This is a genomic window from Roseivirga seohaensis (genome assembly GCF_001592945.1).
In the GTDB taxonomy this organism is placed as follows: domain Bacteria; phylum Bacteroidota; class Bacteroidia; order Cytophagales; family Cyclobacteriaceae; genus Roseivirga; species Roseivirga seohaensis.
This window is the reverse complement of sequence record NZ_LRPB01000006.1, coordinates 173,015-229,864: the sequence shown is the minus strand read 5'-3', so window position 1 is coordinate 229,864 and position 56,850 is coordinate 173,015. Positions and strand designations below refer to the sequence as shown.

The 56,850-nt window shown below is 39.1% G+C and carries 66 protein-coding genes (2 of these 66 only partly in view); 48 read left to right on the top strand and 18 right to left on the bottom strand.

Annotated elements, in window-relative coordinates:
* The 42 genes from rplJ to AWW67_RS04635 all read left to right on the top strand — a co-directional run.
* On the top strand, positions 1-420 hold the 3' portion of the coding sequence (gene rplJ / locus AWW67_RS04835) for a 50S ribosomal protein L10 (protein WP_053222942.1). 114 nt of this gene lie to the left of the window's left edge; 420 of the gene's 534 nt are visible here — the last part of the coding sequence; its start codon lies beyond the left edge, outside the window; its stop codon occupies positions 418-420.
* A 40-nt stretch (positions 421-460) separates the two neighbouring features.
* Positions 461-841, top strand: a complete 381-nt coding sequence (gene rplL / locus AWW67_RS04830) for a 50S ribosomal protein L7/L12 (protein WP_053222941.1) — start codon at positions 461-463, stop codon at positions 839-841.
* A 176-nt stretch (positions 842-1,017) separates the two neighbouring features.
* Positions 1,018-4,890: a DNA-directed RNA polymerase subunit beta gene (gene rpoB / locus AWW67_RS04825; protein ID WP_062300512.1), complete on the top strand. Its 3,873-nt coding sequence runs from the start codon at positions 1,018-1,020 to the stop codon at positions 4,888-4,890.
* A gap of 42 nt (positions 4,891-4,932) precedes the next feature.
* Positions 4,933-9,246, top strand: a complete 4,314-nt coding sequence (gene rpoC / locus AWW67_RS04820) for a DNA-directed RNA polymerase subunit beta' (protein WP_062300511.1) — start codon at positions 4,933-4,935, stop codon at positions 9,244-9,246.
* A gap of 3 nt (positions 9,247-9,249) precedes the next feature.
* Positions 9,250-9,573 carry a DUF3467 domain-containing protein gene (locus tag AWW67_RS04815; protein WP_053222938.1) on the top strand — a complete coding sequence of 108 codons (324 nt, stop codon included), beginning with the start codon at positions 9,250-9,252 and terminating at the stop codon, positions 9,571-9,573.
* Between the two features lie 264 nt (positions 9,574-9,837).
* A complete protein-coding gene (gene rpsL, locus AWW67_RS04810; protein ID WP_053222937.1) occupies positions 9,838-10,221 on the top strand; it encodes a 30S ribosomal protein S12 in 384 nt (127 codons plus the stop codon).
* 12 nt (positions 10,222-10,233) lie between these two features.
* Positions 10,234-10,701, top strand: a complete 468-nt coding sequence (gene rpsG, locus AWW67_RS04805) for a 30S ribosomal protein S7 (protein WP_053222936.1) — start codon at positions 10,234-10,236, stop codon at positions 10,699-10,701.
* 13 nt (positions 10,702-10,714) lie between these two features.
* Complete coding sequence (gene fusA / locus AWW67_RS04800; protein WP_053222935.1) at positions 10,715-12,814, top strand: elongation factor G; 2,100 nt, start codon at positions 10,715-10,717, stop codon at positions 12,812-12,814.
* A gap of 18 nt (positions 12,815-12,832) precedes the next feature.
* A complete protein-coding gene (gene rpsJ / locus AWW67_RS04795) occupies positions 12,833-13,138 on the top strand; it encodes a 30S ribosomal protein S10 (protein ID WP_053222934.1) in 306 nt (101 codons plus the stop codon).
* A 212-nt stretch (positions 13,139-13,350) separates the two neighbouring features.
* The gene (rplC, locus tag AWW67_RS04790; protein ID WP_053222933.1) at positions 13,351-13,983 is read left to right on the top strand and encodes a 50S ribosomal protein L3; all 633 of its coding nucleotides are present in this window, start codon (positions 13,351-13,353) and stop codon (positions 13,981-13,983) included.
* 4 nt (positions 13,984-13,987) lie between these two features.
* The gene (gene rplD / locus AWW67_RS04785; protein WP_053222932.1) at positions 13,988-14,614 is read left to right on the top strand and encodes a 50S ribosomal protein L4; all 627 of its coding nucleotides are present in this window, start codon (positions 13,988-13,990) and stop codon (positions 14,612-14,614) included.
* A gap of 6 nt (positions 14,615-14,620) precedes the next feature.
* The gene (gene rplW, locus AWW67_RS04780; protein WP_053222931.1) at positions 14,621-14,908 is read left to right on the top strand and encodes a 50S ribosomal protein L23; all 288 of its coding nucleotides are present in this window, start codon (positions 14,621-14,623) and stop codon (positions 14,906-14,908) included.
* A 10-nt stretch (positions 14,909-14,918) separates the two neighbouring features.
* Positions 14,919-15,749, top strand: a complete 831-nt coding sequence (rplB, locus tag AWW67_RS04775; protein ID WP_053222930.1) for a 50S ribosomal protein L2 — start codon at positions 14,919-14,921, stop codon at positions 15,747-15,749.
* 3 nt (positions 15,750-15,752) lie between these two features.
* The gene (rpsS, locus tag AWW67_RS04770; RefSeq protein WP_053222929.1) at positions 15,753-16,031 is read left to right on the top strand and encodes a 30S ribosomal protein S19; all 279 of its coding nucleotides are present in this window, start codon (positions 15,753-15,755) and stop codon (positions 16,029-16,031) included.
* On the top strand, positions 16,031-16,432 hold the full coding sequence (gene rplV / locus AWW67_RS04765) for a 50S ribosomal protein L22 (RefSeq protein WP_053222928.1): 402 nt from the start codon (positions 16,031-16,033) through the stop codon (positions 16,430-16,432). The genes rpsS and rplV overlap by 1 nt, the downstream gene beginning before the upstream one ends.
* 6 nt (positions 16,433-16,438) lie before the next feature.
* Positions 16,439-17,191: a 30S ribosomal protein S3 gene (rpsC, locus tag AWW67_RS04760; RefSeq protein ID WP_053222927.1), complete on the top strand. Its 753-nt coding sequence runs from the start codon at positions 16,439-16,441 to the stop codon at positions 17,189-17,191.
* Positions 17,192-17,219: 28 nt separating this feature from the next.
* Positions 17,220-17,639: a 50S ribosomal protein L16 gene (gene rplP / locus AWW67_RS04755; RefSeq protein ID WP_053222926.1), complete on the top strand. Its 420-nt coding sequence runs from the start codon at positions 17,220-17,222 to the stop codon at positions 17,637-17,639.
* A gap of 2 nt (positions 17,640-17,641) precedes the next feature.
* Positions 17,642-17,836, top strand: coding sequence for a 50S ribosomal protein L29 (gene rpmC, locus AWW67_RS04750; RefSeq protein ID WP_053222925.1), 195 nt, complete (start codon positions 17,642-17,644; stop codon positions 17,834-17,836).
* A 7-nt stretch (positions 17,837-17,843) separates the two neighbouring features.
* A complete protein-coding gene (gene rpsQ / locus AWW67_RS04745) occupies positions 17,844-18,101 on the top strand; it encodes a 30S ribosomal protein S17 (protein ID WP_053222924.1) in 258 nt (85 codons plus the stop codon).
* Positions 18,102-18,103: 2 nt separating this feature from the next.
* The gene (gene rplN, locus AWW67_RS04740) at positions 18,104-18,472 is read left to right on the top strand and encodes a 50S ribosomal protein L14 (RefSeq protein WP_053222923.1); all 369 of its coding nucleotides are present in this window, start codon (positions 18,104-18,106) and stop codon (positions 18,470-18,472) included.
* A gap of 3 nt (positions 18,473-18,475) precedes the next feature.
* Positions 18,476-18,808 carry a 50S ribosomal protein L24 gene (gene rplX / locus AWW67_RS04735; RefSeq protein ID WP_053222922.1) on the top strand — a complete coding sequence of 111 codons (333 nt, stop codon included), beginning with the start codon at positions 18,476-18,478 and terminating at the stop codon, positions 18,806-18,808.
* A gap of 5 nt (positions 18,809-18,813) precedes the next feature.
* On the top strand, positions 18,814-19,368 hold the full coding sequence (rplE, locus tag AWW67_RS04730) for a 50S ribosomal protein L5 (RefSeq protein ID WP_053222921.1): 555 nt from the start codon (positions 18,814-18,816) through the stop codon (positions 19,366-19,368).
* A 4-nt stretch (positions 19,369-19,372) separates the two neighbouring features.
* Positions 19,373-19,642 (top strand): 30S ribosomal protein S14, encoded by a 270-nt coding sequence (gene rpsN / locus AWW67_RS04725; RefSeq protein ID WP_053222920.1) that lies wholly within the window; start codon positions 19,373-19,375, stop codon positions 19,640-19,642.
* 154 nt (positions 19,643-19,796) lie between these two features.
* On the top strand, positions 19,797-20,192 hold the full coding sequence (gene rpsH / locus AWW67_RS04720; protein WP_053222919.1) for a 30S ribosomal protein S8: 396 nt from the start codon (positions 19,797-19,799) through the stop codon (positions 20,190-20,192).
* A gap of 11 nt (positions 20,193-20,203) precedes the next feature.
* On the top strand, positions 20,204-20,758 hold the full coding sequence (gene rplF / locus AWW67_RS04715; protein ID WP_053222918.1) for a 50S ribosomal protein L6: 555 nt from the start codon (positions 20,204-20,206) through the stop codon (positions 20,756-20,758).
* A gap of 8 nt (positions 20,759-20,766) precedes the next feature.
* Positions 20,767-21,114: a 50S ribosomal protein L18 gene (rplR, locus tag AWW67_RS04710; protein WP_053222917.1), complete on the top strand. Its 348-nt coding sequence runs from the start codon at positions 20,767-20,769 to the stop codon at positions 21,112-21,114.
* 5 nt (positions 21,115-21,119) lie between these two features.
* On the top strand, positions 21,120-21,638 hold the full coding sequence (gene rpsE, locus AWW67_RS04705) for a 30S ribosomal protein S5 (protein ID WP_053222916.1): 519 nt from the start codon (positions 21,120-21,122) through the stop codon (positions 21,636-21,638).
* A gap of 5 nt (positions 21,639-21,643) precedes the next feature.
* Positions 21,644-21,823: a 50S ribosomal protein L30 gene (rpmD, locus tag AWW67_RS04700; protein ID WP_053222915.1), complete on the top strand. Its 180-nt coding sequence runs from the start codon at positions 21,644-21,646 to the stop codon at positions 21,821-21,823.
* 1 nt (position 21,824) lies between these two features.
* Positions 21,825-22,271, top strand: coding sequence for a 50S ribosomal protein L15 (rplO, locus tag AWW67_RS04695; protein WP_053222914.1), 447 nt, complete (start codon positions 21,825-21,827; stop codon positions 22,269-22,271).
* 6 nt (positions 22,272-22,277) lie between these two features.
* Positions 22,278-23,606 (top strand): preprotein translocase subunit SecY, encoded by a 1,329-nt coding sequence (secY, locus tag AWW67_RS04690; protein ID WP_053222913.1) that lies wholly within the window; start codon positions 22,278-22,280, stop codon positions 23,604-23,606.
* A gap of 1 nt (position 23,607) precedes the next feature.
* Positions 23,608-24,381: a type I methionyl aminopeptidase gene (gene map, locus AWW67_RS04685; protein WP_062300510.1), complete on the top strand. Its 774-nt coding sequence runs from the start codon at positions 23,608-23,610 to the stop codon at positions 24,379-24,381.
* Between the two features lies 1 nt (position 24,382).
* On the top strand, positions 24,383-24,601 hold the full coding sequence (gene infA / locus AWW67_RS04680; RefSeq protein ID WP_053222911.1) for a translation initiation factor IF-1: 219 nt from the start codon (positions 24,383-24,385) through the stop codon (positions 24,599-24,601).
* Positions 24,602-24,607: 6 nt separating this feature from the next.
* Positions 24,608-24,724, top strand: a complete 117-nt coding sequence (gene ykgO, locus AWW67_RS18675; protein WP_082338105.1) for a type B 50S ribosomal protein L36 — start codon at positions 24,608-24,610, stop codon at positions 24,722-24,724.
* Between the two features lie 2 nt (positions 24,725-24,726).
* Positions 24,727-25,104, top strand: a complete 378-nt coding sequence (gene rpsM / locus AWW67_RS04675) for a 30S ribosomal protein S13 (protein WP_062300509.1) — start codon at positions 24,727-24,729, stop codon at positions 25,102-25,104.
* Between the two features lie 39 nt (positions 25,105-25,143).
* Entirely contained in the window at positions 25,144-25,536 is a 393-nt protein-coding gene (gene rpsK / locus AWW67_RS04670) for a 30S ribosomal protein S11 (protein ID WP_053222909.1), read from the top strand.
* An 18-nt stretch (positions 25,537-25,554) separates the two neighbouring features.
* Positions 25,555-26,160 carry a 30S ribosomal protein S4 gene (gene rpsD / locus AWW67_RS04665; protein WP_053222908.1) on the top strand — a complete coding sequence of 202 codons (606 nt, stop codon included), beginning with the start codon at positions 25,555-25,557 and terminating at the stop codon, positions 26,158-26,160.
* Positions 26,161-26,190: 30 nt separating this feature from the next.
* Positions 26,191-27,180, top strand: a complete 990-nt coding sequence (locus tag AWW67_RS04660; RefSeq protein WP_053222907.1) for a DNA-directed RNA polymerase subunit alpha — start codon at positions 26,191-26,193, stop codon at positions 27,178-27,180.
* A 6-nt stretch (positions 27,181-27,186) separates the two neighbouring features.
* A complete protein-coding gene (rplQ, locus tag AWW67_RS04655; protein ID WP_062300508.1) occupies positions 27,187-27,759 on the top strand; it encodes a 50S ribosomal protein L17 in 573 nt (190 codons plus the stop codon).
* Between the two features lie 111 nt (positions 27,760-27,870).
* Entirely contained in the window at positions 27,871-28,983 is a 1,113-nt protein-coding gene (carA, locus tag AWW67_RS04650; protein WP_062300507.1) for a glutamine-hydrolyzing carbamoyl-phosphate synthase small subunit, read from the top strand.
* A gap of 5 nt (positions 28,984-28,988) precedes the next feature.
* On the top strand, positions 28,989-30,278 hold the full coding sequence (gene eno / locus AWW67_RS04645) for a phosphopyruvate hydratase (RefSeq protein ID WP_053222904.1): 1,290 nt from the start codon (positions 28,989-28,991) through the stop codon (positions 30,276-30,278).
* Between the two features lie 147 nt (positions 30,279-30,425).
* Entirely contained in the window at positions 30,426-30,725 is a 300-nt protein-coding gene (locus AWW67_RS04640; RefSeq protein WP_062300506.1) for an FtsB family cell division protein, read from the top strand.
* Between the two features lie 60 nt (positions 30,726-30,785).
* Positions 30,786-31,361, top strand: a complete 576-nt coding sequence (locus AWW67_RS04635; protein WP_062300505.1) for a hypothetical protein — start codon at positions 30,786-30,788, stop codon at positions 31,359-31,361.
* A 127-nt stretch (positions 31,362-31,488) separates the two neighbouring features.
* Here the strand turns inward: AWW67_RS04635 and AWW67_RS04630 are convergent, their stop codons facing one another.
* Complete coding sequence (locus AWW67_RS04630; RefSeq protein WP_062300504.1) at positions 31,489-32,562, bottom strand: Ldh family oxidoreductase; 1,074 nt, start codon at positions 32,560-32,562, stop codon at positions 31,489-31,491.
* 11 nt (positions 32,563-32,573) lie between these two features.
* A complete protein-coding gene (locus AWW67_RS04625) occupies positions 32,574-33,530 on the bottom strand; it encodes a Ppx/GppA phosphatase family protein (RefSeq protein ID WP_062300538.1) in 957 nt (318 codons plus the stop codon).
* Between the two features lie 134 nt (positions 33,531-33,664).
* Here AWW67_RS04625 and AWW67_RS04620 point away from each other — a divergent pair, with 134 nt between their 5' ends.
* The 3 genes from AWW67_RS04620 to AWW67_RS04610 all read left to right on the top strand — a co-directional run bounded on the left by AWW67_RS04620 (position 33,665) and on the right by AWW67_RS04610 (position 37,177).
* A complete protein-coding gene (locus tag AWW67_RS04620) occupies positions 33,665-35,245 on the top strand; it encodes an acyl-CoA carboxylase subunit beta (protein ID WP_053222900.1) in 1,581 nt (526 codons plus the stop codon).
* Between the two features lie 76 nt (positions 35,246-35,321).
* The gene (locus AWW67_RS04615) at positions 35,322-36,392 is read left to right on the top strand and encodes a M42 family metallopeptidase (RefSeq protein WP_062300503.1); all 1,071 of its coding nucleotides are present in this window, start codon (positions 35,322-35,324) and stop codon (positions 36,390-36,392) included.
* 38 nt (positions 36,393-36,430) lie between these two features.
* Complete coding sequence (locus AWW67_RS04610; RefSeq protein ID WP_062300502.1) at positions 36,431-37,177, top strand: helical backbone metal receptor; 747 nt, start codon at positions 36,431-36,433, stop codon at positions 37,175-37,177.
* A gap of 34 nt (positions 37,178-37,211) precedes the next feature.
* On the opposite strand, the gene AWW67_RS04605 is transcribed toward AWW67_RS04610, so the two are convergent.
* The 7 genes from AWW67_RS04605 to AWW67_RS04575 form a co-directional block, all read right to left on the bottom strand.
* A complete protein-coding gene (locus AWW67_RS04605; RefSeq protein WP_062300501.1) occupies positions 37,212-37,721 on the bottom strand; it encodes a DUF1036 domain-containing protein in 510 nt (169 codons plus the stop codon).
* Positions 37,722-37,870: 149 nt separating this feature from the next.
* Positions 37,871-39,622 carry an ABC transporter ATP-binding protein gene (locus AWW67_RS04600; RefSeq protein WP_062300500.1) on the bottom strand — a complete coding sequence of 584 codons (1,752 nt, stop codon included), beginning with the start codon at positions 39,620-39,622 and terminating at the stop codon, positions 37,871-37,873.
* Positions 39,623-39,703: 81 nt separating this feature from the next.
* Positions 39,704-40,918: a 3-phosphoshikimate 1-carboxyvinyltransferase gene (locus AWW67_RS04595; RefSeq protein ID WP_062300499.1), complete on the bottom strand. Its 1,215-nt coding sequence runs from the start codon at positions 40,916-40,918 to the stop codon at positions 39,704-39,706.
* 2 nt (positions 40,919-40,920) lie between these two features.
* Positions 40,921-41,955, bottom strand: a complete 1,035-nt coding sequence (gene aroB, locus AWW67_RS04590; protein ID WP_062300498.1) for a 3-dehydroquinate synthase — start codon at positions 41,953-41,955, stop codon at positions 40,921-40,923.
* On the bottom strand, positions 41,952-43,049 hold the full coding sequence (locus tag AWW67_RS04585) for a bifunctional 3-deoxy-7-phosphoheptulonate synthase/chorismate mutase type II (protein ID WP_062300497.1): 1,098 nt from the start codon (positions 43,047-43,049) through the stop codon (positions 41,952-41,954). Before AWW67_RS04585 ends, aroB begins: the two co-directional genes overlap by 4 nt.
* Positions 43,050-43,248: 199 nt before the next feature.
* The gene (locus AWW67_RS04580) at positions 43,249-43,791 is read right to left on the bottom strand and encodes a prephenate dehydratase (RefSeq protein WP_062300496.1); all 543 of its coding nucleotides are present in this window, start codon (positions 43,789-43,791) and stop codon (positions 43,249-43,251) included.
* The gene (locus tag AWW67_RS04575) at positions 43,784-44,881 is read right to left on the bottom strand and encodes a bifunctional 3-deoxy-7-phosphoheptulonate synthase/chorismate mutase type II (RefSeq protein WP_062300495.1); all 1,098 of its coding nucleotides are present in this window, start codon (positions 44,879-44,881) and stop codon (positions 43,784-43,786) included. Before AWW67_RS04575 ends, AWW67_RS04580 begins: the two co-directional genes overlap by 8 nt.
* A gap of 82 nt (positions 44,882-44,963) precedes the next feature.
* Between AWW67_RS04575 and AWW67_RS04570 the strand changes: the two genes are divergently transcribed.
* Positions 44,964-46,175 (top strand): proline dehydrogenase family protein, encoded by a 1,212-nt coding sequence (locus AWW67_RS04570; RefSeq protein WP_062300494.1) that lies wholly within the window; start codon positions 44,964-44,966, stop codon positions 46,173-46,175.
* A gap of 79 nt (positions 46,176-46,254) precedes the next feature.
* Here the strand turns inward: AWW67_RS04570 and AWW67_RS04565 are convergent, their stop codons facing one another.
* Both AWW67_RS04565 and AWW67_RS04560 read right to left on the bottom strand, forming a co-directional pair.
* Positions 46,255-47,433 (bottom strand): M56 family metallopeptidase, encoded by a 1,179-nt coding sequence (locus tag AWW67_RS04565; RefSeq protein WP_062300493.1) that lies wholly within the window; start codon positions 47,431-47,433, stop codon positions 46,255-46,257.
* A complete protein-coding gene (locus AWW67_RS04560) occupies positions 47,426-47,785 on the bottom strand; it encodes a BlaI/MecI/CopY family transcriptional regulator (protein ID WP_053222979.1) in 360 nt (119 codons plus the stop codon). Before AWW67_RS04560 ends, AWW67_RS04565 begins: the two co-directional genes overlap by 8 nt.
* 326 nt (positions 47,786-48,111) lie before the next feature.
* Between AWW67_RS04560 and lysS the strand changes: the two genes are divergently transcribed.
* The gene (gene lysS, locus AWW67_RS04555) at positions 48,112-49,833 is read left to right on the top strand and encodes a lysine--tRNA ligase (RefSeq protein WP_062300537.1); all 1,722 of its coding nucleotides are present in this window, start codon (positions 48,112-48,114) and stop codon (positions 49,831-49,833) included.
* A 101-nt stretch (positions 49,834-49,934) separates the two neighbouring features.
* Here lysS and AWW67_RS04550 read toward each other — a convergent pair whose 3' ends face one another.
* From AWW67_RS04550 to AWW67_RS04520, 7 genes are all read right to left on the bottom strand, one after another.
* The gene (locus tag AWW67_RS04550; protein WP_062300492.1) at positions 49,935-50,858 is read right to left on the bottom strand and encodes an AbiTii domain-containing protein; all 924 of its coding nucleotides are present in this window, start codon (positions 50,856-50,858) and stop codon (positions 49,935-49,937) included.
* 192 nt (positions 50,859-51,050) lie between these two features.
* A complete protein-coding gene (locus AWW67_RS04545; protein ID WP_062300491.1) occupies positions 51,051-51,404 on the bottom strand; it encodes a DUF5615 family PIN-like protein in 354 nt (117 codons plus the stop codon).
* A 10-nt stretch (positions 51,405-51,414) separates the two neighbouring features.
* Positions 51,415-51,642: a DUF433 domain-containing protein gene (locus tag AWW67_RS04540; RefSeq protein WP_053222885.1), complete on the bottom strand. Its 228-nt coding sequence runs from the start codon at positions 51,640-51,642 to the stop codon at positions 51,415-51,417.
* Positions 51,643-51,829: 187 nt separating this feature from the next.
* A complete protein-coding gene (locus AWW67_RS04535; RefSeq protein ID WP_062300490.1) occupies positions 51,830-52,549 on the bottom strand; it encodes a hypothetical protein in 720 nt (239 codons plus the stop codon).
* Between the two features lie 270 nt (positions 52,550-52,819).
* Positions 52,820-53,161 (bottom strand): HepT-like ribonuclease domain-containing protein, encoded by a 342-nt coding sequence (locus tag AWW67_RS04530; protein WP_053222884.1) that lies wholly within the window; start codon positions 53,159-53,161, stop codon positions 52,820-52,822.
* Positions 53,151-53,459, bottom strand: coding sequence for a nucleotidyltransferase family protein (locus AWW67_RS04525; protein ID WP_053222883.1), 309 nt, complete (start codon positions 53,457-53,459; stop codon positions 53,151-53,153). The genes AWW67_RS04530 and AWW67_RS04525 overlap by 11 nt, the downstream gene beginning before the upstream one ends.
* Before the next feature lie 178 nt (positions 53,460-53,637).
* Positions 53,638-56,334: a putative LPS assembly protein LptD gene (locus AWW67_RS04520; protein WP_062300489.1), complete on the bottom strand. Its 2,697-nt coding sequence runs from the start codon at positions 56,332-56,334 to the stop codon at positions 53,638-53,640.
* Between the two features lie 109 nt (positions 56,335-56,443).
* On the opposite strand from AWW67_RS04520, the gene AWW67_RS04515 reads away from it, so the two are divergent.
* On the top strand, positions 56,444-56,850 hold the 5' portion of the coding sequence (locus AWW67_RS04515; protein ID WP_062300536.1) for an N-acetylmuramoyl-L-alanine amidase family protein. The gene runs 400 nt beyond the window's last position; the window shows 407 of its 807 coding nt (coding positions 1-407); it begins with the start codon at positions 56,444-56,446; the stop codon falls past the right edge of the window.

Genomic DNA, 56,850 nt, shown 5'->3' with positions numbered 1-56,850 from the left:
CTTAGAAGACTATGCTTTGAAAAGGGTATAGAGTATAGAGTGTTTAAAAATACTTTGATTCAGAAAGCTTTGGAAAAAATGGATGCAGATTACGCTCCATTTGATGAAAAAGTTTTGAAAGGTTTCTCAGGAATTATGTTCTCAGGAGAGGATGCAAATTCACCTGCAAAATTGATCAAAGAATTTAGAAAAAAATCAGGTTTAAAATCTCCAATGTTGAAAGGTGCTTCCATCGATACCGATCTTTTCATTGGGGAGGAGAATTTAGATATGTTGAGTAGTCTTAAGTCTAAGGCTGAACTTATCGGAGAGGTGATAGGATTGTTACAATCACCAGCTAAGAATGTTATTTCAGGCCTTAAAGGTGCTGGTGGCAAATTGGCAGGAATTCTTCAGACATTATCTGAGCGTGAAAATTAGTAATTAATCAAGATTTAGAATTTAATAAACAAAATCAAAAATGGCAGATTTAAAAGATTTCGCAGAGCAGTTGGTAAACTTAACTGTAAAGGAAGTTAACGAATTAGCTGATATCCTTAAAAACGAATACGGTATTGAGCCTGCTGCTGCAGCGGTAGCAGTTGCTGCTGGTCCTGCTGGTGGTGATGGTGAAGGTGCTGCTGAAGAAAAGTCGGCTTTTGACGTAGTGTTGACTGCTGCTGGTGCTTCAAAGCTAGCCGTTGTTAAACTAGTTAAAGAATTGACTGGTTTAGGATTGAAAGAAGCTAAAGAAATCGTAGACAGCGCTCCTAAAGCAATTAAAGAAGGTGTAGCTAAAGACGAAGCTGAAGCACTTAAAAAGCAGCTTGAAGAAGCTGGTGCTGAAGTAGAGCTTAAGTAATTTGACTGGCCATAGCTAACTATGGCAAAGGAACAGGCCCTGATCCCTTCCCGAATTTCGGGATCGGTATCATGGGTCTTTTCCTGTTTGTATACAGTAAAGAGGTTTTTCTCTACAAGCCTTTGTACGCTTTAAGTGCAAAAATTATTCTTGGTTTAAACTAAAATATTACGGCCTTGGCTAACGCAATTCAAACAGAAAGAATAAGTTTTTCTTCAATTAAATCAGTTCTTGATTATCCTGATTTTCTTGACATACAAGTGAAGTCTTTCGAAGATTTTTTTCAGCTTGAAACTCCTGCTGAAAAAAGGACTCAAGATGGCCTTTTCAAAGTATTTTCAGAAAATTTCCCCATTTCTGATTCACGAGATAACTTTGTATTAGAGTTCATTGATTACTTGGTTGACCCTCCAAAATACTCTGTTGAAGAGTGTATCGATAGAGGACTTACCTATTCAGTTCCATTAAAAGCAAAGCTTCGTCTGACATGTAATGATGCAGATCATGAAGATTTTGAAACCATCGAACAAGAAGTATTCTTAGGGAATATTCCTTACATGACTGTAAAGGGCTCGTTCGTGGTAAATGGTGCGGAAAGAGTAATTGTTTCTCAATTACATAGATCTCCTGGTGTGTTCTTTGCACAAAGCAAACATACTAACGGTACCGCTTTATATTCTGCCAGAATTATTCCTTTTAAAGGTTCTTGGATTGAATTTGCGACAGACGTTAACAGCGTAATGTACGCTTACATTGACCGTAAGAAGAAATTTCCAGTAACCACGCTTTTAAGAGCCATCGGTTACGGAACAGATAAAGATATTCTTGACCTATTCGGCTTGTCTGAAGAGGTTAAAGCCAATAAAGCCCAGCTTAAGAAGGGTGTAGGCAGAAAACTTGCAGCAAGAGTTCTTAAGACATGGATAGAAGATTTCGTAGATGAAGATACTGGAGAAGTAGTATCTATCGATAGAAACGAAGTGTTATTAGAGCGTGACTCTGTTTTAAGCGAGGAAGATGTAGAAATGATCCTTGAGTCTGGTGTTGATTCTATCATTCTTCATAGAGAAGACATCAACATTGCAGATTACACTATTATTTATAATACACTATCTAAAGATAACTCCAACTCTGAGAAAGAGGCTGTAGAGCAAATCTATCGTCAGTTGAGAAATACTGAAGCGCCAGATGAGCAAACTGCAAGAGATATTATCCAAAGCCTTTTCTTCTCAGATAAGAGATATGATCTTGGAGAAGTAGGTAGATACAGAATTAATAAGAAACTCGGCTTAGATATCTCTTTTGATAAGAGAGTATTAACAACTCAGGATATTATTTCAATTGTGAAATATTTGATCGGGTTGATTAACTCTAAGGCGGTAGTGGATGATATTGACCACTTATCGAACAGAAGAGTTAGAACTGTAGGAGAGCAATTATACGCTCAGTTTGGTGTAGGTTTGGCCAGAATGGCTAGAACGATCAAAGAAAGAATGAACGTTCGTGATAATGAGGACTTCAAACCTGTGGATCTTATTAACGCAAGAACACTTTCTTCTGTGATTAACTCGTTCTTCGGAACCAACCAACTTTCTCAGTTTATGGATCAAACGAATCCATTGGCAGAGATTACTCACAAAAGAAGATTGTCAGCCTTAGGACCAGGTGGTCTTTCAAGAGAAAGAGCAGGTTTTGAGGTTCGAGATGTTCACTATACTCACTACGGTCGTCTTTGTACAATTGAAACTCCAGAGGGACCAAACATTGGTTTGATTTCATCTCTATGTGTTCATGCTAAGATTAACAGCATGGGATTCATTGAGACTCCATATAGAAAAGTAAAAGAAAGTAAAGTAAACATGTCTGAAGATGTGGTTTACCTTACTGCTGAAGAAGAAGATACTCACAACATTGCACAGGCCAATGCGCCTTTGGATGATAAGGGTACTTTCGTAAACGACAGAGTAAAAGCAAGATTTGAAGGAGATTTCCCTGTAGTAGAGCCGAATGAGCTTACTTATATGGATGTAGCTCCTAACCAAATTGTATCTGTTGCAGCTTCATTGATTCCTTTCCTTGAGCACGATGATGCAAACAGGGCATTGATGGGATCGAACATGCAGCGTCAAGCAGTGCCTTTATTGAAACCTGAAGCTCCAATTGTGGGAACTGGTTTGGAAGGTAGAGCAGCGAGAGATTCTAGAATGCTAGTAATTGCTGAAGGAACGGGTGTTGTACACTATGTTGATGCTGAAAAAATTATTATAAAGTACGAACAAAGTACTGAGGATGAGTTAGTGAACTTCTATAATGAGTACAAAACGTACAAATTGATTAAGTTCAGAAGAACCAACCAAGACACTTCTATCAACCTTACACCAATCGTATTGAAAGGTGACAAAGTTGTGAAGGGACAAGTACTTTGTGAGGGATATTCTACCCAAAATGGAGAGTTAGCCTTAGGTAAAAACCTGAGAGTAGCCTACATGCCTTGGCAAGGATATAACTTCGAGGATGCGATTGTAATTTCAGAGAGAGTGGTTAGAGATGACGTGTTCACCTCAATTCACATCGATGAATATGAACTTGAAGTTAGAGATACAAAAAGAGGTGAAGAAGAATTAACTTCTGAGATTCCGAACGTAAGTGAGGAAGCAGTGAAAAACCTTGATGAGAATGGTATCATCAGAGTAGGAGCTGAAATCAAAGAAGGTGATATTCTGATTGGTAAAATTACCCCTAAAGGTGAAACTGACCCAACTCCAGAAGAGAAGCTTTTAAGAGCCATCTTCGGAGATAAAGCTGGTGATGTGAAAGATGCATCATTGAAAGCATCTCCTTCGCTTCAAGGTGTGGTTATTGACACTAAGTTGTTCTCAAGACCTAAAAAAGATAAAGATCTTAGAGCAAAATCAAAGAAAGAGGTTGAAGCATTGAAAGCTCAGTACAGCAAAGATTTGACTGCTGTGAGAAATGAAATGATTGACAAAATCTTCTCTTTGCTACAAGGAAAAACTTCTCAAGGAGTAAAACATAAATTTGGTGATGAAGTCATTTCGAAAGGAGTGAAATTCAACAAAACCAATATTACAGAAAACATCTTCCCTGAGAAAAACATATACAGAGACGAGAGTAACTACAACGTTCAGGAAGAAGTTAACCTAATTTCTGATTTGAACCTTGATAACTGGACTACTGACGATAAGACTAACCAGATTATCGTTCGTATGGTTAAAAATTACCAACTGAAGAGAAATGAAATTGCGGGCGAATTTAAACGTAAGCGTTTCACAATCGAAGTAGGTGATGAATTGCCAACAGGTATCGTACAATTGGCCAAAGTTTATATTGCTAAAAAGCGTAAGCTTAAAGTAGGTGATAAAATGGCGGGTCGTCACGGTAACAAGGGTGTTGTAGCCAGAATTGTTAGAGAAGAAGATATGCCATTCCTAGAAGATGGAACTCCAATGGATATTGTATTGAATCCACTTGGTGTACCTTCGAGGATGAACATTGGTCAGATATACGAAACCGTATTGGCATGGGCTGGATTAGAGTTGGGTAGAAAATATGCTACTCCAATTTTTGACGGAGCTACTATGGAAGAAGTTCAAGCTGAATTGGCTGAGGCTGGATTGCCAGATGCTGGTCGTGCTTATCTATATGATGGTTTGTCAGGTGTTAAATTTGACCAGCCTGTTACAGTAGGTATTGCATACATGCTGAAACTAGGTCACTTGGTTGACGATAAAATGCACGCGCGTTCTATCGGACCTTACTCTCTCATTACTCAACAACCATTGGGTGGTAAAGCCCAGTTTGGTGGTCAGCGTTTTGGTGAGATGGAGGTTTGGGCTCTTGAGGCCTTTGGCGCATCTCATGTGTTGCAGGAAATTCTAACGGTAAAATCCGATGACGTGATTGGTAGAGCGAAAGCCTACGAAGCCATCGTGAAAGGTGAGAATATTCCTAAACCAAATATTCCTGAATCATTCAACGTATTGGTTCACGAACTAAGAGGTTTGGCACTTGAAATTACACTTGACTAATTCTTAAACAGGCTTCGGCCAATAAATTAGAATACAAAAGCTATGGCATTTAAAAAGAATAGAAAACTTAACAATGACTTTGATAAAGTCACTATCAGCTTAGCTTCTCCGGAATCAATCCTTGAGAGTTCTCATGGTGAGGTTACACAACCGGAAACGATAAACTATAGAACATACAAACCAGAAATGGGAGGTTTATTCTGTGAAAGAATATTCGGACCTGTTAAGGATTGGGAATGTCATTGTGGGAAATATAAAAGAATCAGATATAAAGGTATTATCTGCGATAGATGTGGTGTTGAAGTTACCGAGAAAAAGGTAAGAAGAGAGCGCATGGGCCATATCGAATTGGTAGTGCCTGTAGCTCATATCTGGTACTTCAAATCATTGCCTAACAAGATTGGTTACCTTCTAGGTCTTCCTACCAAAAAACTTGATCAGATTATTTACTACGAGCGTTATGTAGTAATTCAAGCAGGTATGAAAGAAGAGGATGGAATCGCCTACATGGATTTCTTGACTGAAGATGAGTATCTAGATATTTTAGATAAACTTCCAAGAGAGAACCAAATGTTAGATGATGAAGATCCTCAGAAATTCATCGCTAAAATGGGAGCGGATGCATTAGAGATGCTTTTGGCAAGAATTGATCTTGACGAACTTTCATATGCACTTCGTCACCAAGCAGCAACAGATACTTCTCAACAAAGAAAAGCAGAAGCTTTAAAAAGGTTGAAAGTTGTTGAAGCTTTCCGTGATGCAAGAACAAGAATCGAGAACCGTCCAGAGTGGATGATCATTAAAATGGTTCCTGTAATTCCACCAGAATTGCGTCCATTGGTGCCATTGGATGGCGGTCGTTTCGCAACTTCAGATTTGAATGATCTTTACAGAAGGGTAATCATTAGAAATAACCGTCTTAAGAGATTAATTGATATTAAAGCACCAGAGGTAATCCTTCGTAACGAAAAAAGGATGCTTCAGGAAGCAGTAGATTCTCTTTTCGATAACTCGAGAAAAGTAAATGCTGTGCGTTCAGATGGTAATAGAGCTTTGAAATCTTTGAGTGATATGCTTAAAGGTAAGCAAGGTCGTTTCCGTCAGAACTTGCTAGGAAAAAGGGTGGATTACTCAGGTCGTTCTGTAATTGTAGTAGGACCAGAGTTGAAACTTCACGAATGTGGTTTGCCAAAGAATATGGCTGCCGAGCTTTTTAAACCATTTATTATCAGAAAACTGATTGAAAGAGGTATTGTTAAGACAGTGAAGTCTGCCAAGAAAATAGTGGATCGTAAAGACCCTGTGGTTTGGGATATCCTTGAAAACGTATTGAAAGGACACCCTGTATTGCTTAACCGTGCTCCTACATTGCACAGGTTGGGTATTCAGGCTTTCCAACCAAAATTAATTGAAGGAAAAGCAATTCAATTGCACCCATTAGTATGTACAGCATTTAACGCTGACTTTGATGGTGACCAAATGGCTGTTCACGTACCACTAGGGCACGAAGCAGTTTTGGAAGCCTCAACACTAATGCTTTCTTCACACAACATTCTTAACCCAGCTAACGGAGCTCCGGTAACTGTACCTTCTCAAGACATGGTTTTGGGTCTGTATTATGTAACCAAAGGCAGAAGATCTACTGAAGATTTCAAAGTAGATGGTGAGGGAATGCGTTTCTATAGTGCCGAAGAGGTGATTATAGCAATGAACGAAGGCAAAGTTTCTAAGCACGCTTACATTCATGTGAAAACGAAAGTAAGAGAAGGTGATGGTTTAGTTGATAAAGTAATCGAAACTGTTGCCGGTCGTATTCTATTTAACCAAGCCGTACCTGCAGAAGTAGGATACGTGAATGAGTTATTGACGAAGAAGAAACTTCAGAAAATTATTGCCAATGTATTTGCCATCTCTGGTGTAGCTAGAACGGCTCAGTTCCTTGATGATATCAAAGAACTAGGTTTCCAAATGGCATACAAAGGCGGTCTATCAATGGGATTGAATGATATTCACATTCCAGAACATAAAGAAGAATTGGTATCAGGAGCCAAAGAGGAAGTTGATGCTGTATGGCAAAACTACCTAATGGGTCTGATTACTGATAACGAACGTTACAACCAAGTTATCGACATCTGGACAAGGGTTAACACTAAGTTGACCAATGACTTGATGAACGAGATGGAAGAGGATAATCAAGGTTTCAACTCTATTTATATGATGATGCACTCTGGAGCCAGGGGTTCAAGAGAGCAAATTCGTCAGCTAGGTGGAATGAGAGGCTTGATGGCGAAACCACAAAAGAACCTTGCGGGGTCTGTGGGTGCCATTATCGAAAACCCAATTCTATCTAACTTTAAAGAAGGGCTAGATGTACTTGAGTACTTTATCTCTACTCACGGTGCTCGTAAAGGTTTGGCCGATACAGCCCTTAAAACTGCTGATGCTGGTTACTTAACTAGACGTTTGGTAGATGTTGCTCAAGATGCTGTTGTTAACGAAGAAGATTGTGGAACCTTAAGAGGTTTAACAGTATCTGCTTTGAAAGACAACGAAGATGTAGTTGAATCTTTATCTGAGAGAATTTTAGGTAGAGTTTCTGTACACGATATTTTCGATCCAATCTCTGAGGAATTGATAATTTCTGCCGGAGAAGAGTTCACGGAAGAAATTGCAGCTCGTATTGATGAAACTGCGATTGATGAAGTAGAGATAAGATCGGTGTTGACTTGTGAAACCAAGCGCGGAATTTGTGCCAAATGTTACGGTAGAAACTTATCTACCTCTAATATGGTCGAAAAAGGCGAGGCTGTTGGTGTAATTGCAGCACAGTCGATTGGTGAGCCAGGAACGCAGCTTACCTTGAGAACGTTCCACGTTGGGGGTACAGCTTCTAACATTGCAGTTGATGCAACAGTTAAGGCCAAGTTTGAAGGTGTAATTAAGTTCGAAGAACTTAGGTCACTTCCAACTACCGACAACGATGGTAATAAAATAGAAATGGTAATGGGACGTACTGGAGAGATCCAGATCGTTGACCCTAAGTCTAATAAAGTATTGATCTCTAACCACGTACCTTACGGAGCAACTCTTGATGTTAAAGAAGGAGATAAGGTTGAAAAAGGACAACAACTTTGTAAGTGGGATCCATATAACGCTGTAATTCTTTCAGAATTCGATGGTAAAGTAGAATTCGATGCCATAGAAGAAGGTGTTACATATAAAGAAGAGTTTGATGAGCAAACAGGCCACAGAGAAAAAGTTATCACTGACACCAGAGATAAAACTAAAAACCCTGCGGTTATTGTAAACTCTAAAAACGATACTAAAGCTTATAACATTCCAGTAGGGGCTCACTTAGCTGTTGAAGCAGGTGATAAAGTTAAAGTGGGTCAACCACTTGCTAAAATCCCTAGAACAATGGGTAAATCTCGAGATATTACTGGAGGTCTGCCAAGAGTAACGGAATTGTTTGAAGCTAGAAATCCATCTAACCCAGCAGTAGTGTCAGAAATTGACGGTGTTGTTACTTACGGTGGAATTAAGAGAGGTAACCGAGAAATCTTCATCGAATCTAAAGATGGTGTGAAGAAGAAATACATGGTGCCATTGTCTAAGCACATTCTTGTACAAGACAATGACTTTGTAAGAGCAGGTTATTCTTTATCTGATGGTGCTATTACTCCAAATGACATTTTGAATATTCAAGGTCCAACTGCGGTTCAAGAATATTTAGTAAATGAAATTCAGGAAGTATACCGACTACAAGGTGTGAAAATCAATGATAAGCACATCGAAGTAATCGTGAAGCAAATGATGCAGAAGGTAGAAATCATGGATGCTGGTGATACTAGCTTCCTTCCAGGTCAAGTGGTTGATAAATTCCTCTTTAGAGAAGAGAACGATGCAATGCTTGATATGAAAGTGGTTTCAGATGCAGGTGACTCTACAAACCTAAAACCAGGTCAGATTGTTACTCCTCGTCAATTAAGAGATGAAAACTCTTCGTTGAGAAGAAAAGACATGAAGCTTGTAGAAGTTAGAGATGCACAACCAGCAGTTTCACAACCGAAACTTCAAGGTATCACGCAAGCTTCATTAGGAACTGAAAGTTTCATTTCTGCAGCGTCATTCCAAGAAACAACTAAAGTGCTAAGTGAAGCCTCAATTAGAGGTAAAGCAGATCATTTGAAAGGTTTGAAGGAAAACGTAATCGTGGGTCACTTGATTCCAGCAGGTACAGGTTTGAGAGAATACGAAGACCTTATCGTTGGAAACAAAGAAGCTTACGAAAGATTGCAAGCAGCGAAAGCCGCCTACAATAGATCAGAATCAGAAGAACAAGAAGTAGAGTACTAAGCCATGGCTGAGGATAAAAATCAAAAAAATCAGAACCAAATCAATATTGAGCTTTCCGAAGAAATTGCGGAAGGTCAATATGTGAACTTGGCTATGATCGCACATTCAAACAGTGAATTTGTGATTGATTTTATCAAAATGATGCCAGGCGTACCAAAGGCGAAAGTAAAATCGAGAATTATCATTACACCAGAGCATGCCAAAAGGCTACTGATGGCTTTAAAGGATAATATCGATAAATTCGAAAGTCATTTTGGTACCATTACCCAGTCCGATGAAGCTCCAAAATTCCCAATGAATTTCGGAGGAACAATAGGAGAGGCTTAATGGGCTCGTACTTATAAATATTTTTAGAAAGCCCCTTTCGAAAGATTGGGGCTTTTTAGGTGTAAAAATGGTAGAAAGGAGCGGTTCTAAAATCATCTTTTAGACGTTCTGAAACAGGATTAGCAAGAAGGGTTTTATGGTGGAAGTAAGGAAGTTACATGTTTGATTTATTTAATCTGATGTGTTTGTTCTGAAAACTTCTTTTGTTACCTTTGCAGTCCTAAATTTGTACATAGGGAAATAAAATCTAAAAAATAACTGTAAATGCCTACTATACAACAATTAGTAAGAAAGGGCAGAAAGAAATTGACTTCTAAGTCAAAATCTCCTGCTCTGGATAGCTGCCCGCAAAGAAGAGGGGTTTGTACAAGGGTTTACACTACTACGCCTAAGAAGCCAAACTCAGCTATGAGAAAAGTAGCCAGAGTAAGGTTGACTAACGGTAAGGAGGTAAACGCGTACATCCCAGGTGAAGGTCACAATCTTCAAGAACACTCAATCGTATTGATTAGAGGAGGAAGAGTAAAAGATCTTCCAGGTGTAAGATACCACATCATTAGAGGTGCATTAGATACCGCTGGTGTTAATGGTCGTACGCAACGTAGATCAAAATATGGCGCAAAACGCCCTAAAGCAGCTAAAAAATAGAATTTTTATAAAATGAGAAAAGCTAAACCAAAGAAGAGATATATTCTTCCTGATCCTAAGTTCCATGATACTTTGGTGACAAAGTTTGTGAACTACTTAATGGTAGATGGGAAGAAGAGTATTGCCTACAACATTTTCTATGATGCGATCGAGATCGTTGAAAAGAAAAGTGGTGAGAATGGTCTTGAGACTTGGAAGAAAGCATTGAGTAACATCATGCCTTCAGTCGAAGTAAAAAGCCGTAGAGTAGGCGGAGCAACATTTCAGGTACCAACTGAAGTGAGGCCGGCTAGAAAAACTTCACTGGGGATCAAGTGGATGATTTCTTTTTCTAGAAAAAGAGGTGAGAAGACAATGAGGGACCGATTGGCTGCCGAAATTCTTGCTGCATCAAAAGGAGAAGGAGCTGCCGTGAAGAAAAAGGACGACACTCATAGAATGGCCGATGCAAACAAGGCATTCTCTCACTTTAGATTTTAATTCCTAGATAGAAATGGCAAGAGATTTAAGATTAACAAGAAATATAGGTATCGCAGCCCACATTGATGCGGGTAAAACAACGACTACCGAAAGAGTTTTGTACTACACTGGTGTTTCTCACAAACTTGGTGAGGTTCATGATGGTGCGGCTACAATGGACTGGATGGAGCAAGAGCAAGAAAGAGGGATTACAATTACCTCTGCTGCAACTACTGTATTCTGGCCTTACAAAGACGAACAATACCATATCAACATTATTGATACTCCTGGTCACGTAGATTTTACTGTAGAGGTAAACCGTTCTCTAAGAGTTCTTGATGGATTGGTGTTTTTGTTTTCTGCTGTTGATGGTGTTGAGCCACAATCAGAAACTAACTGGAGACTTGCGGACAACTATAAGGTTGCTCGTTTAGGCTTCGTAAACAAAATGGACAGGTCTGGTGCTGACTTCTTGAACGTGTGTAAGCAAGTGAAAGAAATGTTAGGAACTAAAGCTGTTCCACTTCAATTGCCTATCGGAGCTGAAGATACCTTTAAAGGTGTTGTTGACTTGGTAGAGAATAAGGCCATTGTTTGGAACGAAGAAGATATGGGGATGACCTATAACGAAATCGAAATTCCAGCTGACATGGTTGATGAAGTAGCTGAATATAGAGAGCATCTATTAGAAGCTGTTGCGGAGTATGACGAATCACTATTAGAAAAGTATTTCGAAGATCCAGAGTCAATCTCTAGAGAAGAGATTATCAAAGCTTTAAGAGCTGCAACTATAGATTTAGCTTTTGTTCCAATGTTGTGTGGTTCTGCCTTTAAAAATAAAGGTGTTCAGTCAATGTTGAACTATGTTATGGAATTGCTTCCATCTCCTCTTGATAGAGAAAGTGTTGAGGGAATTGATCCTGATACTGAAGAGCCTACGTTTAGAAAGCCATCTGCATCAGAGCCATTCACAGCTCTAGCATTTAAGATCGCTACTGACCCATTTGTAGGTCGTTTGTGTTTTGTTAGATCATATGCAGGTATGCTAGATTCAGGTTCTTATGTATTCAATACAAGAACTGGTAAGAAAGAGCGTATCTCTAGAATCTTCCAAATGCATGCGAACAAACAAAACGCTATTGATCAGCTTCATGCTGGAGATATCGCTGCGGTTGTAGGATTTAAGGATATTAAAACTGGAGACACTCTTTGTGACGAGAAACATAAAATTGTTCTTGAATCAATGGATTTCCCTGAGCCAGTAATTGGTTACGCTATTGAGCCAAAAACTCAGGCTGATGTAGATAAACTAGGTATGGCAATTGCCAAGCTAGTAGAAGAAGATCCTACATTGACAGTAAACACTGACGAAGAAACTGGTCAAACGATTCTTAGAGGTATGGGTGAGCTTCACCTTGATATCATCATGGATCGTATGAGAAGAGAATTCAAAGTGGAAGTGAATCAAGGAGCACCTCAGGTGGCTTATAAAGAAGCACTTACGAAGTCAGTTGAACACAAAGAGGTTTATAAGAAACAGTCTGGTGGTAGAGGTAAATTTGCCGATATCTCTTTCGAAATTGGTCCAAAGGATGAAGATTTCGTAGGAAAAGGACTTCAATTTGTGAATCAAATCGTTGGTGGTGTAATTCCAAAAGAATTTATCCCAGCTATTGAAAAAGGATTTGCTTCAGCTATGAAGAACGGGCCTTTGGCAGGTTACCCTGTTGAAGACATGAAAGTTAGATTGTTCCACGGATCATTCCACGATGTGGATTCGGATGCGCTTTCTTTCGAACTTGCAGCTAGAATGGGCTTTAAGGCTGCTGGTAAGCAAGCCGGTCCAAAATTGCTAGAGCCAATTATGTCGGTAGATGTAGTTACTCCTGATGAATATACTGGTTCAATTACTGGTGATTTGAATAGGAGAAGAGGTATTATGAAAGGTATGGATACAAAAGGAACTTCTACAGTTGTTAGAGCCAGTGTTCCTTTGTCAGAACTTTTCGGTTACGTTACAGATTTGAGAACAATGTCTTCTGGTCGTGCTACGGCTGCTCTGACTTTCTCTCACTATGACGTAGTACCTAATGGCATTGCAGACGAAGTGATCAAAAAATCCAAAGGAGAATAATCTGTAAATTTTAGAATAATGACACAGAAGATAAGAATCAAATTAAAGTCATACGATCACAACTTGGTGGATAAGTCATCAGAGAAAATCGTAAGAGCTGTGAAAACTACTGGAGCTATTGTTAGCGGTCCAATTCCGTTACCAACAGTAAAAGAGAAATTTACAGTATTGAAATCTCCACACGTAAACAAAAAAGCGCGTGAGCAATTTCAACTTTGTACTTACAAGCGATTGGTAGATATTTATTCTAGCAGTGCTAAAACTGTAGATGCCCTTATGAAGCTTGAGCTTCCTAGTGGTGTTGACGTTGAAATCAAAGTATAAGTACTTTTTTAGATACAGAATATAAGAGGCTGGTCTTTTTGGCTAGCCTCTTTTTTATGCGAAGAGAGCAAGCCATTACTAACGGCTTGAATTTGAGAGAATTTATTATAGAAATTTCAAATCTAGAGTTTGTAGCAGAAAATTAATTCTCTATCTTTGCAATCCGTTTCACGGGAGCCTCGGATTTGTGAGGTTCTAAATGAATTAATAAGATGTCTGGAATAATCGGAAAAAAAATCGGAATGACTAGCATTTACAGTGCCGATGGACGTAGTGTCGCATGCACGGTGATAGAGGCTGGTCCTTGCGTAGTAACGCAAGTAAAAAATGAGGGAACAGACGGGTATACAGCTGTACAGCTTGCTTTTGGAGAGCGTAAGGAGAAAAATACTCCTAAGGCTTTAAAGGGTCATTTCGCTAAAGCGAATACTACTCCAAAGAAAGATGTTGTTGAGTTCCGAAATTTTCGCGAAGAATTTGAAGGTCAGGTGGCTTTAGGTAACGAAATCGTTGTAGGCGATGTCTTCAAAGAAGGTGATTTTGTTGATGCCGTTGGTACTTCAAAAGGTAAAGGTTTTCAAGGTGTTGTAAAAAGACACGGATTTGGTGGAGTTGGACAAGCAACGCACGGTCAGCACAACAGATTGAGAGCACCTGGTTCCGTTGGTGGAGCTTCTTATCCTGCAAGAGTATTTAAAGGTACTCGTATGGCTGGAAGAACTGGTGGAGATAGAGTGACAGTAATCAACCTGCGCGTAATGAAAGTGGTGCCAGAAAAGAATCTGATTGTAATCAGTGGTTCTATTCCTGGTGCGAAAAATTCAACCGTAATCCTAGAGAAATAAGAAGATGGAGATTGCAGTACTAAAAAATAGTGGCGAAGACACTGGAAGAAAAGTAACGCTTTCAGGCGACATCTTCGGTATTGAACCGAATGATCACGCAATTTACTTAGACGTAAAGCAGTACTTGGCTAACCAAAGACAAGGAACACATAAGTCGAAGCAGAGAGCCGAGATTGCAGGTTCTACCAGAAAAATTAAAAAGCAAAAAGGTACAGGAACAGCGAGAGCTGGTAGTATTAAATCACCAGTATTTAGAGGCGGTGGTAGAGTATTCGGTCCTGAGCCAAGAGATTATCACTTCAAGTTGAATAAAAAGCTTAAAGTTTTAGCTCGTAAATCTGCTTTAGCATACAAGGCGAAAGATAATAATCTTTTGATTTTGGAAGACTTTACTTTCGATGCTCCTAAAACAAAAGAGTACAAAAAGATGATTGACGGTTTGTCATTATCTGGTAAGAAAACTCTTGTGGTTGTAGGTGAACATGATACTAATGTTCTTTTGTCTGGAAGAAATATCCAGAATACTAAAGTAATCACAGCAAGTGCATTGAATACTTATGATGTGCTGAATGCTGAAAGCTTGCTTTTGAGTGAAAGCTCAGTTGAAATAATCGAAAACTTATTGAAGTAACAGAAAATGAGTGTTCTTAAAAAACCTTTAGTTACCGAAAAAGTATCGGCCTTGAACGAAAAAGGCAAGTACGGATTTGTTGTAGACTACAAAGCCAACAAAATAGAAATCAAAGTGGCTGTTGAGCAAATGTACGGTGTAACCGTGGAAGATGTTAACACCATGAGATATAGTGGTAAGACCAAATCTAGAATGACAAAATCTAGAGTAGTACAAGGTCAAACCAGCGCATTCAAAAAAGCAATTGTAACAGTTGCTGAGGGTGATGTTATTGATTTTTATAGCGGCATTTAAATAGATAATAATGGGCGTTAGAAAACTAAGACCAATGACTCCAGGAACCAGGCATAGAATGGCTCCTGACTTTGCAGAAGTAACTGTTAAAAAGAGTGCTCCTGAGAAATCGTTGACCGTACCTTCTAAGAGATCTGGTGGACGTAATAATACTGGTAAAATGACCATGCGCTACATGGGTGGCGGTCATAAACAAAAAATCAGAATTGTTGATTTCAAGAGAGAAAAATTTGATGTACCTGCCACGGTAAAATCAATTGAATATGATCCAACACGTTCAGCAAGAATTGCATTGTTGTTTTACGCTGATGGAGAGAAAAGATATATCATTGCCCCTAAAGGCTTAGAAGTAGGTCAGGTTGTAGTGTCTGGTGAAGGTGTTGCACCTGAAGTAGGTAATGCAATGCCTCTTTCTAAAATTCCAATGGGTACAATTATTCACAATATTGAATTGAAGCCAGGCAAAGGAGCTTCAATGTCGAGAAGTGCTGGGGCTTATGCTCAGATTGTAGCCCGTGAAGGAAAATACGCTACCCTCAAATTACCTTCTGGTGAAATGAGAAACGTTCTTTCTGCTTGTATGGCAACTATTGGTGCTGTAGGAAATGCAGAGCATATGAACGTTGTGCTTGGTAAAGCTGGTAGAACAAGATGGTTAGGAAGAAGACCAAGAGTAAGGGGTGTAGTAATGAACCCAGTTGATCACCCGATGGGTGGTGGTGAAGGTAAATCTTCAGGTGGACATCCTAGATCAAGAAAAGGATTGTTCTCTAAAGGTTTGAAAACCAGAACACCTAAGAAATATTCGAATCGTTTGATCATTGGTAAAAAGAAGAAATAAGACATGGCACGTTCGTTAAAAAAAGGACCATATATCGATTTTCGTTTAGCCGGTAAAGTAGAGGCTATGGAAGAGTCTGGTAAGAAGTCTGTAATTAAGACTTGGTCCAGAAGATCAATGATAGCCCCAGATTTTATTGGGCACACTTTCGCTGTTCATAATGGAAATAAATTTATTCCAGTGTTTGTAACTGAGAATATGGTGGGGCATAAGTTAGGTGAGTTTTCACCAACTAGAAATTTCCGTGGTCACATTGCTAAAAAAGATAAAGGTAGAAGATAATGGAAGCTGTAGCTAAGTTAAATAATGTACCTACATCTGCTCGTAAAATGAGAATGGTAGCTGATTTAATCAGAGGCCAACGTGTAGACAGAGCTTTGAATCTTTTAAAGTTTGAGCCAAAAGAAGGAGCAGCACGTCTTGAGAAATTATTGAGATCAGCTGTATCTAACTGGATTGCTAAAAATGAGGACGAAAGATTAGAAGATGCAGATCTTGTGATCAAAGAAATCCGTGTTGATGGTGGCAGAATCTTAAAAAGATTAAGACCAGCTCCACAAGGAAGAGCACATAGAATAAGAAAAAGATCTAACCATGTAACACTTATTGTAGACTCAAAAAATGCATCTACTAAGGTTACCGCTGGTCAGGAGGAAGAAGTCACTAACGAAACTGCTAATTAAGAACAGATGGGACAAAAAGTAAATCCTATAGGTCTAAGATTGGGTATCATCAAAGGTTGGGATTCCAACTGGTACGGAGGTAAAGACTTTTCTAATAAATTGGTCGAAGATCAAGAAATCAGAAAGTATGTAAATGCCCGTATTCCAAAAGGTGGTATTTCTAAGATTATTATTGAAAGAACACTTAAACGTATCACCATTACAGTACATACTGCTAGACCAGGAGTTGTAATTGGAAAAGGTGGACAAGAAGTGGATCGCATCAAAGAAGAGTTGAAAAAACTTACAAGTAAGGATGTTCAAATCAATATCTTCGAGATCAAAAGACCAGAATTGGATGCCAAGCTAGTAGGAGAATCAATTGCTCAACAATTAGCAGCTAGAATTTCTTACAGAAGAGCAATGAAGCAAGCAATTGCTTCTGCAATGAGAGTTGGTGCTCAAGGAATTAAAGTAAAGTGTTCAGGACGTTTAGGCGGAGCTGAAATGGCAAGAACTGAGATGTATAAAGAAGGAAGAATTCCTTTGCATACACTTAGGGCCGACATAGATTACGCAATTTCTGAAGCTGATACAGTTTACGGAAAAATCGGAATCAAAGTATGGGTATTCAAAGGTGAGGTTTTCGGTAAGAGAGATCTTTCTCCTAACATAGGAGGTGGAAATCAATCAGAAAGAGGAGCTGGAGGTGCACCTGGAAACAGAAGAAGACCTTCTGGCAACAATAGAGGAGGAGCCCCAGCCGGTAGAAGACGTTAATCACATCACCTGTTAAAAGTTTACAACGATGTTACAACCAAAGAGAACCAAATTTAGAAAAATGCAAAAAGGCCGTGTGAAGGGACTTGCGGGTCGCGGTCACACTTTGGCTTTCGGAACATTTGGTATAAAATCATTAGAAGCTGGATGGATCACAGCACGTCAGATAGAAGCTGCTCGTATTGCCATGACCAGAGCTATGAAAAGGGAAGGTCAAGTTTGGATTAGAATTTTTCCAGATAAACCAATCACGAGTAAGCCTGCTGAGGTAAGGATGGGTAAAGGTAAAGGAGCTCCTTCATATTGGGTAGCTTGTATTAAGCCTGGTACTATTCTTTTCGAATCTGGTGGAGTAAGCCAAGAATTGGCAAAAGAATCGTTGAGATTGGCAGCCCAAAAGCTACCTATATCAACAAAGTTTGTTGTACGTAGAGATTACGTTGGATAGTTATGAAAAATCAAGAGATCAAAGCACTTACCGTTGAGGAATTGGCGGAAAGAATCAAGGCCGAGACAGATAACATTGGCAAATTGAAATTTGCCCAAGCCATCTCTCCAATAGAAAACCCAATGAAAATCAGGGATTCTAGAAAGTTGATAGCTAGACTAAAAACTGAGTTGAGAGCTAAAGAACTCGCAAATTAAGATACGCATGGAGACCAGAAATCTTAGAAAAGAAAGAATCGGGATAGTAACCAGCAACAAAATGGAAAAAACCATTACTGTAGCCGTGTTACGTAAAGAAAAGCACCCGATCTACGGTAAGTTTGTTAAGAAAACTACCAAATTTTCTGCTCATGACGAAACTAATGATTGTGGTATCGGTGATACTGTGAAAATCATGGAAACTCGTCCGCTGAGTAAGAATAAGCGTTGGAGATTAGTAGAAATTATTGAAAGAGCTAAGTAATCATGATCAGGCAAGAATCAAGATTGAACGTTGCAGATAACAGTGGAGCAAAAGAAGTTCTATGTATTCGCGTATTAGGCGGTACAAAAAAGAAATTCGCGACTGTTGGCGATAAAATTGTGGTCTCTGTGAAAGCGGCTCACTCTTCAAGCAATTTGAAAAAAGGTACTGTTACAAAAGCAGTAATTGTTAGAACCAAGAAAGCCGTAAGAAGGAAAGATGGTTCTTATATCAGATTCGAAGACAATGCTGCTGTATTACTGAACCAGAACGATGAACCAAGAGGTACTCGTATGTTTGGCCCGGTGGCTAGAGAATTGCGTGAAAAACAATTCATGAAAATTGTTTCATTGGCACCAGAAGTATTGTAAGCAATGGAAAGAAAGAAAAACAAGCAGCAAAAACTGCATTTGAGAAAAGGAGATACTGTGAAAGTACTTTCTGGAAACTCAAAAGGTAAAGAAGGACAAGTCCTTGAAGTTTTCATCGCAAAGCAGAGAGCAATTGTTGAAGGCGTTAATATTGTATCAAAACATACTAAGCCTTCTGCTACTAACCCTAACGGGGGAATTGAAAAAACAGAAGCTCCAATTCATGTTTCAAACCTTATGGTAAAGGATCCAGCTACTGGTCAATTTGCTAGAACAGGTAGAAAAGTGAACAGCGAAGGAAAATTAGAAAGGTATTTTAAGACTAAGTCAAATTAATTATAATGGCTAATCCTAGATTAAAAGATACTTATATCAATGATATAACTCCTGCAATGATGAAGAGGTTTGAATATACCTCCATTATGCAGGTGCCTAAAATCACTAAAATTGTGGTTAACAAAGGTATAGGAGCTGCAGTTGCAGACAAAAAATTAGTTGACGTAGGAGTAGAAGAACTTACTACCATCACTGGTCAGAAAGCTGTTGCTACAATTGCTAAGAATTCAATTTCAAACTTTAAGTTAAGAGAAGGGATGCCTATTGGTGCCCGCGTAACTTTGAGAGGAGATAGAATGTTCGAATTCCTTGATAGACTTTTGAATATCGCTTTACCACGTGTAAGGGATTTCAGAGGTGTAAAAGATAAAGGATTTGATGGAAGAGGTAATTACACTTTGGGTATCAAAGAACAAATCATTTTCCCTGAAATTTCCATCGATAAAGTGAATAAAATCACGGGTATGGATATCACTATTGTTACTACTGCAAATTCTGATGAAGAAGCATTCGAGTTGTTGAAAGCATTTGGAATGCCTTTCGCAACTGGTAAAAAATAATACTATGGCTAGAGAATCGATAAAAGCTAGAGAAAGAAAAAGAGAACGTCTTGTTGCTAAGTACGCTCAAAAAAGGGCAGAGCTTAAAGCTGCTGGTGACTGGGAAGGTTTGGATAAATTACCTAGAAACGCATCTCCAGTAAGACTACACAACAGATGTAAACTTACTGGTCGTCCTAAAGGATATATGAGGAAATTTGGCATTTCTCGTGTTACATTTAGAGAAATGGCTTCTGCAGGTAAAATACCTGGAGTAACAAAATCAAGCTGGTAAGCTTTTTTTTATTTCGCTAATAAAATATTTTCAATACCTTTGCAGGCCGATTTAGGTCGGGAGGTATTAATTTTAAATAGAATTCCAATTCTGGGTGATATCGCCAGATTGGAGACGGATTTTTGAAAAATCGAGCCGTCATAAACAAAAAACAATGACTGATCCAATAGCAGATTATTTAACACGATTACGTAATGCCATAAAGGCAAAGCATAGAGTCGTAGACATTCCTGCTTCTAACTTGAAGAAGCAGCTGACAAGTGTATTACACGAAAAAGGATACATTTTAAACTATAAGTTTGAAGATGAAGGTCCACAGGGTAATATCAAAATCGCTCTAAAATATAATAGAGTTTCAAAAAAGTCAGCTATCGAGAAATTACTCCGTGTGAGTAAGCCAGGCTTAAGAAAATATGTTGGTGCAGAGGAATTACCTAGAGTTTTAAATGGCTTAGGTATAGCTATTATCTCTACATCAAAGGGAATTATGACCGATAAAGAAGCGAGAAATCTTCATATCGGTGGTGAAGTTTTATGTCACGTATACTAAGATAAGAAGAGATGTCACGAATTGGTAAGAAACCGATTGATCTACCTCAAGGAGTATCTGTAGACGTAACCGCAGACAATGTGGTTACTGTTAAAGGACCTAAAGGAGAGCTGAAACAGGCAGTAAATCCTGATATAAAAGTAACCGTTGATGGTGCTGTTCTTATGGTTGAAAGACCAACTGAACAAAAAAGACACAAGTCACTACACGGTTTATACCGCTCATTAATCAATAACATGGTTGTTGGTGTAAGTGAGGGTTACAAGAGAGATTTAGAATTAGTAGGTGTAGGTTATAAAGCGACCGTTACTAATAACGTGTTAGAGCTAAGCCTAGGTTACTCACATAATATCTTTGTTGCTGTTCCTGATGAGATTAAGGCGAGTGCCGAAATGTTGAAAGGAAAGAACCCTACAGTTTCTTTAGAAGGAATTGATAAAGAATTGATTGGTCAAGTGGCTGCTAAGATTAAGTCATTAAGAAAATCAGAGCCTTATAAAGGTAAAGGTATCAAGTTCGTTGGTGAGGTAATCAGAAGAAAAGCTGGTAAAACTGCTTCTAAATAAGAGTAATCATGGCTGTTAGTAAAAGTAGACTAAGAATAAAAAGAGGAATTAGAAATAAGATTTCTGGAACTTCCGAAAGACCGAGAATTTCAGTTTTCAAAAGTAATTCACGTATATCTGCCCAAATTATCGATGATTCAAAAGGGCATACGCTAGTATCAGCTTCTTCTGTTGAATTTGATAGTAAGAAGAAAAATACCAACATAGAATTATCTAAAGAAGTTGGGAAAAAATTGGCTGAAAAGGCAATAGCAGAAGGTATCACCAGTGTGGTTTTCGACCGTAATGGTTATGTATACCATGGTAAAGTACAAGCATTGGCAGAAGGAGCTAGAGAAGGCGGTCTTAAATTTTAATCAGGATGTCACAGAAAAATATAAAATCAGTAAAAGCAAGTGAGATCGACCTTAAAGAAAAGGTAGTTGCGATCAAGCGTGTGGCTAAGGTAGTTAAAGGTGGTAGAAGATTTAGTTTCTCTGCAATCGTTGTAGTTGGTGACGGAAATGGTGTTGTTGGATACGGTTTAGGAAAAGCTAATGAGGTTACTGACGCGATAACTAAAGGTATTGATGATGCAAAAAAGAACTTGGTAAAAGTTCCTTTGTTGAAAGGTACTGTGCCTCACGAGTCAATCGGTAAATTTGGTGGTGGTTTCGTATTAGTGAAGCCAGCTGCTGAAGGTACTGGTGTGATTGCCGGTGGTGCGATGCGTGCCGTATTTGAAAGTGCGGGTTATCACAATGTTTTGGCCAAATCTAAAGGTTCTTCAAACCCTCACAACGTAGTAAAGGCTACATTTGATGCTCTTTTGAGCATGAGAGATGCTTATACCGTTGCTGAACAAAGAGGAATCACGATGTCTAAAGTTTTTAACGGATAATAAGAATGGCAAAGGTTCAAATTACACAGGTTAAGAGCACAATCGACAGACCTGAAAGACAAAAGAGGACAATCCAGGCTTTAGGCCTTGGTAAAATCAACAGAACAGTAGAGGTAGAGTTAACTGCATCTATTGCTGGTATGATTAATAAGGTAAATCATTTAGTATCTGTAAAGGAACTGTAAGATGGATTTGAATAGTTTAAGGCCTGCAGAAGGTTCTACGAAAAATAGAAAAAGAATAGCTAGAGGTACAGGTTCTGGTCGTGGCGGAACGTCAACACGTGGTCACAAAGGGGCTAAATCTAGATCTGGATATAAAAGCAAAGGCGGTTTTGAAGGCGGTCAAATGCCATTACAAAGACGTGTGCCTAAGTTTGGTTTTACTAACCCTAACAGAGTTGAATACAAGGCGTTAAACCTTGATTCGCTTCAAGAGTTAGCAACAAAATTAAATGCTGACACCATTGATTTCAACACTTTGATGGAGAATGGTTTTGCTCAGAAGAATGATCTAGTTAAGATTTTAGGTAGAGGCGAATTAACCTCTAAAGTGAATGTATCGGCCCATAAATTTTCTAGTTCTGCTCAAGCAGCAATCGAAAAAGTAGGCGGAACCGTTACAAAGCTTTAATATAAGATGAAGAAGTTTTTTACTACCATACGAAATATATACTCCATTGAGGAATTGAGAAATAGGATCCTAGCTACGCTGGGATTCTTGATCGTTTTCAGACTTGGATCTTTTGTTGTTTTACCTGGTGTAGACGTTGCTAAATTAACCGATGATGCGGGTGGGATATTTGGTATCCTTAACTCATTGTTAGGAGGTTCATTTAGTAGAGCATCTATATTCGGTTTAGGTATTATGCCTTATATCTCAGCTTCAATTGTAATTCAATTGATGACTGTGGCGGTACCAAGCTTCCAGAAAATGCAGAAAGAGGGTGAATCTGGTAGGAAGAAACTTACTCAAATCACTAGAGTTTTAACAATTCTAGTAACTCTTGCTCAAAGCTTTGGATATATAAAAGCGACTATTATTTCTCAAGATGCTGTTTTACCAAGCATTGACCCTTCTCTTTTCATGATCAGTTCAATGATCTTGTTAACTGCAGGTACAATGTTCTGTATGTGGTTAGGAGAGAAGATTACCGATAAAGGAATTGGCAATGGTATTTCTATGCTAATTATGATCGGTATCATTTCAAGTTTACCTGGAGCAGCATGGATGGAGTTTGTAACTACTAATGGTATAGGTAGAGCATTGTTCTCTGTGATTGAAGTAATTGTTTTGTTCTTTGTTGTAATTGTTACAGTAGCTTTGGTTCAAGCAACCAGAAGAATTCCTGTACAATATGCAAAGCAAGTAGTAGGTGGAAAGGTATATGGTGGCCAACGTCAGTTTATTCCTTTAAAGGTGAATGCCTCTGGTGTAATGCCCATCATCTTTGCTCAAGCATTAATGATTCTTCCAAGTTTATTGGCAGGGATATGGCAAGACAGTAGCGATATTGCTAACTCGATTGGAGCAGCGTTTAGTAACCCATACTCATGGCAGTATAATGTTACCTTTGCTATATTAATCATAGCATTTACATTCTTCTACACTGCCATTACGGTAAATCCATCTAACATGGCAGATGACCTTAAAAGAAGCGGTGGTTTTATCCCAGGTATTAAGCCTGGAAGACCAACCTCTGAATTTATAGGAGATGTCTTAGATAGAATTACGCTTCCTGGATCAATATTCTTAGCGATAATCGCTATCCTTCCAACTTTTGCATACAATGCAGGTGTAGGGCAGCAGTTCGCTTACTTCTACGGAGGTACCTCACTTTTAATTATGGTGGGTGTAATTTTAGATACTTTACAACAAATAGAAAGTTATTTGTTGATGCGACACTACGAAGGAATGATGAAGTCAGGCAAGATGCGTGGCCGATCTCAGAACGTAGCTGTAGCATAATATGATTCATTACAAGACTGAAGAGGAAATTCAGGTGATCCGAGAGAGTGCCGATATTCTTGGTAGAGCTCACGGAGAAGTAGCTAAACAAGTTAGAGCTGGTGTTAAAACCAAAGACTTGGATAAGATTGCGGAAGAATATATTCGTGATCACAATGCGAAAGCATCGTTCAAAGGCTACAATGGATTTCCTTCTACCCTGTGTATTTCTGTGAACGAAAATGTAGTTCATGGATTTCCAGGAGAATACGAATTGAAAGACGGTGATATAATCTCTATAGATTGTGGAGTCTTCTACAAAGGTTTTCATAGCGATTCCGCTTATACATACCCCGTAGGAGAAGTTTCCCCAGAGATATTAGCACTGCTTAAGGCAACGAAAGAGTCGTTGTATATAGGTATTGAACAAGCCAAGTATGGCAATCGGTTAGGCGATGTAAGTGCATCTATCCAGAAATACGTTGAAGACAGGGGCTACACTGTAGTACGAGAACTTGTTGGGCACGGATTAGGAAGAAGCTTACACGAATCACCTGAGGTTCCTAACTACGGTAAACGTGGACGAGGAGTTAAATTACAGGAGGGTTTAGTAATAGCCATTGAACCGATGGTCAATTTGGGTACAAGGAATATAGTTCAGGAGAATGATGGTTGGACCATCAGAACCAGAGATAGAAAGCCTTCAGCCCATTTTGAGCATACTGTGGCGATATTCAAAGACAGAACAGAAGTGTTAACAACACATAAGTATATAGAAGAAGTTTTTAAATTTTAGTATGGCAAAACAAGGATCTATTGAACAGGACGGTACTATTCTAGAAGCATTACCAAATGCAATGTTTAGAGTAGAACTTGATAATGGACACACCGTAACTGCTCATATTTCTGGTAAAATGCGAATGCACTATATCAGAATATTACCAGGTGACAAAGTGAAAATGGAGATGTCGCCATACGATTTAAGCAAAGCAAGAATTACTTACAGATATAAATAAGAAATCATGAAAGTGAAAGCATCTATCAAGAAGCGTAGTGCTGATTGTAAGCTGATCCGTAGGAATGGAAAGTTATACGTGATAAACAAAAAGAATCCTAGATTCAAACAAAGACAAGGGTAATTATGGCTAGAATTTCAGGAGTAGATATTCCGGATCACAAGAGGTCAGAGATAGGTTTGACCTATATTTTCGGAATTGGTCGCAGCTCGGCTGTTTACATTTTAAGTAAAGCCGGTATCGATGTGAACAAGAAAATTGGTGATTTAGATGACGAGGAGCAAAAAGCAATTCGTACCATCATCAGTGAAGAGTTCAAAGTAGAAGGAGTTTTAAAATCAGAGGTTCAATTGAGCATTAAGCGTCTGATGGATATTGGTTGTTACCGTGGTTTGCGACACAGAAAAGGTCTTCCTGTTCGTGGTCAACATACTAAAAACAACTCACGTACCCGAAAAGGTAAGAGAAAGACTGTTGCGAACAAGAAAAAAGCAACCAAGTAATTTGAATTAATGGCCGCTAGGTCTGAAAATATTTGAAGAATGGCTCAGAAGAGAAAAGATAAAGCTAAAAAACGAGTAGTTCAGGTTGAAGCTATTGGACAAGCCCACATTAAGGCTTCTTTCAATAACATCATCATATCAATCACTAACCTACAAGGTCAAGTGATTTCTTGGGCATCTGCTGGTAAAATGGGTTTTAAGGGTTCTAAAAAGAACACTCCTTATGCAGCCCAAATGGCAGCCCAAAATTGCGCTCAAACTGCCTACGATTTGGGTTTGAGAAAAGTTGAGGTATTTGTTAAAGGACCAGGCTCAGGAAGAGAGTCTGCTATTAGATCACTCCAAAATACTGGTATCGAAGTAACGATGATTAAAGATGTTACTCCATTGCCACACAACGGATGTCGTCCTCCAAAACGTAGAAGAGTTTAATCCAGAAATTAGAAAGTAATGGCAAGATATACAGGTCCTAAGGCCAAAATTGCGAGAAGATTTAACGATCCTATCTTTGGTCATAGCAAAGCATTGCAAAAGAAAGCTTACCCTCCTGGTCAACACGGAAGAGGTAGAAGAAAAAAACAATCTGAATATGCTATCCAGTTAATGGAGAAGCAAAAAGCAAAATACACTTATGGTGTATTGGAGCGTCAGTTTGCTAACACGTTCGATCGTGCATCAAGAAAATCAGGTATTACAGGTGAAATCCTTTTACAAATGTTGGAGGCAAGACTTGATAATACAGTATATAGAATGGGTATTGCTCCTACAAGAAGAGGTGCAAGACAATTAGTTTCTCACAAACACATCACCGTGAATGGAGAACTAGTTAACATCCCATCTTATGTAGTTCAACCAGGTGATGTAGTAGGAGTAAGAGAGAAGTCTAAATCTCTAGAGGCCATCACCGACAGTTTAGCTAACAATTCAGCACAAAAATATCCATGGATTGAGTGGAATAAAGCTGAAATGAACGGTAAGATGATTGCTCTACCTATGAGGGACGAAATTCCTGAAAAAATCAATGAGCAGCTTATTGTCGAGCTTTACTCTAAATAATCTATTTAAGAACTTAAACGATCTAATCATATGTCAATACTCGCATTTCAAATCCCTGAAAAGGTGGTGATGGAAAAGGCGGACGACTTTCACGGTCTGTTCACATTTAAACCGCTTGAAAAAGGATACGGGGTTACAATCGGTAATGCATTAAGAAGAATTCTTCTTTCTTCATTAGAAGGTTACGCTATCACAGGTATTAAAATCCCTGGTGTTTTGCATGAATTCTCAACGATTGAGGGTGTTGTAGAAGACGTAGCGGAAATCATTCTAAATTTAAAGAAGGTTCGTTTCAAGAAAATCTCCGACACTGTTGATAATAAAATTACTGTAATTATTGAAGGTCAGGATAAGTTTGCTGCTGGTGATATTGGAAAATTCACTGGTGCTTTCGAAATCCTTAACCCAGATGAAGTAGTGTGTCACCTTGATAGTTCGGTAAAGTTCGAAATTGAGCTTTCTATCGATAAGGGTAGAGGTTACGTTCCTGCTGAAGAGAACAGACCTTCTGAGCAATTATTCGGATACATTCCAATTGACGCTATTTATACGCCAATCAAAAACGTAAAATTCAGTGTAGAAAACACTAGGGTTGAACAAAAAACTGACTATGAAATGTTGGTTTTGGATATTCAAACTGACGGTTCTATTCACCCTGAGAACGCTTTGAAAGGTGCAGCCCATATCTTAATTCAACACTTCATGCTATTCTCTGATCAGAATATGATCTTGGAAACAGGTTCTCTAGATGAGCCAGAGCAAGTAGATGAAGAAATGCTTCATATGCGTAAGTTGTTAAAAACTCAACTGAACGATCTTGATCTTTCAGTAAGAGCTTACAACTGTCTTAAAGCTGCTGATGTAAGAACATTAGGCGACTTAGCAAGACTTGAAATTTCTGATATGATGAAATTCAGAAACTTCGGTAAAAAGTCTTTGGCTGAATTGGAGCAACTAATAGCTGATAAGAACCTTACTTTCGGTATGGACTTATCAAAATATAAACTTGACGAGGAATAAAGTAAGATGAGACACGGGAAGAAATTTAATCACCTGAGTAGAAAGGCACCGCATAGAAAAGCAATGCTTTCTAACATGGCTTCTTCTTTGATCGCGCACAAGAGAATTTCAACTACTGTAGCGAAGGCAAAGGAGCTTAGGAAATATGTTGAGCCTCTTATTACAAAAGCTAAGACTGATACTACTCACTCAAGAAGAGTTGTATTCTCTTATCTTCAAAATAAGGAAACGGTAACAACACTTTTCAACGAGATCGCAGAAAAGGTAGCAGACAGACCTGGAGGGTACACTAGAATTATCAAAACTGGAAACAGATTAGGTGATAATGCTGATATGTGTATCATTGAATTAGTAGACTACAACGAATTACTACTTAAAGAAGCAACTCCTGCTAAGAAGAGCAGAAGAAGCAGAAGAGGTGGTAAGAAAGATGACGCTACTACTGAAGCTACTCCGGCAGCAAAAGCACCTAAGGCAGCAAAAGAAGAAGCTGTAGAGGCACCAGCTGCTGAAACTGAAGAAACTCCTGAAGCTAAAGCTGAAGAAGCGAAAGAAGATGATAAGAAAGACGGGGAATAATTCTACTTTCTTAAAAATATAGAATAAGGGATTGAGCTAATTTGTTCAATCCCTTTTTTATTTACTTTTGTATCGCATTGAAGAATTGAATTTGCGCACGAATCTATAAATATGTCCACAACGAATAATATCAACAGTAAAAGAAAAGCCATTCTTCTTTTAGCAGATGGAAGCCGCTACGAAGGTACTGCCATTGGTAAAATAGGTATTGCCGGAGGCGAAATTTGCTTCAATACAGGAATGACAGGTTACCAAGAAATTTATACCGATCCATCTTACTATGGTCAGATTGTAGTAAATACTACTTCTCACATTGGTAATTATGGTGTAGAAGATGACGAGCAAGAGTCCGATTCTCCAAAAATTAGAGGGTTAGTAGTCAACGACTTTTCAAATGATTACAGCCGTAAAACAGCAGACGGTTCACTTCAAGACTATTTAGAGAAAAATAATATAGTTGGAATTTCTGATGTAGATACTCGCCTTTTGGTAAGGTATATTAGAGACAAAGGTGCTATGAATGCTATTATTTGTTCGGAAGACCTTTCTGATGATGAATTAAAGGCAAAAGTGGCCGAGATTCCTTCCATGGATGGCTTAGAATTGTCTTCTTATGTAAGCACTAAAGAACCTTACTTTGTAGGAGATGAAAATGCTGATATCAAAATCGCAGTACTCGACATCGGAGTAAAGACGAGTATTTTGAAACATTTGGCAAGTAGAGGTGCCTATTTAAAGGTTTTTAATGCCAAAACCACTTTTGAAGAAATGAGCGAGTGGAACCCTGATGGATACTTTTTGTCAAATGGGCCTGGAGACCCCGCTGCAATGCCTTATGCTGTTGAAACTGCACAGAAAATAATGGAAGAAGATAAACCACTTTTTGGCATTTGTCTTGGTCATCAAGTGATTGCCCTGGGCTGTGGTGCAACTACATTTAAAATGCACAACGGACATAGAGGCTTGAATCACCCTGTTAAAAACTTGATTTCAGGTAAAAGCGAAATCACCTCTCAGAACCATGGCTTCGCAGTAGATTTAACTACGCTAAAGGAAGCCGGAAGTATGGAGTTAACCCATATCAACCTGAATGACGATACTGTTGCAGGTTTACAAGTAAAAGGAAAGAAAACATTTTCAGTGCAATACCACCCAGAGTCTTCACCTGGGCCGCATGATTCACGCTATTTATTCGATCAATTTATTAACCTTATCAAATCATAATATCAATGAGTTTAATTGAAAGTATCCACGCAAGACAAATTCTTGACTCGAGAGGAAATCCTACCATTGAAGTAGATGTAATTACTGAAAACGGTGTTTTAGGCCGTGCTGCAGTTCCATCTGGAGCTTCAACTGGAGCACATGAAGCTGTTGAGTTAAGAGATGGAGATAAAGACGTGTACCTTGGTAAGGGAGTCTTGAAAGCTGTGGAAAATGTAAATGACACCATTGCTGCCGAATTAATTGGCTTTTCTGTTTTCGAGCAAAATTTGCTCGATAAGATTATGATTGAGGTAGACGGAACAGAAAATAAAAGTAACCTAGGTGCGAATGCTATTTTGGGTGTTTCTTTGGCTATTGCTAGGGCAGCTGCAGCTGAACTTGGTCTTCCGCTTTACCGTTACGTGGGTGGCGTTAATGCAAATACGCTTCCTGTTCCTATGATGAACATTATTAACGGAGGCTCTCACGCAGATAATTCTATCGACTTTCAAGAATTCATGATTATGCCTGTTGGGGCTAAGAGCTTTACTGAGGCAATTCAAATGGGAGCTGAGGTGTTCCATCACTTAAAGAAAGTACTTTCTTCTCGTGGTCTTTCTACTAACGTAGGCGATGAAGGTGGCTTTGCTCCAAATTTAGCATCTGATGATGAAGCGCTTGAAGTGATTTCAGAAGCGGTTAAAAATGCAGGCTATAAAGTAGGCGAAGATTTCGTTTACGCGCTAGATGTGGCTTCTTCTGAATTCTATTTGAAAGATGAAAAAGTATATCATTTTAAAGATTCTACAGGAAATAAAATGACGCCAGTCGAAATGGCTGATTACCTTGCTTCACTCTGCGAAAAATATCCAATCATGTCGATTGAAGATGGTATGTTCGAAGACGATTGGGAAGGCTGGAAAGCCCTAACTGATAAAATTGGTAGCAAAGTGCAGTTAGTGGGAGATGATTTGTTCGTAACGAACGTGAAGCGTTTACAAAAAGGGATTGATGGTGGTATTGCCAATTCAATCTTGATTAAGGTAAACCAAATAGGTACTTTGACTGAGACAATTGAGGCGGTAAGCTTAGCCAACAGAAATGGCTATACCGCTGTAATGTCACACAGGTCTGGCGAAACAGAAGACAATACTATTGCAGACTTAGCAGTAGCACTGAACACTGGTCAAATCAAAACTGGATCAGCTTCGCGCTCAGACAGAATGTCGAAATACAACCAATTGCTTAGAATTGAAGAGGAATTGGGAGAAGTGGCTAAATATCCTGGAAAGGATTTCAGAAAGGTTTACTAAGTCGAATAATACTTCATAGTTAAAAGGCTTCATTCTGTAAAGGATGAAGTCTTTTTGCTTTATATGCATTATAAAGCCTGTCATATGAGTTAACAGTAAATCGTCATACTTTTGATTTTGTGCTAAAAAGTTAGTTACTTTTGTACTATGAAGGCTTTCACCAAGGTTCCTCGCTTCGCAAAGAGTTTTTACTTCCTCTTCGGAACGTTTTTTATTATTTGGATGCTGTTTGTAGACTCAAATGACATCGTGACTCAGATTAGGCTGAAGTCGAAACTAAGTAATCTTGAAAAACAGAAAGAATACTACCTAGAGAAAAAAGTAGAAGTACTTAAGAATAGAGAAGAGTTGACGACTAATCAGGAGTTACTTGAGAAGTTCGCAAGAGAAAAGTACTTAATGAAGAAACCATCTGAAGATCTTTTCGTCATAGTAACGGAAGACTAAATCAAGAAAAAAATATGCATACCAAGTCCTCTTTTTGAGGACTTTTTCGTTATCAGAACTATGAGAAAACTATTCACCCTTGTCGCCTTATTTTTTATAAGCTTTTCAAGCCTTCAGGCTCAGATTTACTTCGAGGAAGAACCTCAAGAAGCGGATTCTGTTAGTTTTATGGATCGGGTTTATTTTGGAGGAAATTTTTCATTCAACCTCGGTACCAACTTTACTTATATCGATGTTTCACCGCTAGCCGGTTATATGATTACTCAGGACTTTTCTGCGGGTTTAGGTGCCACATATCTTTATCTTTCCCGTAAGTACACTCTTCTACCTTCACGTGACGAATTTAAAGTGAGTAGTAATGTATATGGAGGGCGTACTTTTCTTAGACATAATATTTTCGACACCTATTTTGCTCATTTGGAATTTGAGACTTTGAATGTTGAATTTGCCCCAGATCCTTTTAGTGAAGCTACGAATCGTGAATGGGTACCTGGCTTATTTATTGGTGGCGGTGCATTTCAACCTATTTTTGGAAAGGGCGGATTAAATATTACGGTACTATATAACCTGCTTCATGATGACCTTAGGTCTCCTTACGGAAGTGCATTGGTAATACGAGGCGGAATTACTTTTTGATCTAAGCTTGATTTCAAATCTGGAAAAACCCTCCAAAAGTTGATGTAATTATATCATCAGTGGTAATTCACTTTGTTTAAAGTCTAAATAGGAATTTTTGGAGGGCTCTCTTAATCTACTCTGGTTTTTAGAAATCAATCCCAAATTTCTTACCTACTTCTTTCAAATCATCTACCACAGGTTGAAGTAGTGGAATTCCTTGTGCCATTCTTATTTTCTCCATTTCGCGTTCTGGGTCACCGGGAATAAGCACAGGCTGTTCTGAATCTACGGGAGTTGAGCTTCTAAATCGCTGAATCCAATTGTCCATATGCTCTTTAAATTCTGATGCAGGGCGGAAAGCATCTACACGCATAGCACCAAAGAAATGGCCTAGGCCTTCGCCAACGGGGTCACTTACCGGATCCATAAAGCTTACAAACGGAGGTGCCCAAGGACCATAATTTGCACCAGAGAGTACAGCAGAGAAAATATCTACTACCGAACCCATAATATAACCTTTATGGCTTCCGTGTAACCTACTTCCGCCTAAAGGCCGTAAAGCACCACCTTCTTTTACTCCGAAGGCATTGGTGGTATCTATGCCGTCTTTGTCTTGCACCCAACCCTGAGGTACGGGTTCTCCCTTTCTTTGAAGAATTTCGAGTTTACCATTGGCCGCTGTGGTGGTAGCAAAGTCGCCCACAAAGGGAGGTTCGTTTCCGGCTGGAATTGCAATGGCAATTGGATTGGTACCTAAAAGTCTTTCTTTAGAAAAAGTAGGAGAAACTAAAGGACTGGCATTGGTCATTGAAATGCCAATCATGTCGTTTTGTGCAGCCAATAACGAATGGTAGCCAGCAATGCCATAGTGGTTAGAGTTTTTTACCGAAACCCAGCCTGTTCCTACATTTTTTGCCTTATCCATGGCTACTCTCATAGCGAAAGGAGCAACGACTAAACCCAAGCCAGCATCCCCATCAACAACGGCCGTGCTTGGGGTTTCATAAGTTATTTTGATGTTCGGGGTCGCATTAATTCTTCCTTTTTCCCAAAGCCTAACGTAGCCAGTAAGTCGCGCGACCCCATGAGAGTCGATTCCTCTTAAGTCGGCAGAAAGAAGTGTTTCACAAGCCTGGGTAGCATCTGCTTCTGAGCAACCCATTTTAATAAAAACAGAATGAGAAAACTGATATAAATCTTGGTAAGAATAATTCGACATGCTTTTATTTTTTAATTCGGAGTGCTTTTCTCCGAAATCTTAATGTGCGAAAACGAAGTATATAAAAGCCCTTCTTTTAATGCGTAAGCGCAGGCTGTAATATTTTCGGTATTCATGTGTTTTAATACAAACTGTATTAGGCAACTGGCTACAACAATCATATCTACACGCATGGTTACCATGCCAGGTATATGCATTCGCTCTTTCCTGTTCTTGGTAATCAGTTCTTTGTAAATACGGTTGTTTGCTTCTATCGGGAATTGGAAAATCAAGCTATTCGGAGCTCTTTCAATCCCATTCTCTTTCATGTAAATTTCAGAAAGGGTGTCAAAGGTGCCCGAACATCCAATTAAGCCTTGAGGCTTGAACTCTTCAATAGCACTTACTAAGCTAGAAAGTTCAGTTTCGAGCCAAGAACTCATTTCTTCTATACTTTCTTGAGGCATAGGATCGTCCTTATGGAATTTATCTAAAAGCCTTTGCGCTCCAATTTCGAAGCTTTGTTTCCAGAAGATTTCTTCGTTGTTTCCTATGATGAACTCTACACTTCCGCCACCAATATCCATTACCAACTGTGGCGTTTCTGTGAGGTGAAAAGTAGACTTCACTCCATAGAAAATGAGTTCAGCTTCACGGTCACCAGAAATAATTTGAATGTCAATAGAAGTTTTCTCTTTGATCTCATCCAACAGTTGTTGGCCATTTTTAGCCGATCGAATGGCGCTTGTGGCAACTCCCGTAACGGTTTTTACCTCGAATTGGTCGATAATAGTTTTGAAAACTTGAAGGGTGTGAAGGGCTCTTTTTTTGGCATCAGCTGAGATTCTCCCTTTGCTAATGCCATTCTTGCCAATTTTTACGGCTATTTTCTCGCGGTATAGCGTTTTGACCTCGCGCTTGCTCAACTCCACTATAAATAAGTGGAAGGTATTAGTGCCCAAATCAATAACTGCTATTCTCTCTTTCATGCCCCTCTGCAAAGATGGGCGAATATAAGGCATTCTATTAAAATATGGGTGTTCATCGAAAGGTAATAGATGCCGATTATGTTCTTTTTTTGTACTGACCTGTATATCTTTGGCAAGTATATAAAACCACATCTATGGCTAAGAATACCCCGCTTAAAAAGCATAAGACCAAAGCAGAAAAAATTGAATGGTTAGAGCAGAAAAATGCAGAAGCCTTATTAGGTGGAGGCCAGAAACGGATCGATAGTCAACATAAAAGAGGTAAGCTTACCGCTAGAGAACGTCTTGAACTCTTACTAGATGAAGGAAGCTTTGAAGAAATAGGCAAGTTTGTAGAACACAGAGCTACGGATTTCGGTCTGGAAAAAGAAATCTACTTGGGTGATGGCGTTGTGACGGGGTATGGAACGGTTCATGGCCGTTTAGTATATGTGTATTCACAAGATTTCACCGTGTTTGGAGGTTCGCTTTCTGAAACACATGCCGAAAAGATTGTTAAAATTATGGATTTGGCCATGAAGAACGGTGCGCCTGTGATTGGCCTAAACGATTCTGGTGGGGCTCGAATTCAAGAAGGCGTAGTGTCGCTTGGCGGTTATGCCGATATCTTTTATAGAAACACCTTGGCATCAGGTGTAGTACCTCAAATTTCTGCCATTATGGGGCCATGTGCGGGTGGTGCGGTATATTCGCCAGCCATTACCGATTTTATCTTCATGGTAGAAAACACTTCTTATATGTTTGTTACGGGGCCAAATGTGGTGAAAACTGTAACACAAGAGGAAGTAACTTCTGAAGAATTAGGAGGTGCCAGTACGCACAGTACAAAAAGTGGAGTGACACATTTCGCCTCCGCCAATGAGGTCCAGTGCATTAATGAAATCAAACAACTGCTGTCGTACATCCCGCAGAACTGCGAAGACACGGCTCCAGTATATGAATATGATTTAAATGAAGATGCGGTAAGAACCGTATTAAATGATATTATTCCAGAAAACCCGAATCAGCCTTACGACATGCGTGAGGTAATTGAAGGTTTGGTTGATGAGGATTCTTTCTTCGAAGTCCATAAAAACTACGCAGAGAACATTGTGGTGGGCTTTGCCCGAATTGGTGGAAGAAGTATTGGTATTGTAGGAAACCAACCGGCTTCTATGGCTGGGGTTTTAGATATTGATGCGAGTGTAAAAGGTGCGCGATTTGTACGTTTCTGTGATTGTTTCAATGTGCCTTTGTTGGTGTTAGAGGATGTACCAGGCTTCTTGCCGGGCACAGACCAAGAATGGAATGCTATTATCACCAATGGAGCCAAGTTGTTGTATGCTTTCTCTGAAGCTACAGTGCCAAGAATTACCGTAATCACCAGAAAGGCTTACGGTGGGGCCTATGATGTAATGAACTCAAAGCATATTGGGGCAGACATGAACTATGCTTGGCCTTCGGCTGAAATTGCTGTAATGGGAGCTAAGGGTGCTGCAGAAATCATTTTCAAAAGAGAAATTGCCGCTGCCGATGATCCAGAGGCCAAACTCGAAGAGAAAGTAGACGAATACACTGAGAAGTTTGCCAACCCTTATCGTGCTGCCCGAAGAGGTTATGTGGATGAAGTTATTCTACCGCAAGATACCCGCAAGAAACTTATTAGGGCCTTTACCATGTTGGAGAACAAGGTGGCTACGCTGCCTAAAAAGAAACACGGGAACATTCCTTTGTAAGAAGGAATTCTCTGTACCGAATTAAATTATAGAACTGGCCTTGGCCAGTTTTTTAGCATTTAGAATACTGAAAATTATGAATCAAAAGAGTCAGGAATTCCTTACCAAATATTTAAATAATGCTTCGCCAACAGGTTTTGAAGCTTCAGGTCAACAAATCTGGTTGGATTATATTAAGCCATTTACAGATACTTATTTCACGGATAAATACGGAACAGCAGTAGGGGTAATCAATCCTGATGCACCCTTTAAAGTGGTGATTGAAGCACATGCCGATGAGATCAGCTGGTTCGTAAACTACATTGACGACAACGGCTACATTTATGTAGTTCGAAATGGTGGTTCTGATCACCAAATAGCGCCTTCAAAAAGGGTGAACATCCATACAGAGAAAGGAATTGTGAAAGGTGTTTTTGGTTGGCCAGCCATTCACGTGCGCGATAAAGCGTCTGAAAAATCACCTTCACTGAAAAATATCTTTATCGATGTAGGAGCAGAGTCGAAACAGGAAGTGCTCGATATGGGCGTTCATGTGGGTACTGTAATCACTTTTGACGATGAGGTTTTCAAACTGAATAAGAAGTTCTGGTGTGGGCGTGCACTCGATAACCGTATTGGTGGATTTATGATTGCCGAAGTAGCCAGAAGACTTCATGAAGAAGGAAAGAAACTTCCATTTGGTCTTTATGTGGTCAATTCGGTACAAGAAGAAATTGGTTTGCGTGGTGCAGAAATGATTGCCGCTAGAATTAAACCAGATGTAGCCATCATTACAGACGTATGTCACGATACGGCTTCTCCAATGTATGAAAAACAATTGCAAGGTGATCAGAAATGCGGTTTAGGGCCTGTGTTGGCTTATGGCCCTGCGGTACATAACAATGTGTTGAAAATGCTTATCGAAGTTGCGGAGAAAAATAAGATTGACTTCCAGCGTCATGCAAGCTCAAGGTCAACGGGCACCGATACTGATGCTTTTGCTTATTCAAACGAAGGTGTGCCTTCAGCTTTAATTTCTTTGGCTTTGAAGTACATGCACACTACCGTAGAAACTGCGCACGAAAGTGATATTGAGAAAGTAATTGAATTGATGTATCAGTTTATTATTCAATTGCCTGCCGATCATGATTTTAGCTATTTAAAATAATTAGTTTGGAAGGGGGTATAAGAATCGTGTTGGATCAAATGGGACGAAAGGTAGAAGTGCCTAGCTTGCCTCAGCGCATTATTTCTTTAGTACCTTCCCAAACAGAGTTATTATATGATTTAGGACTTGGTGACCGCGTTGTTGGGGTCACCAAGTTTTGTATTCACCCAAGCCAATGGCATCAATCCAAAATCTTTGTGGGTGGCACCAAGCAGTTTAAGTTCGATGTAATTGATGAACTCAAACCTGATCTAATCATTGGAAATAAAGAAGAAAACTACATTGAAGGCATAGAGGAACTGGCCAAGAAATACCCTGTTTGGATGAGTGATATCACTGGATTGGATCAAGCTTTCGATATGATTTTGGCCATTGGTAATTTGGTGGACGAAAGGGCTAAATCCATCTCTATTGTTGAAAAAGTGAAGGAAGGTTTTGCTTCGCTTCCCTATAAGTCGAGAAGAAAGACACTGTATCTTATTTGGAAGAAGCCTTATATGGCAGCAGGCAGAGCAACCTTTATTGATGAAATGATGGATTTCGCTGGCTTTGAAAATGTGCTTTCAGAAACACGTTATCCAGAACTTACGCTAGAGGCTATTCAAGAATTAACGCCAGAAGCTATTCTTCTTTCTTCGGAACCTTACCCTTTTAAAGAAAAGCACATCAGCGAATTAAAGGCAGTTTTGCCCAATTGTGATGTTCAGCTTGTAGATGGCGAAATGTTCAGTTGGTACGGAAGTAGACTAATGCAAGCCCCTTCTTATTTCGCAAACCTGAAATAAAGAGAGGAAGCCCCAGCAGCTTCCTCATACAAGGTTACTTAAATACGGCAATCTCGTTGCACGCATCTGAATTGTAACACTCCCAAATGTTTTGTCGCTTAAAACCAAGCTTCTTTCTAGAGCCATCTTTTAAAGCAAATTTATGATCTCCCTGCCACACCTTCTTTTTTGATTTATGCTGTGTAGCAGCATAGTAGAAGTAAGTTTGTTCGTCAGAATTACCCATTAACTTCTTTTCTTTTGGGTCTAAAACTTCGAAGCCCGAGGTCACCCAGTCACCATTGTATTCTTTGTACCGAATGGCGACTTCAATTTTTTCACGCGAACGATTCTCAAAATAAATATGATACTCTTTTTTGTTATCCTTTTCCGTAGTGTCTGAAGTATGTAGTGTGGTATCTGAACGATAGAAATCAACCGTACCCTCGATCTGTTCGAGCATTGGACTAGTGTAAGGTCCAGTAACTTTTTCGGCACGAGGTGTACCGAGAAAAGCCACTAGGCTCGTGCATAGCACGAGCACTAAATTAGTGACAGTTTTCATAAAACGTTTAGGTGAAACGGACTTAAAGATGAAGTATTAATATGAAATATTCAACATATTTACATAAAACTTTTTTAAGCCCGAGAATTGGCTAAACGTGGCGCTGCCAGAAGGGAAGTGGGGTTCAGAATAATGTAATACCGTTGGCTTTAAATTCTTGCCTGATAAGTGTACAATTGGAAATACCTTCCTTCTTTCGCAATCAAATCATCGTGTGTACCTCTTTCAGCAATTTCACCATTTTCTATTACTAAAATTTGATCGGCTTTGCGAATGGTACTTAAGCGGTGAGCAATTACAAAAGTGGTTCTGCCCTTCATTAAGCTCGATAAACTTTCCTGAATGAATGATTCACTTTCGGTATCTAGGTTAGAAGTGGCTTCGTCAAGAATAAGGATTTTTGGGTCGGCTAAAACTGCTCGGGCAATGGCAATTCTCTGTCGTTGACCACCAGAAAGTTTCACACCTCTTTCACCAATTACGGTTTCCAAACCTTTTTCAAAGCGATCGGTAAATTCATTTACATAGGCTGCTTTCACTGCGTTCTGTAAATCTTCCTCAGAAGAATCTGGTCTTGGGAAAAGAATGTTTTCGCGGATGGTTCCTTCAAAAAGGAAGTCATCTTGAAGTACCACACCTAATTTCCTTCTATAACTTTTCAATAAAATGGTAGAAAGGTCGATGCCATCAATGGTGATTTTTCCTTCACGTGGGTTAAGGAATGAAGCGGCCAAACCTGCAATCGTAGATTTACCTGAACCAGAAGTTCCCACCAAGGCGGTAACGCTACCTGAAGGTGCATCGAAACTGATGTTTTTCAAAACGTCTACATCTTTTTCATAGGCGAATGAAACATTTTCGAATTTTATATTGGCGTCTGTTTCTTTAAGCTTGACGGTTCGATTTTCATCATCGTCTTCCGCCTTCATCAATATAATTTCTTCAGTACGATCCAATCCAGCAAATGCCTCTGTAATCTGACTACCAATGTTCGACATTTGAACGATTGGGGCAATGAGTAAAGCGAGCAAACCAATAAAAGCGAAAAGCTCACCAGTAGTCATGATTCCTTCAATAATATAATAACCACCAATACCGAGAATACCAGTGCTCGCCACACCCGCCAAAAGGAAGGTGGCTGAACTTGTGACCACGGCAGTGGCGGTAAGTGTTTGTTTTACGTTTTCATATAGCGATCTCACACCGCCTTCAAAGCTTTCGGTTTCTTGTAATTCGGCACCAAAGCCTTTGATTACGCGAACTCCGCTTAAGGTTTCCGTTAGTCGGCCAGTAACTTCCGCATTGAGTTGACCTCTCTTTCTGAAAATTGGTCTTAAATAGGCAAAGGCCTTCATGGCGATTAAACCGAAAATAATAACCGGAACGACTACAAATGCGGTGAGTTTAGCGTTCATGTTGATTAACAATACGAGTACGGCTACAGCGGTAATTGTTCCGCCAATCAGTTGAACAAAGCCTGTACCTACCAAATTTCTTACGCCTTCTACATCCGTCATAATTCTTGAAACTAATGCTCCTGACTTGGTGCTATCGAAGAAATTTAGGGGGAGTGATAAAATTTTCTTTTGTACTTGAACACGCAATTCAGCAATGAGTTTTTGCGCTTGAACGCTGAGGATACGTGTAAGGGCGAAGGAAGTAATGGCTTGGGTGATAATGGCCGCTATGGTAATAAGGATAACGGTTTTTAGCATTTCCATGTCTTTGTTCACCACAACATCGTCAATAAGGTATTGAGTGGCTTTAGGAAGCACTAAACTGGCCGCACTTCTCAGTAGAATTAAGACCAGTCCAAAAAGTAAAAGCCCTCTTTTGGGCCAAATGATTCTTTTAAAAACCTCACCTATTGTGATGTTGTCGAGCTTTTTCTTCTTTGCCATGGTAAACGCTGAAATATAGTATGACCAACCGTCTTGAAAGTCAGTTAGTTCAATTGATCAAAAGTAATTTGAATGACATTGTCACCGACCTGTTGCCAATTCAATGTCTTTCCAAAAACCAGGGTATGATTTGTTGACTACGCTGGGGGCTTTGATGATGATATCTTGTAAAGTACACAGGGGAGCAAAGGCCATGGCCATCCTATGGTCGTCATAGGTTTCAATCTCGATCGGCTCATCACTCAATTCGAATTTCGACCGAAGCTCAAATACCTCTGGTGCTACTTCTTTTAGCTTGACCTTAAATTTTTTCAATTCCTTTTTTAGGGCTTTTACTCGGTTGGTTTCTTTGATGACCAAGCTTTCTAAGCCCGTCATGGTGCATTGTATTTTCTTTGCCGCACACACAACGGCTATGGTTTGGGCTAAATCTGGGCAATCGCTGAAGTCAAAATTCACTTCATTAGAATGAGGAATTTTCTGAAGCACTACACCATCGGCTTCGAAAGTACTCATTACACCCAGTTGGTTCATCATATGCACAATGGCAATGTCGCCCTGAAGCGATTTTTGCCTGAGTCCTTTCAATTTGATTTTGGCTTCATCGGCCAAGGCCACAAAGCTATACCAATAGCTTGCACCCGACCAATCGGATTCTACTACATATGGATAATCTTTGTATTGTTGTGGCTTAATTTCAATGGTTTGGTTGGTCCAGTTGGAATGAATTCCAAAAAGCTTCATCATGTCCAAAGTCATTTGGATATAAGGGCGAGAACCGATTTTCCCTTTTAATTCTAAGCTAAGCCCTTGTGGCAAACATGGGGCAATCATTAATACAGCCGATATAAATTGACTGCTTACATCGCCCTTCATCTTAATCCGATTGGATTTCTGTTCTTTGATCGGTTTTACCTTGAGTGGAGGAAAGCCTTCTTCTTTTAAAAACTTCACCTTGGCCCCAATGCTTTTGAGTGCATCTGCTAAAATCTTTATCGGACGCTGCTGCATTCTTTCTGTGCCTGTAAGTATTCTTGAGCTTTCACCCAAAACAGAAAAGGCAGTGAGAAATCGCATGGTGGTTCCAGCATCTAAAACATCGAGTGTTTCTTCTTTGCTTGCCAATAACCGAATCATCGTCTGCGTATCTCTGGCCTCTGATAAGTTTTGGATTTCAGAAATATTGCCCGAAAGTGCATTAATGATTAAGGCCCTATTGCTCTCACTTTTAGAAGCAGGAAGTGGAATTTCTACTTCTCTAAGTTGGGGTGAGTGTTTAAGGTGAATAGTGTCCAAGGTTATTGCTTCAGTTTAATGAAATAGAACAATGCATCAATGACGTCTTTTTCGTCTACAGCGATATCGTAAGTAGCCTTTCCGATGTTCATCAGAAGGGAATGGTTGAGGAGGTTGTTAAGATTCTTTTTGTCTTGGTACATGAGTTTTACTATGCCCGAAAAGTCCTCTTTAGCGATGTTAATTTCAGGATAAATTTCGAGAATGGTGCGAGAAATTTGCAATAGATTTTCTTCCGAAAAACCCAGTAGTTTTTTTGACAAGTAGGCTTCACAGATCATTCCAGCAGCAATTGCTTCTCCGTGTAAAAGCTTTTTGTCGGTATTTAAATAGAAGCTTTCAATGGCGTGACCTATCGTGTGGCCAAAGTTTAAAATCTTTCTGAGTCCAGCTTCTTTTGGGTCGGCTTTTACCACAGCTGTTTTTATTTCTACGGAATGCGCAATCACGGCTTCCCAGTTTTCAATATCCAAACCATGGGCAGTGGTTTGCTTAAAATAATCAGCATCGGCTATTAGCCCGTGTTTAATTACTTCTGCAAAACCCGACCTGAGTTCTCTTGGCGCTAAGGTTTTTAGAAACACCGGGTCGATCAAAACACTTTCTGGCTCTTGAAAAAAGCCCAAATGGTTTTTAAAACCCATAAAGTCGATTCCTAACTTTCCGCCTACATTGGCATCTACAGCGGCCAATAGGGTAGTGGGGATGTTGATAAATCGAATTCCACGTTTGTAAGTCACCGCACAGAAACCACCCATATCGCCAATTACACCACCACCCAAATTGATCAGCAATGCTTTTCTGTCAAAATTGTTTGTGGTGAATTGCTCCCAAATGTGTTCGCAAGTGCGAAGGGTTTTGTGTACTTCGCCCGAAGTAATTTGTATGAGCAAATGCTCAGGCAGAAAGGCTTGTATCAAAGGATAACAATGCACATGCGTATTCTCATCGACTAAAACCGCTAGTTGCGTAAAGTCAGTTTCCTTTAATACCGCCTTAAGGCTGGTTTCTATGTGGTCAATTACAATGTGGCTCATGCTTTTGTTAATGGACGGGTTTCTTTCAGTTGTGCTTCTTGCTTTTTCACTGATTCCTCGTGAATAGCAAATAAAAGGCTTTTCATAAACTTCTCCGTCATGTTTTTACGCAAGCCATCCTGAATTCTGCTTTCCATTACTTCTTCCCAACGGCTGGGCTGGTAAACGGCCAAATTATGTTCACGCTTATAGTCGCCTACTTGCTCTATTACTTTGAACCTTTCGGCAAAAAGTTCTAGTAATTGGGCATCTAGTAAATCAATTTTTTGTCTGAACTGCTCCAGTTCATTGAGCATTTCTGGATGTTCATCTACATTTTCTCTGAAAATTAGGCTTTCGTAAATGATCTTGAGCGTGTCTGGGGTAATCTGTTGTTTGGCATCGCTCCAAGCCTTGTCTGGGTCGTGATGGGTTTCAATCATTAAACCATCCAAGCCAAAGTTAATGGCCCTTTGACTCACGGCTCCAATGATTTCGCGTGCGCCAGCAATATGGCTTGGGTCACAAATCACAGAAATGCCAGGAATCATGCGTTTTAAGTGAATGGGTAAAGACCACTCAGGCTTGTTGCGGTATCTTTTTTCGTAAGGATCTGAAAAACCTCTATGAATACCAGCTACTTTTTTAATGCCTACTTTATTAAGCCTTTCAAAAGCACCTAACCAAAGTTGAAGGTCTGGATTGATCGGGTTTTTTACCATTACAGGAATGTTGGTGCCTTTTAAGGCTTCGCAAATTTCTTGTACCGAAAATGGGTTTACCGTGGTTCTAGCGCCAATCCAAAGCACGTCTACACCAGCTTTTAGTGCTGCTTCTACATGTTCTGTTTTCGCTACTTCTACGGTAACGGGCACATTCAGAATGTCTTTGGCAATTTGTAGCCATTCTAATGCTTCAGCACCAACGCCCTCAAAAGAGCCCGGTCTAGTTCTGGGTTTCCATACCCCCGCCCTAAATAACTCAACAGGGCTTCCTTTTAAACCTTTGGCAATGGTTTCGATTTGCTGCGGACTTTCTGCGCTGCAAGGGCCGGCAATAAGCACATGCTCTGATAATCCTAGCCCCCAATCTTTAATGTCGATGATGTTCATAATTACGTTTGGTCAAAAAAAAAGCCCGACTCTTTCGAACCGGGCTAATAAAATATTTTTACAATTTCATTTAATGATAGCGCAGGCTCGATCCCGAGTGGGTTCTAAAGTAAAAAAAGTAATAAAATGATGTCCTTGCTGCTAACATGCGATAAACTTAGGTATCTCTTCTTTAAAGAAAAATATAAAATGAAATTATTTTTTAAGCATTCTCTACCAAAGCGAAAGTAGTGCTGTTGGTTGAATGGTCTTCAATGTTTTCTGATAACAATATAAGATCATTGGCTTCTATCGCATCTTTGCTGGCAATTACCCCTGCGTTTTTTTCACGGTTATTCTTCAATTCATGAATGGCACTTACCGTGCTAGTACTTGAAATGAAAGTGATATGGCTGTATTTGATAAAGAATTTTTGGGTCTCTTTGATTGCCATTGGGTGAGAATAAATCTTCTTTATTCCCTCAATATTGGTTGCCTTAAAACTTCCCAAGCAAAGATGAATCGGAAGCTCAAATTGCTCCAGAATACGATGGCCAGAGTTTTTGATTCGCTCTAAATTATCTCCAACTAAGCCGGAGGTGTTGTTTTTGATGGCGATCAATGCTTTTTTAATTCGCTTTTCTTTGAGCGCTTTAAAAATTTCATCAAAAGAGGTGAAAAGCATATGGTTCATATTGGGCAAAAACTTTTGCCTAGCCATATCATGATAAGTGTTTTCAGGGCCGAGTAGTCCTAGTTCAGTCATTAGGTTGTTTGTCTTGTTCTGTATTAAATACGGATGTCTGTATCCTTACGGATTGCTGATGAATATGTCGGTAAAGTTCGCGAATAAATTCGGGGTCTAAGTTTAAAGATTTCGCCCATTCTGGTCTGGATTGCAAAATCTCTTTCCAGCGGCTAATTTGAAAGATAGCCACGTTGTTGTCTTTTTTGAACTCTCCAATTTTTTCAACCAGGCTCAATCGGGTGGCAATAGCTTCCAATATTTCCCTGTCTGCTTGGTCTATTTGCTCACGAATAATGTCTAGCTGATTGTTGAAGTCTTCATTTTTAGAAGTATGATTTCTTAAAATCAGATTCTCCAAAAGAAGATTAAAGGCATTGGGAGTAAGCTGTTGCGCATTATCACTAAGCGCATTGTCAGGGTCAATATGCGTTTCAATCATTAAGCCATCAAAATCAAGGTCTAAAGCCCGTTGCGATAGTTCTGCTATGAGACTTCTTTTTCCACCGATATGGCTTGGGTCGCAGAGCAAAGGCAAGTCTGGGAATTCACTTTTCAATTCCATTGGGATTTGCCACAGCGGAGTATTGCGATATTTGCTTTGCTGAAAAGTTTGAAAGCCACGGTGTATGGCACCAAGATTTTTGACGTCACATTTTAACAGCCTTTCCAAAGCCCCTTTCCAAAGTGATAAATCTGGATTGATGGGGTTCTTTACAAAAACAGGAAGGTTTGTGCCTCTGAGTGCTTCGGCAATTTCTTGTACGTTAAATGGGTTAACGGTGGTACGTGCCCCAATCCATAATAAGCCAGCGCCATTTTTTAAAGCAATGTCTACATGTTCGGTAGAGGCTACTTCGGTAGCAAACTTAAAACCGAGCTCCTTTTGCACTTCCTTCACCCATTCAAAAGCCACTTCGCCCATGCCTTCGAAAGAGCCGGGGCGGGTTCGGGGTTTCCAAATTCCGCCTCTAATAAAGTCTACTTTAGAAAGGTCTAATCCTTTAAGCGTTTCTAAAAATTGACTTTGGCTTTCTATGCTACAAGGCCCGGCAATAATGATGGGCTTTTTGTCGCTGTCTAACCGTCTGTGTAAAGGGAGATTAGTCATGTATATTTCGTTTGCAACTCATTAGTAACAAAGGTAGGAGACTATTGGTTTGTTACTATATTTGCGGACTTTGAATATCGCTATGGAACTAAAAAAGTTTGTTGATTTTGACAACCTTACGAATGCCTTTGCGGCTCGAACTGACGAAGCACTTAAGCAAGCGCATTTTATTTTCTCTACTATGCAATCTCCCGGATTGGTAAAAGTAGGAATGGCCCTTACCAAGTGGTCGTTAAATGTAGGTTTGCCAGTAAAGGGAATCATTAGAAAAACCATTTTCAATTTGTTTTGTGGAGGCGAAACACTAGATGGGTGTCAGCGTGCTACTAATGAGTTGGCGGCTTTTGGTATTGGTGCCATTTTCGATTATTCTGTTGAAGGAGAGAAATCTGAAGAAGGATTTGATGGAAGTGCACAAGAAATAATGAGAACCATAGACCGAGCGAGCCAATATGAGTTCATTCGGTTTTCTGCTTTTAAGATTACAGGCTTGGCTCATTTTGATTTACTGACTAAAATTCATGCAGGAGAAAAACTGACAGAAGAGGAAGCCGCTGCTTATGAAAGAGTGAAGGCTAGGGTAGATATGATATGTGCCGAAGCCAAGCGAAAGGATGTTTCTGTGTTGATTGATGCAGAAGAAACTTGGATTCAGAAACCCGTAACAGAAATTACGAGAGACATGATGGCCAAGTACAATACGGAAAAGGCCTTAGTGTTTTATACTTTTCAGATGTATGCCCATAGCATGTTAGGCCATTTGAAAGAGCTGCATGCAGATGCCAAAGAGAACAACTATAGGCTAGGCGCAAAGTTAGTGCGTGGGGCTTACATGGAAAAGGAGGCTGAAAGAGCGCAAGAAATGGGCTATGAAAATCCAATTCAACCTAACAAAGAAGCAACGGATAGAGATTTTGATGCAGCAACCGAATATTGCATTAAACATATTGATGATTTAGGCCTTTTTGCAGGTTCACACAACGAGAAGAGTAATTATTTGGTAACGCTTTATCTAGAAAAGTATGGTTTACCAAGAGATGATAGAAGAGTTTACTTTGGTCAGTTGTATGGCATGAGCGACCACATTTCATTCAACCTTGCGGCAGCAGGGTATAACGTAATTAAGTATGTGCCTTATGGGCCAATTAAGGCTACCATTCCGTATTTGATGAGAAGGGCAAATGAAAATACTTCTGTAAAAGGACAAAGCGGACGCGAATTAACTTTGATTAAGAAGGAGTTGGAACGAAGAAAAGGAGCCAAAAAACAATTTGCTCATCAGGATAAATTTTAAGCTAATCGCTTTTGAAGTAAAGCAAAAAGCCTGACTTAGTTGAACTAGATCAGGCTTTTTAATGCGTGTTGTTTTGATGTTAATTATTACTTCTTCTAACGCTTTTCACTGTAACTACTGGCTTTTCAGAAATTAGATCATTTGGAATTTCTAATATTTCTATGCCTTCTTTAGTAAAAGTGCTTTTGACCAATGGATGGTCTTTAAGGGTTTGCAATTCGGTTTCAGTTGGTAGTTTGAAATTACGTTTAACAGATTTTACCTCCACTACTTCTACGGGCACTTCAATTTCATTTTCGAAAATAATTTCATTATCTGAAGTACGTGTTGAATCGAGATACTCTATAAGATAAGGTTCAACCTCAACTTCCACATCGATGAGAACTTCTTCGAGTTCATCTTCCAATACAGGTTCAACTACATCGGTGCAGGCGTAAGCAATAACTAAAAGGCCTAAAATAGGCAGGGCGAGTAATGGTTTTAGTTTGTTCATGACATTTGAGTTTAGTTTTTGAATCATTTTTAATCTTTTCTGAATTGGGTGCTCGTTAAAACTGGAAATCAAACTGCTGTTTACTTTGGCCAAAGCAAATTGCAATAATGACCTTTCGTAATGTTTTGGATGTGTGCGTTTCAATACCGAATGATCGGCAATATATTCATGTTGAAGACGGATGGATTTAGCATACAGGTAACTAAATGGATTGAACCAATAAACGCACTTGAGTACTTCAAAAAGCAGTAAATCCAGTGAATGCCTTCCTTCAATATGAGCAAGTTCATGCGCGATGATCTGCTGTTTTAAACTTTCGTTTTTATTCAGTTCTTTACCCACAAAAATGGTGTTGAAGAAGCTGTAAGCATCATTGCCCTCGGTTTCAACTACTTCAATACAGTTGTTCTGTAACGAAGGCCATTTGCCCACTTTTCGCTTTACAATGAATAATTTGAAAACCAGAATAATGACCGAGACTATTAAGCCTAAAAGATATAGGGCTTCAATAGAAACTAGTGGGTTTGCTTGAGTAAAATTTTCTGAAACACTAATTGGCGTGGAAGAGGTAGCCTGAGCCGCCAAAGCTGAACTAAAAGCAAATTGACTTTCGAAACTCAATAGAGGAATTAGTATTGAAGCCACAACCGTGAATAACAGGTAAAACCTATTCACAGAAAGCAGTTTTTCGCCTCGCAGAAAAAGCCAATAGAAGCCATAAAAACTTGCTAGGCAAATCGAAGATTCTATTAAATAGCTATTCATGGTCTTTTAGTTTTTTCATCAAATCTTCCACTTGTTCGGGACTTAGCTTTTTTTCCTGCATCATAAATGAAAACAGCTTTTCGGCCGAGCCCTCGAAATAATTGCTCAAAAATCCATTCATGAAGTTTTTGGTGTAAGCTTTCTTTTTCACCGTAGCGGAATAAGAAAATGTATTGCCCACTTTCTCTCTGTTTACAAAACCCTTGTTTTCCAAAATTTTCAAGAAAGTACCTACCGTATTATAGGCCGGTTTTGGCTCGGGCATTTGATCCACAATGTCTTTGATAAACATTTTATCGTGCTCCCAAACAATCTGCATTATTTGCTCTTCTGCTTTTGTTAAGTCTTTCATAGCTCCTAATTCTTTCGGAAATCTCTTAAACTTTTCGGATAATTCCTAATTATTTAGGAGTAAAATTTTTCAATGGAGCATAGAGACCGCTTTTAAATTCTGCATAAACCCTCCAAAAGTTGTCTCCTAAATATCAGAGAGGATAAATGGTTCATCTGAAGCACGAGAAAAAACTTTTGGAGGGTTTCTAACTTCAGAAATATCCACATTACCCAACTATGCCTGTTTTATTGATCGAGTTCAGGTGAATACTACATAGAGACCGTTTTTAATTGTTTAATAAATGTGAGTGAATGACTAAATTGCGCCTCGAAAAAAATAAAGCAATGCAGATTTTAAGCGAACAGGAAATTGTCAGAAGACAAGAGCGGGAGGAACTTCAAAAGCTCGGTATCAATCCATATCCTTCAGAAACCTATGAAGTAACCACTTATTCAAAGGAAATTAAGGAAGGATTTGATAAAGACCCTGAACGCTTTAAACAGATTACCATTGCAGGTAGAATGATGAGCCGTAGAATTATGGGCTCTGCCTCTTTTGCCGAAATTCAAGATTCTCAAGGCCGAATTCAGGTCTATGTAAGAAGAGATGATATTTGCGAAGGCGAAGACAAAACGCTTTATAATACGGTTTTTAAGAAGGTTCTTAGTATTGGTGATTTTGTTGGAATTAAAGGCTACGTGTTTAAAACACAGGTAGGCGAAATTTCTGTGCACGTTACAGAAATGACCGTGCTTACTAAATCTTTAAAGCCACTGCCTTTACCAAAAACTGATGCCGAAGGCAAAGTGCATGATGCCTTTACTGATCCGGAGCAGCGTTACAGACAGCGCTATGTGGATTTGGTGGTGAACCCTCATGTAAAGGAGGCTTTCATTAAAAGAACGCATATGGTAAACTCTATGCGTCAGTTCTTGGCTGATAGAGGTTACCTAGAAGTGGAAACACCAATTCTTCAACCGCTTTACGGTGGGGCAGCAGCAAGGCCTTTCAAAACACATCACAATACTTTGGACATGACGCTTTATTTGCGAATTGCCAATGAATTGTACCTAAAAAGATTAATTGTAGGCGGCTTCGATGGTGTTTTTGAGTTCTCTAAAGATTTCAGAAACGAAGGAATGTCACGTTTCCATAATCCAGAATTTACCCAAGTAGAGCTTTATGTGGCTTACAAAGATTACAATTGGATGATGGATTTGGTGGAGGAAATGGTAGAGAAAGTAGCCATTGATTTACACGGAACTACCAAAGTTCAGGTGGGCGAAAATGTAATTGATTTCCAGCGTCCGTGGAAACGCTTTACCATGTTCGAAGCCATTGAGCATTTTACAGGAATTGATATTTCTGAAATGAACGAGACCGAGCTGAGAGAAACTGCTAAAAAACTGAATGTACCTACGGATGAGTCGATGGGGAAAGGAAAACTCATTGATGAAATTTTTGGTGAGCACTGTGAAGGCAAGCTAATTCAGCCTACTTACATTACTGATTACCCTGTGGAAATGTCGCCATTGGCGAAAAAGCACCGTAGCAAAGAAGGTTTGGTAGAGCGTTTCGAAGCCATTTGTAACGGGAAAGAAATCTGTAATGCATTCTCTGAATTGAACGACCCGATCGACCAAAGAGCGCGTTTTGAAGAGCAGCTGGAATTAGGCAAAAGAGGAGATGATGAAGCCATGACTTTGGATGAAGACTTCCTTCGTGCTTTGGAATACGGTATGCCACCAACCGCTGGTTTGGGTATTGGTATCGATCGTCTGTCGATGATTATGACCAACTCAAAGTCGATTCAAGATGTGTTGTTCTTCCCTCAAATGAAACCAGAGAAGAAAGCCAAAATGGCAACGGATGAAGAGTTTGTAAAAGAAGGTGTTCGATTAGAGCTGGTTCAAATTCTGAGAAAGCTGAACATCAATACCATTGCGCAACTCAAAGAACAAACGGCTTCTAAACTGCTCAACGATATGGGTGGTATGAGAAAGAAGCTCAAACTTCAAGATGTTGCAGCGGCTAGCTTAGAAGAAATCGAAGGCTGGTTAAGCTAATAGCTAACCCAACCTAAATTTACAGAAGGCCATTTTGCGAGAGTAGAATGGCTTTCTTTTGGTGTTAACGTTTTGTCAAATGCCTGTTGTCACCAGTTTTTTCACATTCCATAATACGCTTTTATAGCTTCTGCAATTAAATTTCCGGCTGCTCCAATTCCAATATTCCAAGAGCCGTCAAGAGCTTTACCAAGCATTTTTTGAGTCCAAGAGTTTACTTTCTGTCCGAATGTCTTATTTTCTAAATTGGGCTCTTCGGTGTCGATGATTTCAACAAGTTCAGCTGTGTCAATTTTACTCAGTCCGATGTTTTGTAAATGTTTTTCTAACTCCTCTTGATTTCCTTTATTAATACTGATAGTCGCTATTATTTTTGCTTTATCTCCTGTGTTTACTACATTACCGTCACCAGAATTGTTTATTATAGTCTGACTCATAAAAGTGGCTATTTCTTCTTTTTTAGTTTTCAATTCTTCTATTTCTGTTATGTTTCCAAATTCGGAATCTATTTTAAGCATAAAGTCAAGTAAGTTATTTCTTACATAAGATAGAATTTCAACAACAGCATTGACGGGAATAGATTTTTTACAATTAATCAACTGTAAATATGGATTACCCATTTTTCTCCAGTTTTGTTGAATTAGTCCGGTAAGTTCTGCCGGAAATTTATGTTCCAATGTTCCAGATTTATTCTCTGCCTTTAGAATCTCAAGACTTGCAATACTTTGATTAAAATCCATTGAACGTATAACCTCTTCCAATTCACGCTTGAGTCCGATTGTGGGCACAGGTTGGTCATTGTATTGCATATTTCCATTTATGTAAGTGCCAGTGATATTTCCTTTATATTTTCTGTAATCGGGTAAATCACTTGACTTGTCATAGCCTTTAAGCTCGTTGCTAACCCAATTTAAAAGAATCTCGTTTTGAAGTCTACTTGCAAGAACTTTCGTCTTAAGGAGTGGAGAACTAATTGATTTGTCAGTATCAATTAGTTCGTTAATTATGTCGTTTATTAGTTTCACCTCGGTGTTGATTTAAAATTGGTGTTAACGTTATATATCCGCCACATTTAGAGCGTATATATATCATACAATTTATCAAAAAAATCTTTTCAGTAACTAATTAATGGTGGCTTGGTGGTGAAGAATATTAAGAATGGCGGAATATGAGGCCCCACTAAATCGCCATGATTTTAGCTATCATATTTTGAGGGGCTAATATTTTTTCTGACGGATTGAATTAGAGTCGATTACAGTTAGATTTTTATCAAATGATAATATGTTTTTAGAGATCAAGTTTTCTAATATTCTAGCAGTTTCTAAAGGGTCTTCTGGTTGAAGCCTGATAAAGATTACTCCTGCGTTTGGCCTGTAACCATGTCTGAAAATTAGCTCTCCGTAGTCGCTGTCATAGGTAATGATGGTTCGGTTCTCTGCAATCGCTATTTGCATAACTTGTTCGTCTGTAATACTAGGGTTATCAATGCCAATGGCTTTAATGTCATACCCTATAGACTTAAGGTGAGTTACACTGGAGAATGGGACGTTCTCATTTGCTAGAAACTTCAATCTATCTTAGTTAAGAGGTGGTGTACAGTAATCCATCTTTCAAACATGCTTGGATATAAGAAAATACCGCTTGCAAAGATTCATGATTTAGACGCGGATAGTTCTCTAGGATTTGATCTTCGGTCCATCCTTGGGCTAACAGTCCGATGATATGTTCAACAGACACTCTTGTGCCTTTTACCGTTGGCTTACCTAATAATACTGTGTCGTCTGCAATGATATAGTTTCTCCAATCCATAGTCTAAAAATACGAAATTTATGAGTTTCTAGTTCGGTTTTAAATAAGTAGCAGGTAGCAGGCATCCTTTCTCAAAGTTTATGCATACGCTACAAACATGACGTCCATATCACATTTAATTTATCAAAACTTTCAGAAAAACGCGCTTTAAAATAATGGGGGTTTTAATTGGTTATAAATCCGTTAGCTATTGTGTTGTTGCGCTTTCAAACCCCTCTAAACATCCATCTAATGGTTCTCCATTAATATGAATGCATTCACAAAACTGGAATCCAGCAACTTCATTTTCGGTATTCTCAAATTGCTTTTTACAATCTGATAGAGAGTTTCTAGGCATGGCTTCAAAACCAAATTGAGCCCAGGCAATGGTAAGGGCAACCGTAATAATTACTGATGAAAAGAATGCGAAAGGGAATTTAGTGCTGTATTTTTTCGGTTTTTGAAATAGTGTAATGTTGGAGTAGGTTTTAATGGGCAAGAGGTATTTCAGTCTATCGTAGCACCAAACAATAAGAAACAAATTGGCGAGTACCATCAGCGGTGAGGTCACAAAAGAGCCTTCAAAACGAACGGCAAAAGAGAGTATCCAAATATTAAGAATGATTGGAAAATACAATAACGCACCTAAAGCTACAGTGCGTGGTATTAAGAGTAAGATAGCGGCAATAACCTGAGCAATTCCAATAAATGTATAATAAAAGCCAGTGTGATGTAAAGCATTAAGGTAGGCGCCCATGGGATGAAGTACAGAAAGACCGCTGGCAAATCTTTCGCCCACGATTTTTACGATTCCGGCAAAAATAAAGGCGTAAGCCAAGCTTACGCGACAGAAAATGGAAAATAGCCAATACCATCTATTCCCTTTTACCTCAAGATAGAGCCTGTCAAATTTGTTTAAATTATTCAATGGAGCAGATAGTTAAAAGATTTAGGGCCTTTCATATGATGAACAATATAAAGGTCTATAAAATTATTTCATCGTACTACACTTTGCAAGTGGATCAGTTAGCCACCTTCATTTTTCGGGGCTCTGGTCTAACGTTTATCATCTAATCTCTAACCTCTCAAAAAATCAATTATCGAAGAAGCTTCTTCTGCGGCTAAGTTTCAAATCTTTAAGTGCCGAAGCTTTAATTTGAATGTCGATAGAGGAGGAGGTTAATCGTGCTAAAAGTAATCAGTTGCCTGCTTTTATCTTTTTGATTTCTTCGGAGAGGGCCGGAATGTTTTTCTGGATTATTGCCCAAATTATTTCATCATCTACTGAGTCGTAAGCATGAGCAATTAGGTTTCTGAGTCCAATAATTTTTGCAGACGAAGATATTTTTAGATTTGGTTCTATGGAGTGGAATTTCTTTATCGCCTCGCCTATTATTTCTAGGTTTCTTTCCGTAGCTCTTTTTACCACTATCTCCTTTTGATAGTTTTCGAAATTATTTTCCACCAAGGATTTGAAGTGCTCTAGTTCTTCAATTACACTCTCAATATCTAAAATGTATTTTAGTGCTCTAGGCTGCATATAATTCTTTTTTTGAGTCGTTTATAGACTGAATAAGAATCGGGTTTTTTAAAGACTTACGAGAAACTAAGTCAACGCTTCTGCCAAGGAGCGTTTCAAGCTTTTCTTTCAAATCGAAATAATTATCTGCATAATCTAGAAGCTCCAGTTCTTCTGAAAATTGAATCAAAAAATCAATGTCACTATTTCCGTGCAAGTTATTTTTAGCTGCAGAGCCAAATAAAGCAGCAGAAATTACCTTGTGTTCTTTGAACAAGGCATAAATCGCATCTAAATTATTTTCGATAATGGAGACCATGGATGATAAAGATAGTGAATAGTATAATCTTGAAATAGAGCCATACTCAAATTACTTAAGAGTGAACTAAATGATGGCAACACATGCACTTTAAACGTCTATGAACATTGGGTTTATTGTTTGCGAAAAACCTTTTGAACGCTAACATAATAACAAATAACGTTTAACCCCTCAAAAATCAATTATCGAAGAAGCTTCTTCTGCGGCTAAGTTTCAAATCTTTAAGTGCCGAAGCTTTAATTTGAATGTCGATAGAGTAGGAGGTAAATCGTCCGAATGGAATCCAGTTGCCCGTTAACTCCCAACAGCCTAGGTCGCGGTAAACGCCTAATGAACTTTGTGTAAACTCTTTTAATTCTACATCATAACCCGTATTAAAAGTGAGTTGCCACTTTTCGGAAACGGCCACTTGACCATTCATTTTAATGGATTGGCGTGTGGTTGTAGAAAACTTATTATTAAATAAATTTTGGCTAAAGGAGTAATTATAACTGAACCTAACGTTCCATGGTACGGAAATATCAACATAAGCATTGGGGTCGTCAAAATATTGAGGTACCCGCTGTTGATTCACCATGTCTCCATTATTTAAAGTGCCATAACCATCGTCTTCTCCGTTTAAAAAACCACCTCCTTCAATTGCCGCCATACCACCAGCTCCGCCCCTCATAGATGAAGACGAATTATTGTTTGATGCCTTTGAATTGAGGTTGGTGCTCAAAGAAAAACGCCCACTTCTTATTTTTCCAAGCCCTTTGCCTTGTGTAAGCGCAATTACATCTACCCTTTTGATTACATCGCCCTCGCCATCATTGGTGGTTAAATAAGTGTAAGGGTCTAAAACTATACCCGCACTAATGTCGATTTTGTTTTTAAACAGTGTAGTTCTTGCGGCTATATTATAATCCGAAAGATTGAATGAGTCGGCCAGAAAGTTGTAGCTGGTAGAAAACGAAAGGTTCTCAAGAATCGACACCTTTTCAGATTTGGTGGTATCGTTCCTCACTTTCATTTCAACCTTATTACTAACGTTAAAAGTAATAGCTGCCGATTCTCCTAATGATGGACTTCCAAACACAAAGCCGTTGTATTTAGATAAAAACTGATAAACCGGCTCTCCGGTAGAAGTGGAGTCTACTTGAATGTTTTTATAATAACCATACTTCTCTTGTCCAAAATCAGGACGGTAACTGAAACTTAAACTGGGCTGCATGATATGACGAATAGACTCAACCTTACTGCTTGGCTTAAAGTTTTTGATGCCATAAAGTTGAGTAGAAACGTTAACATTTGCCCCGTAGGTAGATGCCCTCGAAAAGCCATTTAATGTGTCTATTCTAACTGCATTCTCATCTTCTAAATAGGTGTAATCAAGCTCTTGTAAATACCATAGTTCTTGAAAATTGATAGAAGGAGAAACGTTAAAGTTTTTCAAAAATGGGAAGGAAGTGGAAATAGGGATGGTATGTCTTGCTCCATTTTGGGCATTAGCAAATAACTCTGGTAGTTTGGCAAAAGTAACTGCTAAGGTATCGGCCTCATTGGTAGAATTGGAAATGTCAAATCCAGCGGTATTTGGTCTTATTAAGTTGGTAATCTTATTCGATGTACTGAAGGCCCAAGAGAAAGAAAGCCTTTTCAAAGCTTCTTGCTTGGCTGTTGAAAATGGTGTTACCCTAGTCATGTTTAGGGAAAACTCAGGTAAGGATACATCAAGAATATTGGTTTGAATATTTTGTGAATGACGTGCGTTTAAACCATAGCTAAAACGATTATTTGCAAAACTTCCTGTTAGCGAAATGTTGGAACGGAACTCTGAACGAATCGTATTCTGGAAGTTTTCGGTGGAAATATTATTGTTGTTGTATGAGCTTGTTCCAGCATTGATACTTGCCGAAAAACGAGTTTTACCTCTTGATTCTGGCCTGTGAGAAATGGAAACCCAAAAGTCATTTGAGTTCAATGGATTTTCGTCTATCTCAGGAGTTTTGCTTTTATTATACCTAAGGTCTACACTGCCACTATACTTGTAGCGTTTTTTATAGGTGGAGCGTACGTTAAAACCAAAACTTCCCTTTGAGTAATAATCGCCTGTAACGGCTGTTCTTATGTACTCATTATTGCCAAAGAAATAACCTCCTTCGCGCAAGAAAATTCCTCGCACCCTTTCTTCCCCATATTTTGGAAAAAGAATTCCAGATTGGGCATCGCTTTTAACATCGGGGAAGAAAGCAAAAGGCAGAGCGAATATGGTGGGGATATCGCCAATATACAATTGGGCAGGGCCTGTAATGATTTTATCGCCAGGAATTACCTTGATTTTATCAGCCTTAATGTAAGTAGTAGCTAACAATTCGGCACAAGGGATAAACTTTCCGCCTTTAATATAGGCGCTACCATCTTGGTTCTTTTTGATTTCTTCACCCGAAACGTAGCCTTCATCTTGCTTGGTTACTACGCCTGTAATTTTGGCTCGGTTGGTTGCGAAGTTGTAGCGAATACCCCGAGTTTCATATACTCCGCCCTTATCTTGAAAAACAGGAAGGCCAATCCAGCTGCCTGTAGAATCTTGAACACCCTTGGCAATAAGTTCATTTTGATTTCTATCGATAATAATTTGTGCAGCATCTAATTTAATATCGCCATACTCGATGTAAGCATTTCCGTATAAGTACGTTACATTCGTAGCAGTTTTGGTAATAATCGAATCTTCGGCATAGTACAAAATAGTAGTTTCTATGCCATTGTTCTTGATTTTGAGGGTGTCTGTACCAACTGGTCTGGTTGTTGTTGGGCTGGTGCTGAGCGGAGTAGGTTCGATCTTAACAGGATCATTCTTTAAACCTCCTTCTTGGGCCCTTAGGCCAAACGCCATCAGTAGTAAAACTAATATGAAAGATATGTTTCTAACAGAGACCAAAGGATTTTTCGCTTTATGGAAAAAATTCAGATTTTTGTGTAAAGGTATTCTAATAACCATTTCTATGCGAACCAAAGTAAAAAATAATAGGCTTGTTCTTCTTGCTTTGTCATTGGCTTTACTAGTTTTTGCTCCATATCAAGGGCTTTCTCAAGCGGCTAAGCCTAAATTTAAAGTGGTGATTGACCCAGGTCATGGCGGAAAAGACTCTGGTACGCGAGGGAAGAATTTACTTGAAAAAAACGTTGCACTTGCCGTATCCATGAAACTAGGGGAGTATTTAAATGAACTTTTAGACAACGTTGAGGTTATTTACACTAGAAAAACGGATGAATACAGCCATCCCAAAGTTCGTGCCATCATAGCTAATGAGGCCAATGCAGATTTATTTGTCTCTATTCATGCCAATGCCATGCCTGCGGGTAATGAACATGTATATGGAACAGAAACCTATGTAATGGGGGTTAAAAA

Coding starts and splice junctions, on each gene's coding strand:
- rplL (WP_053222941.1), top strand. CDS start 461: ATGGCAGATTTAAAAGATTTCGCAGAGCAGTTGGTAAACTTAACTGTA.
- rpoC (WP_062300511.1), top strand. CDS start 4,933: ATGGCATTTAAAAAGAATAGAAAACTTAACAATGACTTTGATAAAGTC.
- AWW67_RS04815 (WP_053222938.1), top strand. CDS start 9,250: ATGGCTGAGGATAAAAATCAAAAAAATCAGAACCAAATCAATATTGAG.
- rpsL (WP_053222937.1), top strand. CDS start 9,838: ATGCCTACTATACAACAATTAGTAAGAAAGGGCAGAAAGAAATTGACT.
- rpsG (WP_053222936.1), top strand. CDS start 10,234: ATGAGAAAAGCTAAACCAAAGAAGAGATATATTCTTCCTGATCCTAAG.
- fusA (WP_053222935.1), top strand. CDS start 10,715: ATGGCAAGAGATTTAAGATTAACAAGAAATATAGGTATCGCAGCCCAC.
- rpsJ (WP_053222934.1), top strand. CDS start 12,833: ATGACACAGAAGATAAGAATCAAATTAAAGTCATACGATCACAACTTG.
- rplC (WP_053222933.1), top strand. CDS start 13,351: ATGTCTGGAATAATCGGAAAAAAAATCGGAATGACTAGCATTTACAGT.
- rplD (WP_053222932.1), top strand. CDS start 13,988: ATGGAGATTGCAGTACTAAAAAATAGTGGCGAAGACACTGGAAGAAAA.
- rplW (WP_053222931.1), top strand. CDS start 14,621: ATGAGTGTTCTTAAAAAACCTTTAGTTACCGAAAAAGTATCGGCCTTG.
- rplB (WP_053222930.1), top strand. CDS start 14,919: ATGGGCGTTAGAAAACTAAGACCAATGACTCCAGGAACCAGGCATAGA.
- rpsS (WP_053222929.1), top strand. CDS start 15,753: ATGGCACGTTCGTTAAAAAAAGGACCATATATCGATTTTCGTTTAGCC.
- rplV (WP_053222928.1), top strand. CDS start 16,031: ATGGAAGCTGTAGCTAAGTTAAATAATGTACCTACATCTGCTCGTAAA.
- rpsC (WP_053222927.1), top strand. CDS start 16,439: ATGGGACAAAAAGTAAATCCTATAGGTCTAAGATTGGGTATCATCAAA.
- rplP (WP_053222926.1), top strand. CDS start 17,220: ATGTTACAACCAAAGAGAACCAAATTTAGAAAAATGCAAAAAGGCCGT.
- rpmC (WP_053222925.1), top strand. CDS start 17,642: ATGAAAAATCAAGAGATCAAAGCACTTACCGTTGAGGAATTGGCGGAA.
- rpsQ (WP_053222924.1), top strand. CDS start 17,844: ATGGAGACCAGAAATCTTAGAAAAGAAAGAATCGGGATAGTAACCAGC.
- rplN (WP_053222923.1), top strand. CDS start 18,104: ATGATCAGGCAAGAATCAAGATTGAACGTTGCAGATAACAGTGGAGCA.
- rplX (WP_053222922.1), top strand. CDS start 18,476: ATGGAAAGAAAGAAAAACAAGCAGCAAAAACTGCATTTGAGAAAAGGA.
- rplE (WP_053222921.1), top strand. CDS start 18,814: ATGGCTAATCCTAGATTAAAAGATACTTATATCAATGATATAACTCCT.
- rpsN (WP_053222920.1), top strand. CDS start 19,373: ATGGCTAGAGAATCGATAAAAGCTAGAGAAAGAAAAAGAGAACGTCTT.
- rpsH (WP_053222919.1), top strand. CDS start 19,797: ATGACTGATCCAATAGCAGATTATTTAACACGATTACGTAATGCCATA.
- rplF (WP_053222918.1), top strand. CDS start 20,204: ATGTCACGAATTGGTAAGAAACCGATTGATCTACCTCAAGGAGTATCT.
- rplR (WP_053222917.1), top strand. CDS start 20,767: ATGGCTGTTAGTAAAAGTAGACTAAGAATAAAAAGAGGAATTAGAAAT.
- rpsE (WP_053222916.1), top strand. CDS start 21,120: ATGTCACAGAAAAATATAAAATCAGTAAAAGCAAGTGAGATCGACCTT.
- rpmD (WP_053222915.1), top strand. CDS start 21,644: ATGGCAAAGGTTCAAATTACACAGGTTAAGAGCACAATCGACAGACCT.
- rplO (WP_053222914.1), top strand. CDS start 21,825: ATGGATTTGAATAGTTTAAGGCCTGCAGAAGGTTCTACGAAAAATAGA.
- secY (WP_053222913.1), top strand. CDS start 22,278: ATGAAGAAGTTTTTTACTACCATACGAAATATATACTCCATTGAGGAA.
- map (WP_062300510.1), top strand. CDS start 23,608: ATGATTCATTACAAGACTGAAGAGGAAATTCAGGTGATCCGAGAGAGT.
- infA (WP_053222911.1), top strand. CDS start 24,383: ATGGCAAAACAAGGATCTATTGAACAGGACGGTACTATTCTAGAAGCA.
- ykgO (WP_082338105.1), top strand. CDS start 24,608: ATGAAAGTGAAAGCATCTATCAAGAAGCGTAGTGCTGATTGTAAGCTG.
- rpsM (WP_062300509.1), top strand. CDS start 24,727: ATGGCTAGAATTTCAGGAGTAGATATTCCGGATCACAAGAGGTCAGAG.
- rpsK (WP_053222909.1), top strand. CDS start 25,144: ATGGCTCAGAAGAGAAAAGATAAAGCTAAAAAACGAGTAGTTCAGGTT.
- rpsD (WP_053222908.1), top strand. CDS start 25,555: ATGGCAAGATATACAGGTCCTAAGGCCAAAATTGCGAGAAGATTTAAC.
- AWW67_RS04660 (WP_053222907.1), top strand. CDS start 26,191: ATGTCAATACTCGCATTTCAAATCCCTGAAAAGGTGGTGATGGAAAAG.
- rplQ (WP_062300508.1), top strand. CDS start 27,187: ATGAGACACGGGAAGAAATTTAATCACCTGAGTAGAAAGGCACCGCAT.
- carA (WP_062300507.1), top strand. CDS start 27,871: ATGTCCACAACGAATAATATCAACAGTAAAAGAAAAGCCATTCTTCTT.
- eno (WP_053222904.1), top strand. CDS start 28,989: ATGAGTTTAATTGAAAGTATCCACGCAAGACAAATTCTTGACTCGAGA.
- AWW67_RS04640 (WP_062300506.1), top strand. CDS start 30,426: ATGAAGGCTTTCACCAAGGTTCCTCGCTTCGCAAAGAGTTTTTACTTC.
- AWW67_RS04635 (WP_062300505.1), top strand. CDS start 30,786: ATGAGAAAACTATTCACCCTTGTCGCCTTATTTTTTATAAGCTTTTCA.
- AWW67_RS04630 (WP_062300504.1), bottom strand. CDS start 32,562: ATGTCGAATTATTCTTACCAAGATTTATATCAGTTTTCTCATTCTGTT.
- AWW67_RS04625 (WP_062300538.1), bottom strand. CDS start 33,530: ATGAAAGAGAGAATAGCAGTTATTGATTTGGGCACTAATACCTTCCAC.
- AWW67_RS04620 (WP_053222900.1), top strand. CDS start 33,665: ATGGCTAAGAATACCCCGCTTAAAAAGCATAAGACCAAAGCAGAAAAA.
- AWW67_RS04615 (WP_062300503.1), top strand. CDS start 35,322: ATGAATCAAAAGAGTCAGGAATTCCTTACCAAATATTTAAATAATGCT.
- AWW67_RS04610 (WP_062300502.1), top strand. CDS start 36,431: ATGGGACGAAAGGTAGAAGTGCCTAGCTTGCCTCAGCGCATTATTTCT.
- AWW67_RS04605 (WP_062300501.1), bottom strand. CDS start 37,721: ATGAAAACTGTCACTAATTTAGTGCTCGTGCTATGCACGAGCCTAGTG.
- AWW67_RS04600 (WP_062300500.1), bottom strand. CDS start 39,622: ATGGCAAAGAAGAAAAAGCTCGACAACATCACAATAGGTGAGGTTTTT.
- aroB (WP_062300498.1), bottom strand. CDS start 41,955: ATGAGCCACATTGTAATTGACCACATAGAAACCAGCCTTAAGGCGGTA.
- AWW67_RS04580 (WP_062300496.1), bottom strand. CDS start 43,791: ATGACTGAACTAGGACTACTCGGCCCTGAAAACACTTATCATGATATG.
- AWW67_RS04575 (WP_062300495.1), bottom strand. CDS start 44,881: ATGACTAATCTCCCTTTACACAGACGGTTAGACAGCGACAAAAAGCCC.
- AWW67_RS04570 (WP_062300494.1), top strand. CDS start 44,964: ATGGAACTAAAAAAGTTTGTTGATTTTGACAACCTTACGAATGCCTTT.
- AWW67_RS04565 (WP_062300493.1), bottom strand. CDS start 47,433: ATGAATAGCTATTTAATAGAATCTTCGATTTGCCTAGCAAGTTTTTAT.
- AWW67_RS04560 (WP_053222979.1), bottom strand. CDS start 47,785: ATGAAAGACTTAACAAAAGCAGAAGAGCAAATAATGCAGATTGTTTGG.
- lysS (WP_062300537.1), top strand. CDS start 48,112: ATGCAGATTTTAAGCGAACAGGAAATTGTCAGAAGACAAGAGCGGGAG.
- AWW67_RS04540 (WP_053222885.1), bottom strand. CDS start 51,642: ATGGATTGGAGAAACTATATCATTGCAGACGACACAGTATTATTAGGT.
- AWW67_RS04530 (WP_053222884.1), bottom strand. CDS start 53,161: ATGCAGCCTAGAGCACTAAAATACATTTTAGATATTGAGAGTGTAATT.
- AWW67_RS04525 (WP_053222883.1), bottom strand. CDS start 53,459: ATGGTCTCCATTATCGAAAATAATTTAGATGCGATTTATGCCTTGTTC.
- AWW67_RS04520 (WP_062300489.1), bottom strand. CDS start 56,334: ATGGCGTTTGGCCTAAGGGCCCAAGAAGGAGGTTTAAAGAATGATCCT.